Source organism: Variovorax flavidus, assembly GCF_030317145.1.
GTDB classification, from domain to species: Bacteria; Pseudomonadota; Gammaproteobacteria; order Burkholderiales; family Burkholderiaceae_C; genus Variovorax; species Variovorax flavidus.
This window is the reverse complement of record NZ_JASZYE010000005.1, coordinates 333,711-384,824: the sequence shown is the minus strand read 5'-3', so window position 1 is coordinate 384,824 and position 51,114 is coordinate 333,711. Positions and strand designations below refer to the sequence as shown.

The 51,114-nt window shown below is 63.0% G+C and carries 49 protein-coding genes (1 of these 49 cut by a window edge); 18 read left to right on the top strand and 31 right to left on the bottom strand.

Annotated elements, in window-relative coordinates; genetic code table 11:
- Positions 1 to 262: 262 nt before the first annotated feature.
- On the bottom strand, positions 263 to 1,183 hold the full coding sequence (locus QTH90_RS23630; protein WP_286667003.1) for a LysR family transcriptional regulator: 921 nt from the start codon (positions 1,181 to 1,183) through the stop codon (positions 263 to 265).
- 157 nt (positions 1,184 to 1,340) lie between these two features.
- On the opposite strand from QTH90_RS23630, the gene QTH90_RS23625 reads away from it, so the two are divergent.
- Both QTH90_RS23625 and QTH90_RS23620 read left to right on the top strand, forming a co-directional pair.
- Positions 1,341 to 2,090, top strand: a complete 750-nt coding sequence (locus tag QTH90_RS23625) for an SDR family oxidoreductase (protein ID WP_286667002.1) — start codon at positions 1,341 to 1,343, stop codon at positions 2,088 to 2,090.
- 70 nt (positions 2,091 to 2,160) lie between these two features.
- Positions 2,161 to 3,135 (top strand): magnesium and cobalt transport protein CorA, encoded by a 975-nt coding sequence (locus QTH90_RS23620; protein ID WP_286667001.1) that lies wholly within the window; start codon positions 2,161 to 2,163, stop codon positions 3,133 to 3,135.
- A gap of 21 nt (positions 3,136 to 3,156) precedes the next feature.
- On the opposite strand, the gene QTH90_RS23615 is transcribed toward QTH90_RS23620, so the two are convergent.
- The 5 genes from QTH90_RS23615 to QTH90_RS23595 form a co-directional block, all read right to left on the bottom strand.
- The gene (locus tag QTH90_RS23615) at positions 3,157 to 3,426 is read right to left on the bottom strand and encodes a hypothetical protein (protein ID WP_286667000.1); all 270 of its coding nucleotides are present in this window, start codon (positions 3,424 to 3,426) and stop codon (positions 3,157 to 3,159) included.
- Positions 3,427 to 3,481: 55 nt separating this feature from the next.
- Positions 3,482 to 4,162 carry a response regulator gene (locus tag QTH90_RS23610; protein ID WP_286666999.1) on the bottom strand — a complete coding sequence of 227 codons (681 nt, stop codon included), beginning with the start codon at positions 4,160 to 4,162 and terminating at the stop codon, positions 3,482 to 3,484.
- A complete protein-coding gene (locus QTH90_RS23605) occupies positions 4,159 to 5,688 on the bottom strand; it encodes an ATP-binding protein (protein WP_286666998.1) in 1,530 nt (509 codons plus the stop codon). Before QTH90_RS23605 ends, QTH90_RS23610 begins: the two co-directional genes overlap by 4 nt.
- Positions 5,689 to 5,744: 56 nt before the next feature.
- A complete protein-coding gene (locus QTH90_RS23600; RefSeq protein ID WP_286666997.1) occupies positions 5,745 to 6,596 on the bottom strand; it encodes a dioxygenase family protein in 852 nt (283 codons plus the stop codon).
- 83 nt (positions 6,597 to 6,679) lie between these two features.
- Positions 6,680 to 7,303, bottom strand: coding sequence for a sensor histidine kinase (locus QTH90_RS23595; RefSeq protein ID WP_286666996.1), 624 nt, complete (start codon positions 7,301 to 7,303; stop codon positions 6,680 to 6,682).
- Between the two features lie 169 nt (positions 7,304 to 7,472).
- Between QTH90_RS23595 and QTH90_RS23590 the strand changes: the two genes are divergently transcribed.
- Positions 7,473 to 8,060 carry a nucleoside deaminase gene (locus QTH90_RS23590; protein ID WP_286666995.1) on the top strand — a complete coding sequence of 196 codons (588 nt, stop codon included), beginning with the start codon at positions 7,473 to 7,475 and terminating at the stop codon, positions 8,058 to 8,060.
- Here QTH90_RS23590 and aqpZ read toward each other — a convergent pair.
- A complete protein-coding gene (aqpZ, locus tag QTH90_RS23585) occupies positions 8,011 to 8,727 on the bottom strand; it encodes an aquaporin Z (RefSeq protein ID WP_286666994.1) in 717 nt (238 codons plus the stop codon). The two genes, QTH90_RS23590 and aqpZ, sit on opposite strands and share 50 nt — an antisense overlap.
- Before the next feature lie 9 nt (positions 8,728 to 8,736).
- Positions 8,737 to 9,528, bottom strand: coding sequence for a winged helix-turn-helix domain-containing protein (locus QTH90_RS23580; protein WP_286666993.1), 792 nt, complete (start codon positions 9,526 to 9,528; stop codon positions 8,737 to 8,739).
- 356 nt (positions 9,529 to 9,884) lie between these two features.
- On the opposite strand from QTH90_RS23580, the gene QTH90_RS23575 reads away from it, so the two are divergent.
- Positions 9,885 to 10,793, top strand: a complete 909-nt coding sequence (locus QTH90_RS23575) for a ketopantoate reductase family protein (RefSeq protein WP_286666992.1) — start codon at positions 9,885 to 9,887, stop codon at positions 10,791 to 10,793.
- 18 nt (positions 10,794 to 10,811) lie between these two features.
- Here the strand turns inward: QTH90_RS23575 and QTH90_RS23570 are convergent, their stop codons facing one another.
- Positions 10,812 to 12,377 (bottom strand): SidA/IucD/PvdA family monooxygenase, encoded by a 1,566-nt coding sequence (locus tag QTH90_RS23570; RefSeq protein WP_286666991.1) that lies wholly within the window; start codon positions 12,375 to 12,377, stop codon positions 10,812 to 10,814.
- Between the two features lie 21 nt (positions 12,378 to 12,398).
- On the opposite strand from QTH90_RS23570, the gene QTH90_RS23565 reads away from it, so the two are divergent.
- Positions 12,399 to 13,034: a 2-hydroxychromene-2-carboxylate isomerase gene (locus QTH90_RS23565; protein ID WP_286666990.1), complete on the top strand. Its 636-nt coding sequence runs from the start codon at positions 12,399 to 12,401 to the stop codon at positions 13,032 to 13,034.
- On the opposite strand, the gene QTH90_RS23560 is transcribed toward QTH90_RS23565, so the two are convergent.
- On the bottom strand, positions 13,031 to 14,158 hold the full coding sequence (locus tag QTH90_RS23560; RefSeq protein WP_286666989.1) for an ABC transporter substrate-binding protein: 1,128 nt from the start codon (positions 14,156 to 14,158) through the stop codon (positions 13,031 to 13,033). The two genes, QTH90_RS23565 and QTH90_RS23560, sit on opposite strands and share 4 nt — an antisense overlap.
- Positions 14,159 to 14,230: 72 nt before the next feature.
- On the opposite strand from QTH90_RS23560, the gene QTH90_RS23555 reads away from it, so the two are divergent.
- The 3 genes from QTH90_RS23555 to QTH90_RS23545 are packed head-to-tail and all read left to right on the top strand — an operon-like array spanning position 14,231 to position 17,770.
- Positions 14,231 to 16,276, top strand: coding sequence for a molybdopterin-containing oxidoreductase family protein (locus tag QTH90_RS23555; RefSeq protein ID WP_286666988.1), 2,046 nt, complete (start codon positions 14,231 to 14,233; stop codon positions 16,274 to 16,276).
- Positions 16,273 to 17,442 (top strand): aminopeptidase, encoded by a 1,170-nt coding sequence (locus QTH90_RS23550; RefSeq protein ID WP_286666987.1) that lies wholly within the window; start codon positions 16,273 to 16,275, stop codon positions 17,440 to 17,442. Before QTH90_RS23555 ends, QTH90_RS23550 begins: the two co-directional genes overlap by 4 nt.
- The gene (locus tag QTH90_RS23545; RefSeq protein WP_286666986.1) at positions 17,435 to 17,770 is read left to right on the top strand and encodes a polyhydroxyalkanoic acid system family protein; all 336 of its coding nucleotides are present in this window, start codon (positions 17,435 to 17,437) and stop codon (positions 17,768 to 17,770) included. Before QTH90_RS23550 ends, QTH90_RS23545 begins: the two co-directional genes overlap by 8 nt.
- Positions 17,771 to 17,798: 28 nt before the next feature.
- On the opposite strand, the gene QTH90_RS23540 is transcribed toward QTH90_RS23545, so the two are convergent.
- The 4 genes from QTH90_RS23540 to QTH90_RS23525 form a co-directional block, all read right to left on the bottom strand.
- Entirely contained in the window at positions 17,799 to 18,053 is a 255-nt protein-coding gene (locus tag QTH90_RS23540) for an acyl-CoA-binding protein (RefSeq protein WP_286571267.1), read from the bottom strand.
- Between the two features lie 56 nt (positions 18,054 to 18,109).
- The gene (locus QTH90_RS23535) at positions 18,110 to 18,940 is read right to left on the bottom strand and encodes a tetratricopeptide repeat protein (RefSeq protein ID WP_286666985.1); all 831 of its coding nucleotides are present in this window, start codon (positions 18,938 to 18,940) and stop codon (positions 18,110 to 18,112) included.
- Positions 18,941 to 18,951: 11 nt separating this feature from the next.
- Entirely contained in the window at positions 18,952 to 19,626 is a 675-nt protein-coding gene (locus QTH90_RS23530; RefSeq protein WP_286666984.1) for a TetR/AcrR family transcriptional regulator, read from the bottom strand.
- Positions 19,627 to 19,742: 116 nt separating this feature from the next.
- Positions 19,743 to 20,231: a phasin family protein gene (locus QTH90_RS23525; RefSeq protein ID WP_286666983.1), complete on the bottom strand. Its 489-nt coding sequence runs from the start codon at positions 20,229 to 20,231 to the stop codon at positions 19,743 to 19,745.
- Between the two features lie 161 nt (positions 20,232 to 20,392).
- Between QTH90_RS23525 and rfbB the strand changes: the two genes are divergently transcribed.
- The 5 genes from rfbB (at position 20,393) to QTH90_RS23500 (ending at position 24,829) form a co-directional block, all read left to right on the top strand.
- Positions 20,393 to 21,472, top strand: coding sequence for a dTDP-glucose 4,6-dehydratase (gene rfbB, locus QTH90_RS23520; protein ID WP_286666982.1), 1,080 nt, complete (start codon positions 20,393 to 20,395; stop codon positions 21,470 to 21,472).
- A complete protein-coding gene (gene rfbD, locus QTH90_RS23515; RefSeq protein WP_286666981.1) occupies positions 21,469 to 22,359 on the top strand; it encodes a dTDP-4-dehydrorhamnose reductase in 891 nt (296 codons plus the stop codon). Before rfbB ends, rfbD begins: the two co-directional genes overlap by 4 nt.
- Positions 22,360 to 22,380: 21 nt before the next feature.
- Positions 22,381 to 23,274 carry a glucose-1-phosphate thymidylyltransferase RfbA gene (rfbA, locus tag QTH90_RS23510; RefSeq protein WP_286666980.1) on the top strand — a complete coding sequence of 298 codons (894 nt, stop codon included), beginning with the start codon at positions 22,381 to 22,383 and terminating at the stop codon, positions 23,272 to 23,274.
- Positions 23,271 to 23,819, top strand: a complete 549-nt coding sequence (gene rfbC, locus QTH90_RS23505; protein ID WP_286666979.1) for a dTDP-4-dehydrorhamnose 3,5-epimerase — start codon at positions 23,271 to 23,273, stop codon at positions 23,817 to 23,819. The genes rfbA and rfbC overlap by 4 nt, the downstream gene beginning before the upstream one ends.
- Before the next feature lie 134 nt (positions 23,820 to 23,953).
- Positions 23,954 to 24,829, top strand: coding sequence for a class I SAM-dependent methyltransferase (locus QTH90_RS23500; RefSeq protein ID WP_286666978.1), 876 nt, complete (start codon positions 23,954 to 23,956; stop codon positions 24,827 to 24,829).
- An 86-nt stretch (positions 24,830 to 24,915) separates the two neighbouring features.
- On the opposite strand, the gene QTH90_RS23495 is transcribed toward QTH90_RS23500, so the two are convergent.
- The 8 genes from QTH90_RS23495 to QTH90_RS23460 form a co-directional block, all read right to left on the bottom strand.
- Positions 24,916 to 26,112 carry a glycosyltransferase family 61 protein gene (locus tag QTH90_RS23495; protein WP_286666977.1) on the bottom strand — a complete coding sequence of 399 codons (1,197 nt, stop codon included), beginning with the start codon at positions 26,110 to 26,112 and terminating at the stop codon, positions 24,916 to 24,918.
- A gap of 60 nt (positions 26,113 to 26,172) precedes the next feature.
- The gene (locus QTH90_RS23490; RefSeq protein WP_286666976.1) at positions 26,173 to 27,321 is read right to left on the bottom strand and encodes a glycosyltransferase family 4 protein; all 1,149 of its coding nucleotides are present in this window, start codon (positions 27,319 to 27,321) and stop codon (positions 26,173 to 26,175) included.
- Positions 27,322 to 27,335: 14 nt separating this feature from the next.
- Positions 27,336 to 30,707 (bottom strand): glycoside hydrolase family 99-like domain-containing protein, encoded by a 3,372-nt coding sequence (locus QTH90_RS23485; RefSeq protein ID WP_286666975.1) that lies wholly within the window; start codon positions 30,705 to 30,707, stop codon positions 27,336 to 27,338.
- Between the two features lie 36 nt (positions 30,708 to 30,743).
- A complete protein-coding gene (gene gmd / locus QTH90_RS23480) occupies positions 30,744 to 31,784 on the bottom strand; it encodes a GDP-mannose 4,6-dehydratase (RefSeq protein WP_286666974.1) in 1,041 nt (346 codons plus the stop codon).
- 31 nt (positions 31,785 to 31,815) lie between these two features.
- Positions 31,816 to 34,566, bottom strand: a complete 2,751-nt coding sequence (locus QTH90_RS23475) for a glycosyltransferase (protein WP_286666973.1) — start codon at positions 34,564 to 34,566, stop codon at positions 31,816 to 31,818.
- 247 nt (positions 34,567 to 34,813) lie between these two features.
- A complete protein-coding gene (locus QTH90_RS23470) occupies positions 34,814 to 35,515 on the bottom strand; it encodes an ABC transporter ATP-binding protein (RefSeq protein ID WP_286666972.1) in 702 nt (233 codons plus the stop codon).
- A gap of 3 nt (positions 35,516 to 35,518) precedes the next feature.
- A complete protein-coding gene (locus tag QTH90_RS23465) occupies positions 35,519 to 36,322 on the bottom strand; it encodes an ABC transporter permease (RefSeq protein WP_286666971.1) in 804 nt (267 codons plus the stop codon).
- Positions 36,319 to 37,737 carry a mannose-1-phosphate guanylyltransferase/mannose-6-phosphate isomerase gene (locus QTH90_RS23460; protein WP_286666970.1) on the bottom strand — a complete coding sequence of 473 codons (1,419 nt, stop codon included), beginning with the start codon at positions 37,735 to 37,737 and terminating at the stop codon, positions 36,319 to 36,321. The genes QTH90_RS23465 and QTH90_RS23460 overlap by 4 nt, the downstream gene beginning before the upstream one ends.
- On the opposite strand from QTH90_RS23460, the gene QTH90_RS23455 reads away from it, so the two are divergent.
- Complete coding sequence (locus tag QTH90_RS23455; RefSeq protein ID WP_286666969.1) at positions 37,652 to 38,914, top strand: glycosyltransferase family 2 protein; 1,263 nt, start codon at positions 37,652 to 37,654, stop codon at positions 38,912 to 38,914. The two genes, QTH90_RS23460 and QTH90_RS23455, sit on opposite strands and share 86 nt — an antisense overlap.
- A 1-nt stretch (position 38,915) precedes the next feature.
- On the opposite strand, the gene QTH90_RS23450 is transcribed toward QTH90_RS23455, so the two are convergent.
- On the bottom strand, positions 38,916 to 39,662 hold the full coding sequence (locus QTH90_RS23450) for a glycosyltransferase family 2 protein (protein WP_286666967.1): 747 nt from the start codon (positions 39,660 to 39,662) through the stop codon (positions 38,916 to 38,918).
- Positions 39,663 to 39,711: 49 nt separating this feature from the next.
- On the opposite strand from QTH90_RS23450, the gene QTH90_RS23445 reads away from it, so the two are divergent.
- Positions 39,712 to 40,806: an MraY family glycosyltransferase gene (locus QTH90_RS23445; RefSeq protein ID WP_286666966.1), complete on the top strand. Its 1,095-nt coding sequence runs from the start codon at positions 39,712 to 39,714 to the stop codon at positions 40,804 to 40,806.
- A gap of 42 nt (positions 40,807 to 40,848) precedes the next feature.
- Positions 40,849 to 41,742, top strand: a complete 894-nt coding sequence (gene argB, locus QTH90_RS23440; protein WP_286666965.1) for an acetylglutamate kinase — start codon at positions 40,849 to 40,851, stop codon at positions 41,740 to 41,742.
- A gap of 128 nt (positions 41,743 to 41,870) precedes the next feature.
- Here the strand turns inward: argB and galE are convergent, their stop codons facing one another.
- Positions 41,871 to 42,887, bottom strand: coding sequence for a UDP-glucose 4-epimerase GalE (gene galE / locus QTH90_RS23435; RefSeq protein WP_286666964.1), 1,017 nt, complete (start codon positions 42,885 to 42,887; stop codon positions 41,871 to 41,873).
- A 124-nt stretch (positions 42,888 to 43,011) separates the two neighbouring features.
- Here galE and slmA point away from each other — a divergent pair, with 124 nt between their 5' ends.
- A complete protein-coding gene (gene slmA / locus QTH90_RS23430; RefSeq protein WP_286666963.1) occupies positions 43,012 to 43,656 on the top strand; it encodes a nucleoid occlusion factor SlmA in 645 nt (214 codons plus the stop codon).
- A 68-nt stretch (positions 43,657 to 43,724) separates the two neighbouring features.
- On the opposite strand, the gene QTH90_RS23425 is transcribed toward slmA, so the two are convergent.
- Positions 43,725 to 44,138: a YjjA family protein gene (locus tag QTH90_RS23425; RefSeq protein WP_286666962.1), complete on the bottom strand. Its 414-nt coding sequence runs from the start codon at positions 44,136 to 44,138 to the stop codon at positions 43,725 to 43,727.
- Positions 44,139 to 44,311: 173 nt separating this feature from the next.
- Here QTH90_RS23425 and QTH90_RS23420 point away from each other — a divergent pair, with 173 nt between their 5' ends.
- Positions 44,312 to 45,694: a TAXI family TRAP transporter solute-binding subunit gene (locus QTH90_RS23420; protein ID WP_286666961.1), complete on the top strand. Its 1,383-nt coding sequence runs from the start codon at positions 44,312 to 44,314 to the stop codon at positions 45,692 to 45,694.
- A 57-nt stretch (positions 45,695 to 45,751) separates the two neighbouring features.
- Here the strand turns inward: QTH90_RS23420 and QTH90_RS23415 are convergent, their stop codons facing one another.
- The 6 genes from QTH90_RS23415 to QTH90_RS23390 all read right to left on the bottom strand — a co-directional run.
- The gene (locus QTH90_RS23415) at positions 45,752 to 46,102 is read right to left on the bottom strand and encodes an alpha/beta hydrolase (protein ID WP_286666960.1); all 351 of its coding nucleotides are present in this window, start codon (positions 46,100 to 46,102) and stop codon (positions 45,752 to 45,754) included.
- A gap of 198 nt (positions 46,103 to 46,300) precedes the next feature.
- Positions 46,301 to 47,359 (bottom strand): malate/lactate/ureidoglycolate dehydrogenase, encoded by a 1,059-nt coding sequence (locus QTH90_RS23410; protein ID WP_286666959.1) that lies wholly within the window; start codon positions 47,357 to 47,359, stop codon positions 46,301 to 46,303.
- A gap of 17 nt (positions 47,360 to 47,376) precedes the next feature.
- Positions 47,377 to 48,903: a UxaA family hydrolase gene (locus QTH90_RS23405; RefSeq protein WP_286666958.1), complete on the bottom strand. Its 1,527-nt coding sequence runs from the start codon at positions 48,901 to 48,903 to the stop codon at positions 47,377 to 47,379.
- Between the two features lie 34 nt (positions 48,904 to 48,937).
- Positions 48,938 to 50,332: a TRAP transporter large permease gene (locus tag QTH90_RS23400; protein WP_286666957.1), complete on the bottom strand. Its 1,395-nt coding sequence runs from the start codon at positions 50,330 to 50,332 to the stop codon at positions 48,938 to 48,940.
- A gap of 18 nt (positions 50,333 to 50,350) precedes the next feature.
- Positions 50,351 to 50,908 (bottom strand): TRAP transporter small permease, encoded by a 558-nt coding sequence (locus tag QTH90_RS23395; RefSeq protein ID WP_286571301.1) that lies wholly within the window; start codon positions 50,906 to 50,908, stop codon positions 50,351 to 50,353.
- A 135-nt stretch (positions 50,909 to 51,043) separates the two neighbouring features.
- On the bottom strand, positions 51,044 to 51,114 hold the end of the coding sequence (locus QTH90_RS23390; protein ID WP_286666956.1) for a sialic acid TRAP transporter substrate-binding protein SiaP. Its footprint extends 925 nt past the window's final position; the window shows 71 of its 996 coding nt (coding positions 926-996); its start codon lies off the right edge, out of view — the gene reads right to left on this strand; its stop codon occupies positions 51,044 to 51,046.

Below are 51,114 nucleotides of genomic sequence, written 5' to 3'. Positions count from 1 at the left end.
CGGAACTTGTAGTTGGTGGTCAGCGCCACGTTGCCCGTGAGGTTCGGCGCGGGAGCCGGCTCGGCAGGGGCAGTCTGCGCGCTCGCGAGCATCGGCAAGGCGGCAAGGGCGGCCGCGACCAAGGGGGTGAAAGGAAGCGATTTCATCGTTGAAGGAATGCAAGAACAAGAAGGGAACGCGAGCGTAGGTGCGCGGCCATAAAAGGCGCGTAAAAAGCATGAGCGCCGGCGTAAAGACTTCGTGCGCGCCGGCCGCGCCCCCTTCAACGGACGAACGCGTCCAGGCCCTGCACGAGCCGCCCGGCGAGGCGTGGCTGCCTGAGCTGTTCCAGCCACCAGTCCAGCGCGCGGCCCTCATGCTCGCCGCGCCAGGCGACGTAGAGGATGTTGGGCTCGCGCGGGTCGGCGGTCTGCTTCTCGACCAGTTCGCCGCGCTGGAGCAGCGCAGCGACGCGTTGCCGTGGCAGCCAGCCGCCGCCGAGGCCTTCGCGCTGCGCGAGGATCTTCGCGTGCATGGTCGGCACGGCCAGCGTCGCCTGGCCGCCGTGGGTGCCGTAGGCACTGCCCTCGGTGCTGCGCGAGGTGTCCGCGACAACCACGGCGCGGTGGCCCGTGAGGAGGTCGCGGCCCAGCGGCTCCTTCGCCTGCGCGAGCGGATGCCGCGGCGACACGGCGAACACCCAATCCATCACGCCGAGCTCGAACCAGCGCAGGCCCTGGATGGCCGGAGGCTCGTTGGTCGCGCCGACGACGATGTCTGCACGGCCGTCCTGCAGCGCCTCCCAGGTGCCTCTGAGGACTTCGTGGGTCACGCGCAGCGGGACGCCGGACTCCAGCGCATCGAAGGCGGTGATGACCGGCAGCAGCGACTCGAACTCGATGACTTCGTCCGTCACGATCCACAGGCGATCCTCCCAGCCGCTGGCGACCTGCCGAACGCGCTGCGAGAGCCGCGACACGTCCACCGCCAGCCTTGCCGCTTCCTGTGCAAGCAGCTGTCCCGCGGGGGTGAGCTGCAAGCGGTATCGACGCCGGTCGAACAGCAGCGCGTCGAATCTCTCTTCCAGCTGCCGGGCCGCGTGGGAGATCGTCGAAGGTGCCTTGCCCAGCCGGGCAGCGGCGCGCGAGAGGCTGCCACTCTCCCGAATGGCCTCCAGCAGCGCGAGTTCGTCTTCTGACAGCATCGTCGTATCCTCGAACAAGTTCGCCCGGATCATGGCATGGCGGGCCCACATGTTCGATGTTTTCGCACATGTTCATCGCGGGGGCGGTACGTCAACGGGCCCTCGAAAGCGGACCATTCACATCACGGTAATCCACCGCAATCCATTGGAGTCCACCATGAATCGCTTTCAAGACAAGACAGTCCTCGTCACCGGCGGCACGAGCGGCATCGGCCTGGCCGCCGCCAAGGCCTTCGCCGCCGAAGGCGCACGCGTCATCGTGACCGGCCGCGACGCCGCGGCGCTGGAAAAGGCGCAGGCCGAACTCGGCCCTCGCGCCCTGGCCTTCCGCAACGATGCCGGCGCCCCTGCTTCGGCGAAGGAGCTTGCGGCGTACCTCTCCGGTCATGGCGTGAAGCTCAACGCCGTCTTCCTCAACGCGGGCATCGCCCGGTTCGCCAGCCTGGCGGATGTGACCGAAGCCTTCTGGGACGAGGCCTTCGACATCAACGTCAAGGGCGTCTTCTTCCAGATCCAGGCGCTGACCCCGCTGCTGGACCCGGGCGCTTCGATCGTGATCAACGGCTCGATCAACGCGCACATCGGCATGCCGAATTCCGCGGTCTACGCCGCGAGCAAGGCGGCGGTCATCTCGCTGGCGAAGACGCTGTCGGCCGAGCTGCTGCCGCGGGGCGCGCGGGTGAATGTGGTCAGCCCCGGGCCGGTGCAAACGCCGCTCTACGGCAAGCTGGGCCTGGATTCGGCGACGCTGGAAGCCACCGCCGCGCAGATCCAGGCGCAGGTGCCGCTGGGCCGCTTCGGCACGCCGGATGAAGTGGCGTCCACCGTGCTGCACTTGTCGGCGCCGGAGTCCGCTTTCATCGTCGGCACCGAAATCATCGTCGATGGCGGCATGAGCCAGCTCTGATCGGCGGGCGCCGGTGCGAGCCCGTGCGTGGCAAGATGATCCCGTCATCGTCACTGCCCGGGCTCTTCGCATGCTCATCAACTGCGTCGTCTACGAGGACGGCACCAAGCTCGCCGACATTCCCGTCTCGAAGATCAGCGACTATCTCTCGTTGCCAGGCTGCTTCGTCTGGGTCGCGCTGCACGAGGCAACGGCCGAGGAGCTGGCCGAACTGCAGGCCGAGTTCGGCCTGCACCCGCTGGCGGTCGAGGACGCCCAGCATGGCCATCAGCGGCCGAAGGTCGAGGAGTACGAGGACTCGCTGTTCGCCGTCATGCATCTGCTGGAGCCCGAAGGCCCGGAGACATCAAGGCTGGGCATCGGGGAGATCGACGTCTTCGTAGGACACAACTATGTGGTGTCGGTGCGAAATCGCAGCGAGCACGGCTTCGTCGAGGTGCGAGAGCGTTGCGAGCGCGAACCCGAGCTCCTCAGGAACGGCCCGGGATTCGTGCTCTACGCGCTCATGGACGCGGTGGTCGACCGCTACTTTCCGATCATCGATGCCTTCGAAGTCGAGATCGAAACCATTGAGCAGCGGATCTTTACCAAGGGTGCGGCGCGCGAAAGCATCAAGCGGCTGTACGACCTGAAACAGCGGCTCACGGTGCTCAAGCATGCCGTCGCGCCGCTGCTCGAAGGCGCCGGCAAGCTGCACGGCGGGCGGGTGCCGCAGATCTGCCTGGGATCGCAGGCCTATTTCCGCGACGTGATCGACCACCTCGGCCGCATCAACGGGTCCATCGATGCCATCCGGGACACGATCGGCACCGCGATCCAGGTCAATCTCTCGATGGTCACGATCGAGGACGGCGAGGTCACCAAGCGCCTGGCCGCCTGGGCCGCCATCTTCGCTGTGTGCACCGCGTTCGCCGGCATCTGGGGCATGAACTTCAAGAACATGCCGGAGCTGGACTGGCGCTACGGCTATGCCGTCGCGCTGGCGCTCATCGTCGGCTGCTGCGGCTACCTGTACTACCGCTTCAGGCGCGCGGGCTGGGTCTGAGCAGCCCGGGGCTCCGCCAATTCACCGCGGCGGCGCGGGCACGAAGACCAGCCGGCCATCGGGCGTGCGCCGGCACATGCCGTCGAGCGGTTCGCCACGCCGGCCCGGGATCTGCACGGCGGCGCCATCCTGCTGGCCTTCGCACGCCTTCATGAATTCCGGCGGCGGTGGCGGCCGTCCTTCTCGATGGTGGTGCGGTGGCGGCCCTGGAGGCGGAGGGGGCGGCGGCATCACGCAGCCCTGAAGAAAGGCGACGAGGGCCAGCAGGCCCCATCCCTGGGTTCGGTTCATCTGGAATCTCCTTGTGGCCGATGGTCGCCGGCAACTTCGGAGGAATGTGGGAGCTTCAGCCGCCGGGCTCTTCGAATGCGAAGCCGACCCCGTAGACCGAGCGGATCCAGTCGTGCGACGGTCCCGAGGCGGCCAGCTTGCGGCGCAGGTTCTTGATGTGGCTGTCCACCGCGCGCTCGGTCACGTCGGCAGTGTCCTCGTAGGCGAGGTCCAGCAATTGCGAACGGGAGAAGATCCGGCCCGGCTGCCGCGCCAGCACCTGGAGCAGCCTGAATTCGAGGCGCGTCAGGTTCAGCGGCGCGCCGTCGAGCGTCGCGCGCCAATGGGCGTCGTCCAGCATCAGCCGCTTCGGGACCGACGGCAATGCCTCGCCGTCGAGGCTGCGTCGAAGCACGGCGCGCACGCGCGCCACCACTTCGCGCGGCGAAAAGGGCTTGCAGACGTAGTCGTCGGCGCCGAGTTCGAGGCCGAGCAGGCGATCGACTTCCTCGATGCGGGCGGTGAGCATGATGACGGGACGGGCCGTGTGCTGCCGCGCCCGCTGAAGCACCGCCATGCCATCCAGCCGCGGCAGCATGACGTCGAGCAGCGTGAGATCCGGCGGATTCGCGACCATGCGTTCCAGTGCGCTCTCGCCGTCGGCCACGCGCTCCGTGTCGTAGCCCGCGTGCCGCAGGTAGTCCACGAGTACCGAGGCGATGTCGTCCTCGTCCTCGACGACGAGGATGCGGGTCATGTCGTGCCCTCCAGCGGAAGCGTCAGGGTGATGCGCAATCCACCCAGCGCTGACGGCGCCGCGTCGATCGAGCCCTCGTGGGCCTCGATGGTGGCGCGGCAGATCGCCAGCCCGAGCCCGGAGCCGCCCAGTGCCCGGTTGCGCGATGCCTCTCCCCGAAACAGTCGTTCGAACAGGCGCGGCAGTTCGCCGGGCGCGACGCCGGGCGCGCTGTCGTCGAACTGAAGCACCAGCCGCTGCGCGCCCGGGGCGCCGTCGACGCGCGCGCCGATCTGCAGGCGGCCACCGGTGTCCGTGTACGACAGGGTGTTCTCGATCAGGTTCATGAAGGCCTGGTGCAGCCGGCGCGCGTCGCCGTGCATCTGCGGCTGGTGATCGGCTGCCAGCGCGTCGAGGGCGGCTGCATCGAGCAAGATCTTGCGTTGTGCGAAGCGTTCGCGCGTGAGCGCCAGCGCCTCCTTCAACAGCGCGAGCGGAAACACCGGCGCGAAGGGCGACGACATATCGTCCTGCTCGCGCATGCTGCTGCGCAGGTCGTCCACGAGCTGCCCGAGCCGCATGACCTGCCGGTGCAATCGAAGCGCGGTCTTGTCGTCGAAGCTGCGCACGCCGTCCTGCAGCGCCTCGATCTCGGCGCGCATCGCGGCCAGCGGGGTGCGCAGCTCGTGGGCGACGTCGGCCAGCCATGCGCGGCGCGACGCCTCGATGTGGTCGAGGCGCTCGGCCATGTCGTTGAAAGTGCGGCCCAGCAGGGCGAGTTCATCCTGTCCTTGCACGGGCACACGCGCATCGAGCCGTCCTTGCGCGACGCGTTGGGCGCCCTGCGTGAGCGCTTCGATGCGCGCGAACCAGCGGCGCGCCAGCAGCCACGACAACAGAAGCGCAATGGCCAGGCCCGCCACGCCGGTCCAGATGACGAAGCTCGATTGCCGCGCGACGAAGGCGCGGTCGGCATCGCTCTCCAGTCCCTGCAGCGGGGCCAGGAGGAGTGTGCCGATCGGTTGATTGCCGTCGCGCAGCGGGAGCCGGGCGGCGATCGACGGATCGACCCTGGCGCCGGCAACCCAGGCCCCCTTGGCGTCGACGAGGCCCAGGCGCTGGTAGACGGAGTCCGGATTGCCACGAGGACCGCCGGAATCATCCGGTGGCGGGAAGGGAGGCGGCATGCGGCGCGAAGGAAGCAGGTCGGGCGGCGGGCCGGGCGGTGGTCCCCCCGCATCACGGGGCGGTGGACCGCCTTGCCATGGCGGCGGCCGCATGTCCCGCATCGGCCCGAAACCGCCCATCTGCACCTCACGCCATGCAGATGGGTCATTGCGCAGCGTGTCCCAGTTGCCCTTCTCCGCATGATGCTTCTTGAGCAGCTCGGCGAGCCAGTCCATGCGGCGGATCTCGATCTCCGCGACGTACGGTCCGAGCCCGCGTTGCAGGCCGAGGCGCGAGAAGCCCGCGAAGATCAGCAGCAGAGCCAGCAGCAGCACCGCCAGCGCGAGGAAGATCTTTCGAAACAGCGTCAGGCGAGGCATGGTGGCGGCGGGGCGGGGCGAGCCGCATTGTGCGGCAAGCCTGTGGGCACGGCTGGTCAGGCCGCGATCGCGATGGCGATGTTCGCGCTGTAGCCGCTGGTGGCATCGCCGCTGAAGTTCACCATTTCGAGCGAGGTGCCGTCGCTGAACACGTTGTCCGTCGCGAAGCTGATCGCGTTCAGGTTGGCCACGCTCTGCGAATAGCCGGCGGCGTTGCTGTAGATCGCGCGCAGCGTCTCGGTCGGGAAAGCCAACTGCGTGGTCTTGACCTTGCTGCCTGCCGACGTGGCATTCGACAGGCTCGGATAGATCTCCAGGTGCATGTGCGGCATGCGTCCGGCGTAGCAGCCCGGCACGACCGTGACGAAGCTGACCGTGCCGTTCGCATCCGTCTCCTGCACGCCGCGCAAGTGGTTGTCGGCGAGGCTTTGTGTCGTGTAGACCGAGTAGGTGCCTTCGCGCGTGCAGTGCCACAGGTAGACGGCGTAGCCGGCCAGTGGTCCGCAACTGGTCTTCGTGTTGGTGAGCTGGATGGTCAGCGTCAGCGGTGCGCCGCCGACCTGTGCCGTGCCGCCGATGTTCGTGCGGATGTCCGAGCGGACGATGCCGGCGAGGGCGAGCACGTTGTAGCTGTTGTTGCTGGCGTTCGAGCCGTCGGCGGGGTAGGGGCCCGCGGTTTCCTCGGGCACCACCTGGCAGGTGCTCGAATTCGTGTCCGCGTCGGCGGCGGTGCCGGTGGTCGCTGCCGTGGTGGAGGCGGTGCTGGTCATGATCGGCGCCAGCGTCGATGTCGAAGAGGTGCCGCTGCCCCCGCCGCCGCATCCGCCCAAAGCGAACAAGCCCAGCGAACCGAGCGTGCCCAGCACGTGGCGCCTGGCGCCGTCGGTCGGTGGTGAATCCTTTGCCATCTGAGTTTCTCCTGCGTGGAACGCGCGAAATCGCGACAAACCGACTGTGCGTGGCGATCTGGGAGAAAACGAGTGCAAAGTCCCTAGAGCCGGTCGGCAGGAGCGCCGCCGCCGGCGCGCTGCAGCGGCAGCCGCAAGGTGATGCCGAGGCGCCCCAGCGGCGACGGGGCCGCGTAGATGCGTCCCCGGTGCTCTCCGACGATCTGCGTGCAGAGGGCCACGCTCGCGATCGATTCGCAGTCGCTGCGCAGCCGGGCGCGGCGCGCAGACGCTGCATCGAAGCATTGCGCGAGACGGGGCTCATCGGCGTCCGGCGCGCAGTCCATGAAGTTGACGACGGCCTGCGTGCCGTCGACGCGGCCCAGCACGTGCAGGGTGCTGCCGGCCTTCATGGCCCGGCACGCGAACTCGACGATGTGCGCAAAGACCTCCTGCATTCCCGCTCGATCGAGGAGCACGGGGAGCGGATCGGCGGGAAGCTTCAACTCCAGCGCCATCCCGGCGTCGTGGAGGCGGGCTTGCAAGGTATGGGACATCTGCTGCAGCAGTTGCCGGATGTCGGCCTGCTTGCATGCGAGTGGCATGGAGGTGGCGGGGCGTGGCCGCGTCGCCGGAGCGGAGTTGCCGCTGCGCTGATCCAGCAGGCGCCAGAATACGGAAAGCAGGATGAAGACGAAGAGGGCAATGGCGATCTGGGCAGTGTTCATGCAGGACTGAGGTGGTGACGATGCGTCGCATTAGTCCCTGTCTCGACTGGCGGTGCAACATCTCCCGCGCGCCTCATCGGGCCTTCAAGATCTCTCCGCAATCCCGGCGCACGCCATCGCTTCGGCGTCGGCCAGTGCCATCGAATGACCGAGCAAAGAAGGAGCGACGATGTACCAGGAAGAATTCATGAGGCGCGCCATTGCGCTGTCCGCGCAGGCGCTCGACACGCCGGGCACCGAGCCATTCGGCGCCGTGGTCGTGAAGGACGGCGCGGTGGTGGGCGAAGGCTTCAATCACTCTGTGGCTCATTTCGACCCCACCTCGCACGGCGAGGTCGAGGCGATTCGCGATGCGTGTCGAAATCTGAAGAGCGTCGATCTGGGCGGTTGCGATCTCTACACATCGTGCGAGCCCTGTGCCTTGTGCGTGGCCGCGATGCGGATCGCGGGCATCGGCAAGCTCTACTACGCCGCGTCGCTCGCGCAGTCGGGCGATGCTTTTGCGGGTGTGCCGGTGGAGGCTCGTCACCCTATCGATGTGGAAGAACTGCGTGCCGAGGCGGGCGCACCGCTTGCTGCGCGTGCCATGCCGTCGGAGCAGAAACTCGACCGCGCGGCGATCGAGGTGCTGGAGGCGTGGGCGGGGGGGGGGGGGGGGCCGCGGGGGCTGGCGGGGCGCCCCGCCGGGGCCTCTCAGGCTTTCTGGCTCAGGCGATCTGTGCCGTGCGCGACTCGGACATCGTCACGCGATAGATGATCGCGCCCAGCGCGGCGCCGACCAGTGGGGCCACCCAGAACATCCACAGCTGGTCCATCGCCCACTGCGGTGCGAACAGCGCCGGGCCGGTGCTGCGCGCCGGATTGACGGAGGTGTTGGTCACGGGGATCGACACCAGGTGAATCAGCGCGAGGCACAGGCCGATCGCCATGCCCGCAAAAGCGTTCGAGGCGCGCTGGGCGGTGGCGCCCAGGATCACGAGCAGGAAGAACGCGGTCATCACGACCTCGCACACCAGCGCAGCGGCCATGCTGTACTGGCCGGGCGAATTCGCTCCGAAGCCGTTGGCCGCAAAGCCGCCGAGATCGGCGCCGGGCTTGCCGGAAGCGATGAAGTACAGGACCCCGGCGGCTGCGCATGCGCCTACCACCTGGGCCACCACGTAGCCCGGAAGCTGGCTGGCTGGCATGCGGCCAGCGACCACCAGGCCGAACGAGACGGCCGGATTGAAGTGGCCGCCGGAGACGGGTCCGAACGCATAGGCGCCGGTGACGACCGTCAGGCCGAAGGCAAGCGACACGCCGAGCAGGCCGATGCCCAGTTCGGGAAAGGCAGCGGCGAGCACCGCGCTTCCGCAGCCGCCGAAGGTGAGCCAGAAGGTGCCGAGAAACTCGGCCGACCAGATCTTGAAATTGCTGTGTTGCATGAGGAGCTTTCAGTTCAGTTGTAGTAAATCGGTGGGTTGCTGGTATTGGGAAACGGAGGGCAGGGGCGGCGCGAGTGGCGGGGCAGGCGCCATCCGCATCAGCCGGTAGCCCGCATGAGGAAAGGTTTCGAGGGCCCAGCCGCGCGAGCCGCGCAGTTGGAGTGCTGAGCGGATGTCCTTGATGACCGATCCGATGTTGTCGATCCGGTATCCGGTCTGTCCCTGCTCGCCGGAGGGCAGCATCTGACGCAATGCCTTGCGCGTCAGCGTGCGATCGGTGTTGAAGAACAACTCGAGGGCAATGTCGAACGCGACGGCGTCGAGGCGCGCTTCGCGTTTTTCGAAGGCGACGGCCCTCCGGAGCGGATCGAAGGAATAGTCACCCCATGCCAGATGCGAGGGCGAGCTTTCGAATCCGTGGGCGTCAAGGAACGAGAGGATCACGCGGTAGAGATCGCTGAAGAACCGCGGCGAGAGGGGGAAATCCCCTTCGGCTGTGGCACGGCGATGGATGTGCTTCGCGTCGTTCTGCAATTGCAGGCGCAACACGGGCACGTCCGGCCCGATGACGCTGCGAATGCCCGCGAGGAGCGGTTGTCCCTGACTGTCCAGCTCGGGTGCATCGCCCAGCAGGAGCATGTCCAGCGTCTTCGCGCCCGGGCCCATGGCGATGAGGTCGTCCAGCCTCGTGAACACGAGCGGCGCGTAGTGCTGCGAGCGCAGCGTGCGACGCATGTATTCGCGGGCGCGCAAGGTGTAGGCGAGCACACCTGCGCGCCGCTTGGCGGCAAGACGAGACATGACGAAGCTTCCCTTGGTGTGCTGCGCAGAGCGCGCGCACCGTTTCTTTGTGAGCCGACACTGGGGCGGCGATGGATCGGTTGGCGAGGCTTGCGGTTTTCAGCGCAATTGCGTGAACATAAAGACAATAGTCTGCAAATTGGCGTGTCTTTTGGTCGCGCTGAGTCGATCAAAATTCTACGGATTGGAGCCGCGGCGGTGGGTGAGTCGCGTGCTGAATGTTCTTGAAATGGGCGTGCCAAGTCTCATGTGGGCACCCCGGCTCGGAGGTGTGAAATCATGTTCGCCCCGCAACAGCCGATGAAAGCGCATCCATGACAGCCAAGCCGTTGAAAGTCCCGGGATCGGGACACTCCATGAAGATCGCCGTGATGGGAGCCGGTGCAGTGGGCTGCTACTACGGCGGCATGCTGGCGCGTGCGGGCCATGCAGTGACGCTGATCGGAAGGCCGCAGCACGTCGAAGCGGTCCGCCGCGACGGCCTCCTGCTCGACACCCAGAGCTTCAAGGCGCACGTGCCGATGCAGGCAAGCACCGAGGCCAGCGCCGTGGAAGGCGCGGGGCTCGTGCTCTTTTGCGTCAAGTCCACCGATACCGAGAGTGCCGCAATGGAGATCCGTCCGCATCTCGCGCCCGATACGCTCGTGATCACGCTGCAGAACGGAGTCGACAACGCCGAACGCCTGCAGGCGCTGGTCCCGCAGGAGGTCGCTGCTGCGGTGGTCTATGTGGCCACCGAGATGGCGGGCCCCGGCCACGTCAGGCACCACGGCCGCGGTGAACTGGTCATCGCGCCGTCGAAGGCCAGCGAGCAGGTGGCGGCGCTGCTGGCGGAAGCCGGCGTGCCGACGCAGATTTCCGACAACGTCATCGGCTCGCTGTGGGCCAAGTTGATCCTGAACTGCGCCTACAACGCGCTTTCGGCCATCTCGCAGTTGCCCTATGGCCGCGTCGTGCAGGGCGTCGGGGTCGATGCGGTGATGCGCGACGTGGTGCAGGAATGCCTGGCCGTCGCCGCTGCGAGCGGCGTGACGGTGCCTGGAGACACATGGCAAGCGGTGGAACGCATCGCGCAGACCATGCCTGCCCAGTTTTCATCCACCGCGCAGGATCTCGCGCGCGCCAAACGCAGCGAAATCGACCATCTCAACGGCTACGTGGTGCGCAAGGGCGAGGCGGTGGGCGTGCCGGCGCCTGTCAATCGCACGCTGTGGACGTTGGTCAAGTTGATCGAGGACCGCCAGGATCGAGCCCCGGCATCTTGACGGCGCGGAGCCGCGCGCTCAGTCGCTTCCCTTGTCCGCCACGTACCACCGGGTGGCGATCAGCTCGGGCTCCTCGTGCGCCTGCAGACGTTCCCAATGCCGGTCGGCATCTTCCACGAACAGGTCCCGAGCGATCGCCTGGGCGAGCCGGTTCGCACCGATGGCCAGGCCGGGGATGTCGCCCGCCAGCGCGCCGTGGCTCATGGTCGCGCCCCAGTTGAAGAGGCGCATGCGCCCCAATGCGTCGGCCTGCGGGCCAGCCGGGTCCGCGCTGCGCAATTCGAAGCCCGCGCCCAGGTAGGGAAAGCGCGCCGGTTCCGGGTGATGCTCGGCCTCGGTGGCCGAGATGTGATTCGCCCAGGTGTCGATCTGGGCCGTGTAGGCCGCGATCTCCGGCCGGTCGAGCAGGTCGACGTCGAAGCCGGTGCCGAAGATCACCGCATCGAAGCGCTCGCTGCCGCCGTTGGGCAAGGTGACGGTCACGCCGTCTTCATCGGGTGCGACGTCGTCCCACGGCGTGCCCAGGCGCAGTTCGAAGGCGTCGTGCGCGTCGCAGCGGCGCACGGTCTCCCAGGGCGGCGGCACCTGCTCGTCGAAGATGTAGGTGTAGACGCGCCACTTGCGCGCGTCGTCGAGCCCCTCGAAACCGCGCAGGAAGCCATGGCTCGAAGCCGCCTTGCTCTTGTTGACCTGCGGCAATTGCGTGCGGCGCGCAAACAGCGTCACGTTCGCAGCGCCGGCTTCGAGTGCGCACGCGGCGTTGTCGAAAGCCGATGCCCCGGCGCCGAGAACGCCGATGCGCCGGCCTTCCCAGGCCGCAAAGTCGATGGGGTCGGCGGAATGGAACACGCGGCCCGCTGCATGCGAGTCGCCACGCCGCAGCGAAGGAAACGCCGGCCAGCGCGGCGCGCCGCTGCCGTCACGGCCGAGCGCCAGCACGAGCTGGCGTGTGCGCACGGTCTCGCGTCGCCCTTGGGCATCTTCCAGCTCGATCCGCAGCACGCGGCCGCCGTCGGCATGCGACACCGAGTGCAGCGACACGCCGTTGTCGACCTGCAGGCCGACGGTGTCGCGCACCCACAGCAGGTAGTCGCGCCAATCGACGCGGCCTATCTTGTGCAGCGCCAGCCAGCCCGGCGTGCCTTCGGCGGAGCTTTCGCCTCCTTCGCCGTGCTGGGCCTCGTACCAGGCGCGAAAGCTCAGCGACGGAACGCCGAGTTCCGGCCCACCCACGTGCTTGGGGCTGCGCAGGGTCAGCATGCGGGCATAAGTGCCCCATGGGCCTTCGTCGCTGCGCGCGGCGCGGTCGATCACGCGCATGTTCGTGATGCCTTCGCGGCGCAGCGCATAGGCGGCGGTCTGTCCGCACATGCCGGCGCCGGCGACCAGCACGTCGAGCACGGGTGCCTCGGCGGTCGATGATTCGGCGGGCAGCACCCACGCGGGCGGCGGCACGTTGATGCGTTCGAGATCGGCGCGCGCCTGCGATGCCAGGCGTTCGAGCGCCGCCGTGTCGCGCGGGCTCGCGATGAATTGCACTGGCACCGGGGGCAGTGCGTCGGAAATGGGGTCGTCGGAAGCCATCGCCTGAAGATAATCCAGAACATGATCGCACTCGACTGCTACTACAGCCTCTCTTCGCCCTGGGCCTATCTCGGCGGCCCGCAACTGCAAGACATCGTGCGCCGCCACCATGTGCAGCTCACGCTCAAGCCCTACGACTTCCAGGCCGTGGTTCCGCAGACCGGGGGCATCCCGCTCAAGACGCGGCCCGAGCCTCGCCGGACCTATCACGCGCTCGAACTCGCCCGCTGGCGCGAGCACCTCGGCATGGCCCTGAACCTCGAACCGGCGCACTACCCGAAAGGCGCGGCCAGCGATCCGAACTGGAACAAGTACCCCGGCTGGATGGTGATCGCGGCGCAACGCCAGGGACTCGACGCGCAGCCGTTGTCGCACGCGCTGCTGCGCGCACTGTGGGCCGAGGAACGCGACACCTCCGACGCGGCGGTGCGCATTGCCGTCGCCGACGAGAACGGCTACGACGGCGCCGCGCTGCAGGCGCTGGAGCAGATGCCGGAGACGCAGGCCATCTATCGCGCGAACAGCGCCGAAGCGGTGGAGCGGGGCGTATTCGGCGCGCCGACCTACATCCTCGATGGCGAGCGCTTCTGGGGCCAGGACCGGCTGGTGTTCCTCGATCGCGCGCTGGATCGTCTCAGGACTGCGCGCGGCGCCTAGGTGCGGATCCGGCCGTCGCCCGTGATCATCGACAGCTCGACGAACTTCGAGGCCACGTGGTTGCGCGGCGAGAACGAGACCTCGAAGCCGCCGAACTGTTGCCTGTCGATGCTTTCGAGCCCGGTGATCAGGCCGTCCCGCGTGGCCTTGCCCGGTGCGCGCCGCAGTCCTTCGACCAGCACCTTCGCCGCCAGATAGCCCTCCAGGCTCGAGAAGTTGGCCTTGGTGTTGCCGCCGCCCTTGCGCAGCGCCTCGTTGAATTCGCGCGTGATGCCGTTCGCCGCGTTGTAGGGCGAGGGCACGACCTGCGTGACCACCACGCCGGCGCCGTCCTTGCCGAGTTCGTCGGCCAGCGCCTGCGTGCCGACGAACGACACGTTGAAGAAGGTGCCGCCGTAGCCGGCCTTGCGCGCTTCGCGGATGAAGGCGGCGCAGGACTTGTACGCGCTGACTTGCACCACCGCGTCCGGACGGGCCGCCACGATGCTCTTGACCGCAGCGGAAACATCGACCGAGTTCCGCTCGACTGTCGCCAGCGCTGCCGGCTTGAGGTCCATCTGCGACAGCGCGAGCGTCACGCCGTCCAGACCGGCCTTGCCGTAGGCGTCGTTCTGATAGAAGACCGCGATCTTCTTCAGGCCGAGATGGGTGAGCTGCTTCACGATCAGCGCCGTCTCGTCGTTGTACGAGGCGCGGAGGTGGAACACATTCCTGTGGAAGGGCTCGCGCAGCGCCATGGCGCCGGTGAAGGGCGCGATGAAAGGAATCTTCGCGTTCACCGCGAGCGGCATCGCCGCCAGGCTGGTGGGCGTGCCGATGTAGCCGAACAGCGCGAAGGCGTCGTCGTCGATCAGCTTCTTGGTGTTGGCCGCACAGCGGTCGGGTTCGTAGCCGTCGTCCAGGAACTTGATCGCGACGTCGCGATGGCCGGGCTGCGCGTTGTACTGGTCCAGGAAGAGCTTGGCGCCCTCGTAGAACTGGATGCCGAGCTGTGCAGCAGGGCCGGTGAACGGTGCCGACTGCCCCAGGATGATCGGCGTTTCGCTCTGCGCGCGCGCCCATTGAAAGCCGGCGAGCGCCGCTGCGCCGGTAGCGATCGAAAAATGCCTGCGATTCAACTTCATGAAAACCCCTCCGCGCGCATTCGCGACGCACAACTTAGACTCGCCCGATTGGCTTGTTGCCCCTGATGACTCATGACTCTCGAAACCCAAGTGCTCGGCGCCTGCCCGCATGACTGCCCCGATACCTGCGCGTTCGTGACAACCGTTCGCGACGGCGTCGCTGTCAAGCTGCAGGGCAATCCGGCCCATCGACACACGGCGGGCGTGCTGTGCACCAAGGTGTCGCGCTACATCGAACGCAACGAGCATCCCGAACGTCTTGTGCAGCCGCTGAAGCGCTCCGGCCCCAAGGGGAGTGGCCTCTTCGAGCCGGTGACCTGGGAGACGGCGCTGGACGACATCGCCGCGCGACTCCATGCCATCAAAAGTAACAATCCGGAAAAGATTGTGCCTTACAGTTACGCCGGAACGATGGGTCTCGTGCAGGGCGAATCGATGGATCGTCGTTTTTTCAACAAGCTCGGCGCATCGTTGCTGGACCGCACGATCTGTTCGACCGCAGGGGGTGAGGCCTTAGGTTTTACTTTGGGCGGCAAGGTCGGCATGAGGGTCGAGTTTTTCGCCGACGCGAAGCTGATCCTGATCTGGGGCAGCAACTCGATTGCCAGCAACCTGCACTTCTGGCGCCATGCGCAAGCCGCAAAGCGTGCCGGCGCGCGGCTGGTGTGCATCGATCCGCGCAAGACGGAGACGGCCGACAAGTGCGACGAGCACGTCGCCTTGCTTCCGGGCACCGACGCGGCGCTGGCATTCGGGCTGATGCACGAGCTGATCGTGAACGACTGGCTCGACCACGACTACATCGAGCGCTACACGGTGGGCTGGGCGCAGCTTCGCGAGCGCGCCTTGCAATGGCCGCCCTCGCGAGCGGCAGCCGTCTGCGGCGTGCCGGAGGCGCAGATCGTCGAACTGGCGCGCGCCTACGGGACTACCAAGCCGGCTGCCATCCGGCTCAATTACGGCATGCAGCGTGTGCGCGGCGGCGGCAATGCGGCCCGTGCGGTGGCGTGCCTGCCGGCGCTGGTCGGCGCGTGGCGCGATCGGGCGGGCGGATTGCTGCTGAGCAGTTCGGGCCTGTTCCCGGTGGACCGTGCGGCGCTGCAGCGGCCCGACCTGCTTGGGGGCCGCCGCCCGCGAACGATCAACATGACCTCGATCGGCGACGCGTTGCTCGACACGGCGAATCCGATCGAAGCCCTGGTCGTCTACAACAGCAACCCGGTCGCCATCGCGCCGGACTCGGGCAAAGTGGTCGCCGGGTTCGCGCGCGAGGACCTCTTCACTGTGGTGCTGGAGCAGTTCCAGACCGACACCGCCGACTATGCCGACTACGTGCTGCCGGCCACCACGCAGCTGGAGCACTGGGACATCCACTTCAGCTATGGCCACACCGATGTGCTGCTGAACCGGCCTGCGGTCGCGCCCCGCGGCCAGGCGCGCAGCAACACCTGGGTGTTCCGCGAGTTGGCGAAGCGCATGGGATTCGACGAGCCTTGCTTCGACGACGACGACGAAACCTTGTGCCGCGCCGCCTTCAGTGCGGAGGCAGTCGACTTCGAGGCGCTGCAAGCGCAAGGCTTTGCCACCCTGAAGCTGCCCGACGCGCCCTACGCGGAAGGCAATTTCCCCACGCCGTCGGGCTGCTGCGAGTTCTTCAGCGCCCGCCTCGCCGCGCAGGGCCAGGACGGTTTGCCCGATCACGTGCCCAACTACGAATCGGCCGGCAGCTCGAAGGAGTTTCCGCTCGCGATGATCTCGCCGCCGGCGCGCAACTTCCTCAACTCCAGCTTCGTCAACGTGCGCAGCCTGCGCGCGATCGAGGGCGAGCCGCTGCTCGAGATCAACGAAGCCGATGCCCTGGCACGCGGCATCGAGGACGGCGCCACGGTGCGCGTCTTCAACCAGCGCGGCGAGCACCGCTGCCGCGCCGAAGTCTCTCGCCGTGCCCGGCCGGGCGTGGTGCATGGCCTCGGCATCTGGTGGCGCAAGCTGGGGCTGGACGGCACCAACGTCAATCAGCTCACGAGCCAGCGCCTGACGGACATCGGGCGCGGTCCGACCTTCTATGACTGCCTGGTCGAGGTGGAGTCGGTCGCGGAAGCTGCGGTCGCACCATGAAGACGAATCGCAGGCGCCTCGCGGCATGCGCGGCGGTTGCAGGGCTGGCGATGCTCGCGGGCTGCGCCGATGTCAGCTATTACTGGCAATCGGCCAGCGGCCATCTGGGACTGATGCGCGCGGCGCGGCCGGTGGACCAGTGGCTGGAAGACCCGTCGACCTCTGACGCGCTCAAGGCGAAGCTCGAACTCACCACGCGGCTGCGTCGCTTTGCAGTGACCGAACTCGGCCTGCCCGACAACGACAGCTACAAGGCCTATGCCGACCTGCATCGCAATGCCGCGATCTGGAACGTGGTGGCCGCATCGCCGCATTCGCTGACGCTGAAGACCTGGTGCTTCCCGGTTGCGGGCTGCGTCGGATACCGGGGCTACTACGACGAGGCCGCGGCCAAGGCGGAAGCCGCTGAGCTGCAGGCGCAGGGGCTGGAGACTTCCGTCTATCCGGTGCCTGCGTACTCCACACTCGGCTGGATGAACTGGGCCGGCGGCGATCCGCTGCTCTCCACCTTCATCGGCTACCCGGAAGGCGAGCTGGCGCGCATCGTCTTCCATGAGCTGGCGCACCAGGTGCTCTACGTGCCCGGTGACACGATGTTCAACGAATCCTTTGCAACCGCGGTGGAGCGTATCGGCGGCACTCGCTGGCTGAAGACGCATGCCAGCGAGGCAGCGCGAACCGAATATGAGCAGTTCGATGCGCGCCGCCAACAGTTCCGGGCCCTCACGGCCGAGACGCGCCGTGCGCTGCAGGACATCTACACGTCGAAGGAAGCCCAGGCGAAAGACTGGGAAGTGGTGGATGCCAGGAAGAAGGCCGCCATGGAGGAGTTTCGCCAGCGCTATGCCGCGCTGCGCGCCGGATGGACCGGCCCCCGGCAGGGCGCCTACGACGGGTGGGTGGCACGCGCCAACAACGCGACCTTTGGCGCGCAAGCAGCCTACGATGAACTGGTGCCTGGCTTCGAGGCCCTGTTCGAGCGCGAGGGCGAAGACTGGCCGCGCTTCTACGCTGCCGTGAAGCAGTTGGCCAAGTTGCCCAAGGATGGACGCGCGCAGGCACTCAGGACCATGACTTCGTCGCCGACGGACCTCATGCAGACGCAGGCCCCATGCTGCAAGCCCCAAAACACCAACAACACCAAGAACGGAGCCCCCGGTGTCTGAGATCCACATCGAACGCAATCACGGCCTGGGACTGGCCGCCGCGCGCGAGGTCGCGCGCCAATGGATGCAGCAGGCCGAGCAGGACTACGGCATGGAATGCACCTACGCCGAGGGCGAGGTCTGCGACGTGGCGCAGTTCAACCGGGCGGGTATCGATGGCAGTGTGGAGGTCAGCGCGGACACGTTCACGCTGAATGCGACGCTGGGCTTCCTGTATGGAAGCTTCAGCGAGCAGATCGAGCAGCGTTTGCTGCAGAGCCTCGACGCGTTGCTCGGCGCCAAGGCGCCCGCGGACGACGACGCGTACAACGACAAGGACTGGCTCTGAAGCGGCGCCCCGGTGGGGGCGCTCCGGCTCAGCGCAGTGATTCGATCAGGTCGATGTACTGCTGCTTGGCCTCGTCGGCGCTCAGGCCCTTGCGCGACGTCCATGCGTCCCACTTCGCGCGAGCGACGATGTCGCTGAAGCTCGGCTTTTTCTCTGCGTTGTCGCCGGCGGTGGCCTGCTTGAAGAGTCCGTAGATCTTCAGCAGCGTCGGGTTGTCCGGGCGCTCGGCGAGCAGTTTGGAATTGGCTTGGGCGGCTTCGAACTGTGCGTTCAGGTCAGACATGGCGGCAGGGTTTCGTCAAAAGACGCGATCTTAAGTGACGACGCCGTCTATAAATCTCAATCGGAAAGCCCGGCGCGGGCCAGCTCCACGTCCAGGCGTTCGCGCGCGTCGGCCGGCTCGAGGGATGCCGCCTTTTCGTAGAGCCGGGTGGCCTCGGCCATGCGCGAGTCGCCTTGCAGCATCAGCAGCCCGCGGGCGTACTCCATCAGGACGCTGGCCGAGTGCGGGTTGATCTGCAGGCTGCGTTCGAAGAGCTCGATGGCGGTGTCGGCGCGCACGCCGTAGGTCATGCGGCCGACCAGCGAGCCAACCTTGTCGATCACTTCGGCGTGGAACGCGCCGAGCGCCGCGTGCGCGTCCGCATGATGCGGCTGCAGCTCGATCACGCGTTCCAGCGCGCCCTTGACCTTGCCGCCCAGACCCTGCGCCAGCGCGCGCGCAACGCTGATCCCCTGGCTGTAGCGTCCCAACGCGTAGGCCTGCCAATAGAGCGCCTGGCAGTTGTCGGGCTCGGCGGCGACCTGGGCGGTGGTGCGCTCGGCCACCTGCTTGAAGAGCGCCAGCCGGACCGATTCGCGTGGCTCCAGGTAGTTCGCATAGATGGCCGTGGCCTGGTTGGCGAGCGCCAGGCCTTCGTGGCCGTGCTTCAGCGCGATCGCCACCGCCCGCTCGAACTCGCCGCTGTGATAGAGCGCCCAACCCTCGGCCAGAGGGCCTGGTACCGGCGGCTGCAATCCCTGGCCGGCATGCAGGCGAGGCCAGTGTGTCAGCAGGTTGGAACTGTCGAACCGGGGGGCATCAAGGTAGGGCAATCGGGTCCATGGCCCCGTTGCGGGAGGGGCGCCGGCGGACAGCAGCGAGGGAGGTTGGAGGTCCGGTGGGGTCATTCGATAGAGGGTCAGACCGTTGCAGGTTGATCTTCGCCTGTATAGGCGCTACTGAGTGTGAGCAAATGCCGCCGTTGCTCCGTCGCGAGATAGGGCGCGAGCAAATGCAGCGTGTGATGCGCTCCGCGCAGGAGGGCGCCCTGGGCATGCCCGGGCTCGAGCGCTTCCCGCGGGTTGCGTACGTATTCGTAGCTGAGCCAGTAGGTGAGCACGACCACCATGCTCTGCGCCAGCGTGTCGACCTCGCGCGCGTCGATGTCCAGGTGTCCGGCGCGGCCCAGGCCGGCCAACAGGGCCCGGATGGCACGCGCCTTGTTCTTGAGCACGAGCTGGAATTGCGTCTCGAGGTGCCGGTTCTTGCTCAGCAGGTCATTCAGGTCGCGGTAGAGGAAGCGGTAGCGCCAGATCAGCTCGAACAGGCTGTGCATGAAGAACCATGCGTCCTCGACATCGTGCACGCCTTCGCTCGCATGCAGCAGGGTGTTGAGCTCGGTCTCGTAGCCTTCGTAGAGCCGGTTGATGAGCTCGTCCTTGGCCGGGTAGTGGTAGTAGAGATTGCCGGGGCTGATGTTGAGTTCGCCGGCCACCAAGGTCGTGGAGACGTTCGGCTCCCCGAACCGGTTGAACAGGTCAAGTGCGGCTTCGAGGATGCGTTGTGCAGTGCGGCGTGGCGCTTTCTTGGCCATGTCGGAGCCCCGTTTTGTCTCTTTGGGACACTCTAGCGCAACTCTGTCGCGCCCGGTGCAGGGATCGCCGCTTGCCCCGCGAGCGGTGGCGAGGCTCAGTTGCTGGTCAGGCCGATTCAGCTACTGCCGCTGGCCTTGTGACGCTGCGAGGGCTTGGCGCTGTCCGCCGACTTGCGAGCGGCCGTCTTGCGCGCCGCTGGACGTGCCGGCGCACTGGTGGTCGCAGCCTTGCTTTGCAGTTGCGCCTCGAGGGCTTCGACACGCGCCTGCAACGCGGCCACTTCCTGGGCCGAAGGCATGCCGAGCTTTTCGAGGGCGCGCGCCACGCGTTCCTCGAAGATGTTCTCCAGCTTGCCCCAGCCGCCTGCGGCCTTGGTGCCGAACTCGCTGGCGAAGCCGGCCATCCGGGCCTGCGCCTGAGCCAGGGTTTCCTCGGCAGCCTGCTGGGTCTTCTTCTGGACCCCCACGCCGTCCTTCACCAGCGCTTCGAAGGCCTTGCTGCCTTCCTGCTGCATCTTGGCAAAGGCGCCGAGACCGGCGAGCCAGATCTGCTGGGCGGAGTCTTTGATGCGGTCTGTGGGTTTGTCGTCTTCGGGGGTGGACATGGTGTGTTCCTTCAGGGGTCTTGGGGACTCTAGCCGGGGTCGGATGGATCCGTGTAGAGGTGGGGGTCTAGCAGCTTTTTGAAACATTCCCGAATGGGATAATCCGCCCCTTGCCGCCGGCAGGCGACTATTCCGACAATAAAGAAGAGAGGGATTTCCCCATGATCCTAGTGACCGGCGGCGCCGGCTTCATCGGTGCCAATTTCGTTCTCGACTGGATTGCCCAAAGTGGCGAAGCCGTCGTGAATCTCGACAAGCTGACCTATGCCGGCAACCTTGAGACACTCGCTTCGCTCAAGGACGACGCCAGGCACGTGTTCGTGCAGGGGGACATCGGCGACAGCGCGCTGGTCGATAGGCTTCTGGCGGAACACAAGCCGCGCGCCGTGGTGAACTTCGCAGCCGAATCGCATGTGGACCGTTCCATCCACGGGCCCGAGGATTTCGTGCAAACCAACGTACTCGGCACTTTCAGGTTGCTGGAGTCCGTGCGCGGCCATTGGAGCGCGCTGCCCGCGGACCAGAAGCAGGCCTTCCGCTTCCTGCATGTCTCGACCGATGAGGTCTACGGCTCGCTTTCGGCATCCGATCCGGCTTTCACGGAAGAGAACAAGTACGAACCCAACAGCCCCTATTCGGCCAGCAAGGCGGCCAGCGACCACCTGGTGCGGGCGTGGCATCACACCTACGGCCTGCCGGTGCTCACGACCAATTGTTCCAACAACTATGGTCCGTTCCACTTCCCCGAGAAGCTCATCCCCCTGATGATCGTCAACGCGCTCGCCGGCAAGTCGCTGCCGGTGTACGGAGACGGCATGCAGGTCCGCGACTGGCTCTACGTCAAGGACCACTGCAGCGCCATCCGCCGAGTGCTCGAAGCAGGGCGTCTCGGCGAGACCTACAACGTCGGCGGCTGGAACGAGAAGCCCAATATCGAGATCGTCAACACCGTTTGCGCACTGCTCGACGAACTCCGCCCCCGCGCCGATGGCAAGAGCTACCGCGAGCAGATCACCTACGTCACCGACCGTCCGGGCCATGACCGGCGCTACGCGATCGATGCGCGCAAGCTTGAGCGCGAGCTCGGGTGGAAGCCCGCGGAGACTTTCGACACGGGCATTCGCAAGACGGTCGAGTGGTACCTGGCCAACGGGGAGTGGGTGCGCAATGTGCAAAGTGGCGCGTATCGCGAGTGGGTCCAGAAGCAATACGCGGGCGAACCGGCGAAGGCGCAGGCATGAAGCTTCTGCTGCTTGGCAAGGGCGGGCAGGTCGGCTGGGAGTTGCAGCGCAGCCTGGCGCCGCTCGGCGAACTGGTGGCGCTGGACTTCGACAGCACGGACTTCCATGCGGACTTCAGCCGTCCCGAGCAACTGGCCGAAACGGTCCTGAAGGTGCGGCCGGACGTCATCGTCAATGCTGCGGCGCACACGGCCGTCGACAAGGCCGAGAGTGAACCCGAATTCGCGCGCAAGCTGAATGCAACGTCGCCGGGTGTGGTAGCGGAGGCAGCGCAGCAGATCGGCGCGCTCATGGTCCACTACTCGACCGACTACGTTTTCGATGGCAGCGGAGACAGGCCCTGGCAGGAGGGCGACGACACCGGTCCCTTGAGCGTCTACGGTCAGACGAAGCTGGAAGGCGAGCAGCTGGTGGCGAAGCACTGTGCAAACCACCTGATTTTTCGCACTAGCTGGGTGTACGCGGCGCGGGGCGGGAATTTTGCGAAGACCATGCTGCGACTGGCGCAGGAGAGGGAGCGGCTGACGGTTATCGACGATCAGTTCGGCGCGCCGACCGGGGCGGAGCTGCTGGCGGACGTGACGGCTCACGCGATCTGCGACACGCTGCGTGATCCCGGCAAGGTCGGGCTCTATCACCTCGTAGCCAGCGGCGAAACGACGTGGCATGGCTACGCGCGCTTCGTGCTGGAGCAGGCGCAAGCAGCGGGCGTTGCACTCAAGGCCGGGCCCGAGGCGGTGGATCCGGTGCCGACCAGCGCGTTTCCGACGCCAGCTGTGCGGCCGAACAACTCGCGCCTCGATACCTCAAAACTCCAAGCTACCTTCGGCCTCGTCCTGCCACACTGGCAGGCAGGCGTCGCGCGCATGCTGCGCGAAACGCTCTGATCCCATCACCACGAAGAACTCATGACGCAACGCAAAGGCATCATCCTGGCCGGCGGTTCCGGCACCCGCCTCCATCCGGCCACCCTGGCAATGAGCAAGCAATTGCTGCCGGTGTACGACAAGCCGATGATCTACTACCCGCTCAGCACCTTGATGCTTGGGGGCATGCGCGACATTCTTGTCATCAGCACGCCGCAGGACACGCCGCGCTTCCAGCAGCTGTTGGGCGATGGCAGCCAGTGGGGCATCAATCTGCAATACGCAGTGCAGCCGAGTCCGGACGGGCTGGCGCAAGCCTTCATCATCGGCGACAAGTTCATCGGCGACGCACCGAGCGCGCTCGTGCTGGGGGACAACATCTTCTACGGGCATGATTTCGCGCACCTTCTGGCCGAAGCCGATGCCGATGCCAAGAAGTCAGGCGCGACCGTATTTGCCTATCACGTGCACGATCCGGAGCGTTATGGCGTGGTGGCCTTCGATGAGAACGGCAAGGCAAGCAGCATCGAGGAGAAGCCGCTCAAGCCGAAGAGCAGCTACGCGGTGACAGGCCTCTACTTCTATGACAACCACGTCATCGACATCGCCAAGGCGGTGAAGCCGAGCGCTCGCGGGGAGTTGGAGATCACGGCCGTCAATCAGGCCTATCTGGACCTCGGCAAGCTCAATGTGCAGATCATGCAGCGCGGATATGCATGGCTGGATACTGGCACGCACGAGAGCCTGCTGGAGGCCGGGCAGTTCATTGCTACGCTCGAGCATCGGCAGGGTCTCAAGATCGCGTGCCCGGAAGAGATTGCATGGCGGCATGGGTTCATCGACCAAGAGCAACTCGCGAAGCTTGCTGCGCCGCTTGAAAAAAGTGGCTACGGCAAGTACCTCAACCGACTCTTGACCGACGAAATTCACTCATGAAAATCACGCCCACAATGATCCCCGACCTGCTCATCATCGAGCCCAAGGTGTTCGGTGATGCACGCGGCTTCTTCTTCGAGAGCTTCAATCAGAAGGCATTCGACGAAGCGATCGGCGGTCACGTCGACTTCGTCCAGGACAACCATTCAAGATCAGCCAAGGGAGTATTGCGCGGGCTCCACTATCAGATTCAGCAGCCACAAGGCAAACTGGTGCGCGTGGTGCGTGGCGCGGTGTTCGATGTCGCGGTCGACATCCGCAGATCGTCGCCCACCTTCGGCAAATGGGTGGGTGTAGAACTGAGCGAACAAAACCACAGGCAGTTCTGGATACCTGCCGGATTCGCTCATGGCTTCCTGGTGCTTACCGAGTCGGCCGACTTCGTCTACAAGACCACTGACTACTACGCACCCGCCCACGAGCGATCGATTGTGTGGAACGACGCGACACTCGGCATCGCCTGGCCCGAGATCCAAGAGCCACCCAAACTGTCTGCCAAGGATGCAGCGGGCTTGACGATAGAGCAGGCTGCCCTTTTTCCCTAGGTGATCATCGAGGTATGGCGCTGAGGGTGATTGACCGACAGTGCTGAGCGCAACCCGACACTCTGCTTGGGGTTGCACGCGCAACTTGAAATCACGATTCGACATCAGTTCACAATCGTGCACAATTCACCAGCATGAATATTCAAGATTACTCAATGGATCGCGAGCTAGTTCGCAAAGAGTTGGACGCTAACTCGCACGACGGCTCACGCCTATATCAAATTCTTCGGCAACTGCCGTTGGATCTGGTAGGTGATTTGCTGCTTAACCTCGGCCCTGACTATGAGGGGCCACTCAGGCGTCATCTACCGAGGATGGCGTCAGATGAGATTCAGCGAAATTGGACAGGGACGTCAGGCTATCATTTGCTGCAACAAAGTTGCGCATTTGTTCGATCAATAGAAAACAACTACCGCAACTTCTCGGGACGCTCGCTGCAGGACGCGACGATTCTAGATTACGGGTGCGGATGGGGCCGGTTGATGCGGCTCATGTATAAATACACCGACCCAAGCAATCTCTACGGTTGTGATCCGTGGGATCGATCAATCGAGATTTGCAGAGAGAGCGGAGTTGCTGGTCATCTCGCGGTGTCAGACTATTTGCCTTCGACCCTTCCCTTTGGAGATCTCAAGTTCGACTTGATCTATGCGTTCTCTGTGTTTACTCATTTGTCGGAAAGAGCTGCAGCGACCGCAATGTCCGCTTGTCGCAAAGCAATTTCTTCTGACGGGATTATGGCGCTGACGATTCGCCCGCCCGCATACTGGCACGCCCATCAGGATTCGCAAAACGTGGTTGATCGCCACCAAATGTTGCGCGATCACGACACCAGAGGCTTTGCATTTACGCCACACCCGCGCCCAGCTGTCGATGGGGATGTTACCTACGGCGACACGTCGATGTCACTGGACTATATCGAGCGCAATTGGCTGGGGTGGAGCGTATTGGGTGTGGATTGGCAACTTCACGATCCCTATCAGACCGTGGTCTTTCTTCGTCCCGATTAAATTTTGCCCTGCCTGGCTGCCTGGCTGCCTGGCTGCCTGGCTGCCTGGCTGCCTGGTGAGCTAGCGCATGATGGCCTCGTTGCTGGTCAGCGCAAATTTTCCCGGTCTGTAATAGTGCGGATGGCGTCCATGAGGGCTTTAACATCTACCCTGAAGATGCAGTGGGGTGTTTCGCCCGTTCGCGCCGCCATTCGCGCATGGTCCACTTCCGCCACGTAAAGATGCCATTTCAAGCCCATGATGTGACACATGGAGCGTACGTAGATATCAGGGTAGCCCTCCTGTTGAATGTCGAGAACGGAGGCGCCAGGGTCGCAGAAGCCAATGTTGCACATCGCCGCGCCCAATTCTCCAATGATCAAGCGGCTGGACGATGCCAAGGCAATCTGCTCCTGCAAGGTCATTTGTTCGGGGTGGTGAATCTCAACTCCGGCATTTTCCAATGCCGCCTCTACCTCCCGGCGATTGACCAATAGCCTTCGGCTGGTATCCGAGCGCCGGGAAAGAAAAACAATCCTTTCTCTCCGTTCCGCACTGCCATGTAAGAAGCGTAGCTTGTCGAAGACAGGTCGAATGTTGCGGGTCGGGTAGGGAAGATGTTGCGCGAGCATATTGCTGACTATCGCCTTCGAGAAAAGCACTGGCGAAGTCACGGGATGGTAGAAAGGAAGAAGGCCAAGTCCATGCAGGATGTCCTTTTGCCATTCAGCGAGATGATTGCCGACTAGTCTGAATTCTCCTGAGGGTAGCGCTTGGCTATATTGCAAGGCTGCGGGCAATCCGTCGAGGAAGAAGTGCCCGTAATTGTGAAATCCGCTTCCGCAGATCGGAATCGCAATTTTGTCGATACACTCCACTGATTTCAGATTTGCGGGAACCAACGTGACCTGGTCTTTCTTCAGGGAGTAGAACGGTTCCAGCTTCGACAACAAGGCCGGACCGCCCCCGGCCCAGATGGCTCGAACGCTAGGCTCGTAGAATCCGTGCTTCAGACTCTGTACAACGGTCGAATTGCCGGAATACAGGACGTCACGAAGAGCGACTGTTGTGACCTCCGCCATCCTTTGGGCTTGGCAGGAAAACACGGCATGCGGTTCACCCACGCCAAAAAGGGTAACGTTGCGGACGAGTCTTCCCGGGGCTATATCGAGATCGGTTGCCACAGAATGCTGATATGACCACTCGCCGCCATTGGGTGTCGCCAACGAATTCACCAGCGCCTGGAAGCTCGAGGAGCGTGGTATTGATTGATCAGTGAATAGCGCGGTGTTAGATAAAGACATTGAATTCCGAAATTTCACGGAGACGAACTTTGAACAAAGGCCGGTCAATGGTCGGGTCTTTCAACATTCTAAAGAAATCGGAACGTAGGCGTGTGCGGATTGAATTTCCTCCAGCCGGGCCCGATACCGCTGTCCTGTGGCCCGGTAGCTGAAATTTACTCTCATATCCCGACTTGCATTACTCCCGAGTTCGCGCCCCTTCTTTGGATTGTCCAGAAGGTCGATCATTCTCGAGGCGGCCTCGGCGATATTAGGTTCGGCCCATTCTTGGTGCTCCCAGTGCGGATAGGCCTCGGGGGGCACGTCAATGAGCGAAAAGCCGACGGGAACAGAGTTGACGCTGGTCATGAAGTCCATGTTTCCCGAATACCCGGTCCCAATCGACGGAAGGCCTAAAAACATGGCTTCAGCAAGGCCGAGGCCGTAACCTTCGGCGCGGTGCAACGACACAAACGAATCGCAGCAGCGGATCAAATTGTGCACTTCGCATTCCTGCATCCGTTCCGGAAGTATGAGAATGCGCTCGCGTAGATCTGCGACACTTTCAAAGAGGGCTTGTGCCTCGCTGCGTGCGGCTTCCGCGCCGTGCATTTTGATAACGAGGTGTGTGGTTACCCACGGTCGAGCGGCAATCAATTGCCGAAATGCAGCCACTGCTGCCTGCGGATTTTTACGGGCAATGAAAGAGCGGCAGTCGAAGAAAAACAGAAACGTGTAGCTGTTCTCTGGAATGCCGAAATACTTGCGATCGTAAAAAGAGGCGAGGTCTATTTCGGTGGCCAAGGGCATGTGTTTTATCGGGCGATTCACTGATCTCCCCAGCATATCCTTGATGTAATTCGATGCTGCCCAGACTTCATCGAATTTTTCAAGCTGGCGTGCCCATATGTCCGGATACCGCGGAAGCTCCCAAAATGGAAAGATTACGTTGAAGTGGCCGTTCGCAGGCCCAAGGTGGTCCAGCGTACGAATGACTTCGTCGCCATTGACATGAAATAGGTTGATATCCCCGTAAGTGTCTGTGAGCAGCGGCGTGATCGCCTGATGACTGGGCTCAGGAGGGTTCTGCTTCCACACGTCACGCACCCGGACTTCGATGCCGGCGCTCTCGCAGGCAGCCAGCGACAACCGCAATGCCCGACCGGTACCATGGGGACTGAAGGGATGGCCAACTAACGTGATTTTCGGTTGCGCCTTGATCGGCTTCATAGACTGTGATCCTCCTAGCGATCGATCAAATGAGCCGCGTCGCGGGCATTTCGTACCGCCTGTAGATAGGCGTGTCCAAATCTGCGATCGGGCTCCAGATATGCCCCTTCTGCCCATTCATTCCAGGCGTTGACAAATACCAAGCGATTGGAACCGTGCAAATCACGCTTGGTTTCCTCGATGGCTGTCTCCAGCCATGCCTGAAAGGCGCCTGGGGTCGAGTTTTCGAGCACAAAGCCGTTGTTCTTGCGACGCGGGGTATTGTCCCAGCCCGGCATGACCGTGCGATAGCGGGTGTGACCTGGGTGTTCGCGTGTGGCGAAACGATAGGCTGCATCTTCGTAATCTGCGACGTGACCCGCAAATTCCGGATTCAGTATCTCACCTTTGGGTGGGCGAATCTCCGGCATGCTATGAGCAGGGAATTCGACGGATGCGTCGCACCCGTAGTGGGACGGGTGAACATTGGACCCTGCGAAGCGGAACGACTCTGTCATCACGAGATGAATTTCTCCAATGCCGAGACGGAGGCATTCATCGCGCCAGATCTTGGCGGTTTGCGCGAAGTCGGGGAAAAGATCAGTTCGGTAAACCAACAGCATCGGTTTCCCCTGAATTCGAATGTAGGCCGGGTGACGCATGTAACGGGCGATATCCCGGATAACGCTGAGATCGTCTTCTGGCGAATGCTGTTGTGCCATCAGAATTTCCTGGTCCTGCCCGTCCCATCGACGAGTCCAATTTTCATTGGCCCACGAAAGGCAGAAAGGATGGGCTGGAGCGCTCGGGTCCAACAGGCGATTCAGAGGCCGCTCCAGAAGGCGGTGGCCATCGAACCAATAGTAGTAATAACAGAAGCCGTCGATCCCGTAGCGATCCGCGAGCGCCCACTGGGCATCCATGACCTCATTCAGCCGCAAATCGTAGAACCCGAGATCAGCGGGTTGGCGTGGTTGATAGTGACCGACATAGCTGGGCTGCGCCTTGGCGACGTTCGTCCATTCGGTAAATCCAGGTCCCCACCACAGATCGTTCTCTGGAATGGGATGAAATTGCGGAAGGTAGAACGCGATGACCCGCACGTCGTCAAGTGAATCCAGCTTCGCCTGGTGTCGCTCCGAAACGCGCTGCATGTTCTTGGTGATCAGTCCGCGCTTGTACTGGTCGCCGAGCGCAGCAAACGTCTGGCTCAAATGATGCACAACTTCAACCTCTGGCACATAGCGGATGGAGAGGTCACGATCCAGGATTCGAAGACAGAGGTCGAGGTCTTCGCAGTAAGCAGGCGCCAGTTCGTCCGCAAACCCGCCGAGCTCGCGGAACAAGGACGCGCTCAGCATCAGGCATGCCCCCGAAACATAGTCGACGTCGCGTGGATAGGACCATCGACGATCCTCTGGGCTTTCATTGAGCCCAATCATCTCCACGGCCCCTTGGCGTTTAATGCGGACCCCGGCTTCCTGCAAGGCACCGTTCGGGTACACGACGCGCGGCCCGACCGCGCCGACGCCGGGCTCGGCCAATGCCTTGGAAAGCGCCGTGAGCCATCCGGAGGACACCTGCGCGTCGTTGTTCAGAAAGACGATGCAGCGGCCGCGCGCAGCCTGTGCAGCGTCATTGCAGTTGCGCAAGAAGCCTAGGTTCTCGGATTGGTTCACCAGGCGAAGGTGAGGCACTCCCGAAAGCACTTCTTTGGTCCGGTCGCTCGAGGCATCGTTGGCCACGATGACTTCGTAGCTCACCTGCTCCTCGGACGCCGCTATGGACAGCAGGCACTCCAGAGTGGCAGTGAGATTATTGAACACGGGAATAACCACAGAAACTTCCGGCGAGCCGCCGGACGAGGGCAACACAATTCGGCCCGCGACCACTGAGGGGTCTTGCCCAGTCACTGAAATGATCGAACGAGGTGCGTGTCGCAGCGCAGCACGACGTTCAGAAAGTCCGCTTTGAATGCGCTCGCGCACACGACGATAGGCGTCCCACTCCCAGTGCCCGTTGGCGGGAGCCATTTCGTCGGAAGAAGTCGCTCTGGTCACCCGACCCCCGATTCGGTTCGGACCCTTTGAGCTGAGATCAGACTTCCAGCGGGAATACGCTCCCGTAGAAGCGAATAAATATCCAAAATAAGTGAATAAATAATGCTTCAGGCGAAATTTGGCGTTCTGCGGAATCGGCAATACTTTGTAGCCAAGGCGGAAGATGGCTGCGGAATAGTAGTAGCCGGCTCTCTTGACTCTTCTCAATTCTGTTCCTAATTTTCTCAGTGGAAATGTAATGCGCCATGAGCGAGACGCCCGTATTTCATCGACGCTACGCAGCGCTCCTGCCCGATCGAGTTCCACTTGCTCGTAGCGACCTTGCAGGGTCGACATTTCGTCATTTAGCAGATGAACTGCCTCGTTCAAACCAGCCAGCTTTGCGTTGAGTTCTTTAGATGCCTCATTCGCAGTTTGCAATTCACTTTGCTTTTCGTCCAAATTCTTCTGAGCCAGCACTAATTCCCCGCGGAGATTGTCTGCTTCCGCAGTCATCTTGCTCAATGATTGTTCGAGAGCCCGCGTGCATTCCTGAGCAGCGTCTTTTAACTCAGTTTCACGTTGGGATCCCTGGGCTACCGCGCGCTGCTGGTTTTCTAGTTCTGTTTTCAGGTAGTCGATGTCCCGCATATGCGGCGGGCGGCGAGGAACGAATATGCCAGCTGGCAGATCGGGCAATGGTCCATCCGAAGCAACCGCAACGAAGTAGACCGGATTAGGCAGTCCAATGCCTTCTATCGCGCTTCCCGATTCATCGTCCCTGAACCCGATGAAGGTCGCTGGCTTTTCACGCGTAGGTGCGATTACTGAAGCACTGAGTACGCGCTGCCCGTATATCGTGTGATCGCGAAAGTGCTCCGAGAGCAGTGCCTGCAATTCGGACAAATACAGTTCCCGCACATGGTACGGGTTGTGGAATCCGGGTACATCTGAATACTCGTGCCGGTCCGGCGACGAGAGTACTAAAATCCCACCGGGTACGAGAACGCGCTTGAACTCGGCCATCATTTGTCGATGGCCCTTCAAGTGTTCGATGGTTTCAAAGCTGACAATTACGTCGATGCTCGAATCCTCAACTGGTACCGCAGTTGCATCGCCCTGAACGAAACTCAGATTCGACCTGCGATACGCAGATTGCGCGTGCCTGACAGATGGCTCGTCTATGTCGACACCAATGACGGTGGCCGCGCATTCTGCAAGGATGGCGGAACCGTATCCCTCACCGGACGCGATGTCCAATACCCTCTTGCCGGTCACGAGTCGACGCGCGGCCAGATATCGATGCATGTGCTCCAGTTGGATATCGCCCTCTACGTGTGGAACGAAGCGCTCTCCGGTGAAGTCCATGGTGCTCCTGATTAACCTGGTTGCATCGGCATCGAATCAAAAGGAACGGTCTATAGCGTTGCGATGCAAATCGGCGCGAACCATCATCGTGCACAATTGCTCGAGAGTAGTGGCAGGCTCCCACCCAAGCTTTTGCTTCGCGCGCGCGGGATTTCCGATCAACAGGTCGACTTCTGCCGGACGATAGTATTTCGGATTCACGCGAACCAAGGTCTTGCCCGTCTTCACGTCAACACCGACTTCGGCTTGTTCGGTGCCCTGAAAACGGAGTTCGTAACCTGCTGCCTTAAATGCCATGTCGACGAAATCGCGTACTGTCTCGGTGCGATTGGTGGCGAGGATAAACGTATCGGCTTCGTCGGCCTGCAGCATCCGCCACATTCCCTCGACATATTCCTTGGCGTAGCCCCAATCTCGCTTCGCGCTCAAGTTGCCGAGTTCAAGTACGTCAAGCTTACCCAACTTGATTTTCGCAACCGAATCTGTGATCTTGCGTGTCACAAACTCGCGGCCGCGCAATGGACTTTCGTGATTGAAAAGTATTCCGCTGCAGCCGAAGATTCCATAGCTCTCGCGGTAATTGATGGTCATCCAGTGCGCAAAAAGCTTGGCGACACCGTAGGGACTGCGCGGATAAAAGGGAGTTTCTTCGACCTGAGGGATCGCTTGAACTTTGCCGAACATCTCCGACGTGGATGCCTGATAGAAGCGGATGTTTCGATCGATGAGTCGTATCGCTTCGAGCAAATGCAATGCGCCCATGCCAGTGATTTGCGCAGTCGCATCCGGCTGATTGAAGCTCACCCCGACAAAGCTTTGTGCCGCGAGGTTATAAACCTCGTCGGGAGCAGCGTCTTTGATGAGACTGATGGAGCTTCCGAGATCCGTCAAATCGTACTCGACCAGCTTCAATTCTGGGTGGTTTTGAATGCCAAGCTCTTCTATACGCCAAAAATTCACAGAGCTGGTTCGGCGGTAAGTGCCGAAGACCGTATAGCCTTTTTCCAGCAGCAGCTCTGCCAGATAGGCTCCGTCTTGCCCTGTGATTCCAGTCACTACAGCGCGCTTTTTAGTCATGATTTCCCCGTTGCGAAAAAAAGAACCGAGTTTAAACAGTGCGGCCCGGAAAGTTGAGCTCGTCGATCACTTCAGAGAGTATCTCCAAGGGTTCGATCCAGTCCGTTACGCGCGCCACTCGAGACGCAGGCGCATCGGTGAGTCTAAGCAATTCTTGCGCCGCGACTTCGGTACGATTTGATACAAAAACGTCGAACGCGCGGTGTGCCGGAATGTCCGAGGCAATAACGGGAAGTCCCATCGCCAGTGCTTGGCCGATTCCGAGATTGTAACCCTCCCAACGGGAGAAATTTGCGTAAATGTCAGCGCAGCAATACAGGTCAACGAGCTCTTCGTCGCTTATATTGGCAAACACTCTGAGGCCGGCATCGGTCATTTTCCTCACATCGGCGTCGGTCCCTTTACCTGCCAGTACAAAGACAATATCGCGTTTGTGCTCTTGAGTCATTCTCTTGAGCGTGGACAGCAATTCGCAGTATTGATCGACACCTTTATACAGCCGCTCGCTCGCGTGAAATCGGCATACATTGAGAATGACGATCTGGCCGTCGAAGCCAAGCGCGCTCCTCCTGGATGCCCTTCGATCAAGCATCGCGTCGCTCCATTGAGCCAAATGCGAGTTGCCCAAGGGAATGATCCCCATGTCTTCACGCTGTGCCTCATCTTTTACGGCTCGTGAAATGGCATAGCAAGCGTCGGCCATTTCTATGCAAAACGATTTTTCCTGAATTTGAATTCTTCTCGCTGCGGCATCCGGAAAAAAATCAGGATTGGGCTCTCCGTAGTCGTATGCGAGCGTCTTGACGGATGCTCCGAGCCAGCGTGTTGTCGAGTAAAACGGGGGTGTGTGCATGACTATGCAGTCAATACCGTTTTTATTTGCGAAGATCGCTGCGTCTTTGGGCGTATTCAGCGGAACGCGAATGCAATTGGGGTACGGGAATTCATTGGCTTGACTCGGGCCGCCAATATATATGGTGTGACCGAGTGCTGCGAGGTAGCGGGCTTGAATGTCGACTACAACGGCCACACCATGCCCAACTTGATGCGTGCTGCTCAGCATGAAGATTCGAAGGCGGCGCGTTGTCTGGCGGCGAAACCTGTGCCAGGGCTTTTCCGCGCGGGGAGGGAAGCCTAACTCGTAAGTCTTCTCCAGGCTCAGGTTCTCGTTGTAGTAAGGGTCCTCCTTGAAAAGGAGGCGAGCCTTCCGGCGCGCATAGCGTGCCTCCTGTTGAAAGAGTTGTCGTTTGGCGTCCGTGTCATCGTAGCCGCGCGTTTTCGATTCGAAGTGAATCGTTGCGCTTTGGCCGACATAGATATTGCGAAGACCCAGTTCCCCGGCCGCAATACAGAGCAGTACATCGCTGAACGCGACCGATAGATTTTCATCAAACCCGCCAACAGCGTTGAAGGTGCTTCGCTTGATGACAAGACAGGCGCCGGTAACAGCCGAGATTGCGCGAGTCGCGTTGTTCAGGCCCATGTAGCCTGGGGCATCTGCCGCCAAATGGAGGTGCGCGTGGGCGACGACTCCCTGGATGCCAAGAACGATGCCGCCATGCTGAACTGTCAGGTCTGGGTACAGCAGCTTGGAGCCAACTGCACCAACGCCAGGTTGCATGGCGTACAAAGAAAGCCGCTGCAGCCACAAGGGATCCACCACGACTACATCATTGTTTACGAAGGCGAGTAAATCGCCTTCTGTCTGAATGGCGGCGTGGTTATTCAGGCGAGAATAGTTGAACTCTCGCGCATCTCGAATCACACGGATGTCCCCGCATTCCTGTCTCTGGCTCAGGAACTTCAGCACGTCCGGGTCTGTGGACCCATTATCGACAACTACTATTTCAAAACTAGTACGAGGATAATCTGTTTTTTCCAAAATGCTGGTTATGCAGGGCTCGAGAAAGTCGAGCCTGTCGCGAGTTGGAATGACTATCGTGACCTTGGGACGCGCAACAAGTCTTTCGGGTGCAAAAGCAATGAATGATTGTTCTTCCTCGATGGGGGTGTCCAATTTTGCCGTCGCGCTGAATAGTATGAACGGAATATGACGTGATTCAATTCCTGCTCCAAAGTAGCCGTCGAGGGCGACCTTGGTCAAATTGATTTCAGGTGATGCGAGATCGGATAAATGCGCGAGAATCGAATTCGTCAGCAGAACCAGCATGACGCTTTTTACGGCCGGAAATTCGGGCGAAAATTTCGGTGCGAAACGCGGGGCTATGCGTTTCGAGTCGTCGATGATGTCTTCGTCGCAATAGATGGATGAGCGCGCATCGTCGAGTTCCACGCCAAACATGTAGGTCGCGTGCTTGGCTAATCTGCCAGCGCCATTGATAAGGAGACAGGGCGTGCCAGCTTGCGCCAGGGGCGCAATATCGGATTTTGACCGAACGATCACCACCGGAAGATGACCCTCGGTGTCAGAGTACGGGAGCAGTGACGAGGATTGCGGCTCGTCGGTGACCAATATTGCGCGCCAGTTGCCGCAGAGCTGTGCCGCCAGGCTTTGTACGGCGTCGTGGATTGCGGGAGTACCAGCTCCCATCAGAAACCAGATGACGAGTAGCTCGGGAGGGCGACGCTGTTCGATATGCGTAGCAATTAATTCCAGGTCATTGGAATTCAATTCGTCGAACTGTTCAATCCATTCCGCGTAGGTTTGAATTTCTTCGACGAGCTTGTTCGGCCGAAAAATCTGTCGGACGCGCCTTGCGATGGACTCTTTGATGCGAATTCGTTCGTCTAAGCCATCGGGCCTCAGGGCTCGAAGCAGCATCTTTGTGCGGCCGTGCCTATTGTCTGGCCGCGATAAGGAACTCGTTAACGGCGCTTTCGTCGGAGAATCGGAGGTGCGTCTGCGAAAGAGCATGCCTTACAAGGTCCAGTTGAATGCGGCAAGATTTCGGCCTTCCGGACACGGCTGCTTGGCCGGAAAGGCGGTCAATCGGAGGCCCGCTGACAGTCGACATCGGTCGCGGGGTGCGCTCCTCGTCCGTGTGCTGGCGAGGAGTTGAGGGGGGCTTTCAAGTTTCAATGATTCGCCCGTGTTCCAGATGGATGACCCGATTGCACTCCTTCGCAATCAGGGCCGGCGAATGCGATGCCAGTACCAGAATGCCCGACTTCGAGACGACGTCTTTCATTCTTTTTTCAGCTTTTTCTGTGAATTCCGCATCCCCGACCGAAAGCCACTCGTCCATAAGCAAAATGTCCGCTTCGACGCTCGTGGAAATCGAGAATGCTAGGCGCATCATCATGCCGGTGGAATAGGTCCGCACGGGCATGTTGACGTACTCCCCAAGGCCACTGAATTCGCAGATGCCTGCGGTCAGATTCTCGATTTGCTTCCGACTCATGCCCATGACCAAGCCTCTCAGCATGATGTTTTCCACGCCGGTGGCATCTGGCTCGATGCCCAGCGATGGGTCGATCAGACTCGATACCGTCCCCTTGCGAACGAATTCGCCCGAGGACGGTTCGTAGACGCCAGCGAGCGCGCGCAGCAAGGTGGATTTGCCCGCGCCGTTGTGTCCAATCAAGCCAAGTCGATCACCGCTTCTGAGTTCCAGGTCGATATTGCTCAACGCCTGCACAACGTTGACCCCGGTCTCTTTGCCGAAGCGGCCGCCGGTAACGGAGGCAGCCAGCGTCTTCTTCAGTGAATTGGCGCCCGCTCCGTAAATTGGAAAATTGACCGAAACGTTTTTGAGAGAAATGAAAGCCATGTTTTACAGCCAGTAGACGACGCGCCGACGATACTTCGCAAAGAGCAGGCTGGACGCGACAAGACTGACCACTGTCCAGCCAGCGATTCCCCACCAACTATGCGTGCTCGCAACGCCACCCATCAAGGGAGTCCGGAGAAGATCGAGCATTTGCGCAAAAGGGTTGTAGAGGATGTATTGGGCGCGGCCGGGGAGGCTCTCAGGGAGCCAGAACACGGGCGTCAGGAACATGAGCATCTGCATGACGCTGGTAATGATCTGCGTGACATCACGGAAGCGCGTACACACGAGTCCAACCGCAATGCCGAGCGCATGAGCGTTGACAAGCATGAGCAGGAAAGCAGGCACAACCAACAATGCAGACGACGAAAGCGAAATACCTGCCCACCAAGCCACCGGGATATACAGAACAATATGGTGAGCGAACTGAATCATGTTTCGCGCCATGCTCCGCCAGACGAAAAGGCTTATCGGAAAGTAGCCTTGCTTGAGATAGTTGGAAGACCCAATGAAGGCGGTGCACGCATCGGTCACCATGCTGGCGAAAAAACTCCAGAAAATAATTCCAAGCGCCAGGTGAGGAAAGAATTTCGAAAGTTCAGTGCCGAACAGTGAGCTATAGAGCGGTCCCATTCCGCCGATCATCGCGCCCATGCTGAGCGTGAGCCACAACGGCCCGAGCATGGAACGCCGATAGCGCAAGACGATGTCGAACCAGGCCAGAGTCCACCAAATATCGGTGCGGCGGGTGCCCTCCCACCAATCCGCCCAAGGGCTGCGGTGCAAATTGGAATGTGCGGTACTCATACTCGCCCGTAGGTGTCGGCCAAGCGCACGATGTCGTCTTCTCCGAGGTAATTGCCGCACTGGACTTCGATGAGTACCAGTTCGTCCTTGCCAATGTTCGTCAATCGATGTCTTTCTTTAAGAGGGATATATCTGTACTCGCCAGGGAGGGTTTCGTATTCCACGTCACCGACCTGAACCATTGCTGTACCGCGCACCACGACCCAATGCTCGGCTCGCTGGTGGTGATACTGGAGCGAAAGTGATTCGCCCGGCTTGACCGTAATGCGCTTGACCTTGTAGCCGCCTTCCTCCTTGAGCGAGGCATAGGTTCCCCAAGGACGATGGACCACCGCGGGCAGAAGGACAGATTCGTGCTTGCGGATGGTCAGCGCCTGAACGACCTTCTTGACGTCCTGAGCGCTGTTCTTGTGTGCGACCAGCAACGCGTCCGGCGTATCGACGATGACGAGGTCATGCACTCCCAGCGTCGCCACGATCTTGGGGCCATGGCTGTCGACTTGAATATGTGTGCCTGTCGTGTCGATGGCGACACAATCGGCAGGCATGGTATTGCCGCTCGCATCAGCAGTGTGGGCTTCGGTAACCGAAGGCCACGAGCCCACATCGCTCCAACTGAATTTGGCGGGAACCACCTGAACGTTGTCCGCGCGTTCCATCACTGCGTAGTCAATGCTGATGTCCGGCTGAAGGCTGAAGATATGCGGGTCGAACTGGACCGTCCCGGCGACCGTCTTCGACGATTCCATGGCCCGGCGAGCGGCTTCCAGGACCTCGGGCGCGTTCTGTTCAAAGGCTGCGATGATTGCGTCCGCAGTGAAGCAGAACATGCCGCTGTTCCAGTAGTAGCGCCCGGTTGCAAGATATTCCTGCGCCGTCTGGAGGTCAGGCTTTTCCACGAAGCGAATGGCCCGTTGGCTCTCGCGCGAAACGTGTTCCACTTCGATGTAGCCGAAGCCGGTATTCGGACTGGTCGGACTGATGCCGAACACAACCAGTGCCCCTTGCCTCGCGATCCTCACGGCTTGGCGTGCACTGGCGACAAACTGCTCGACGTCCGGGACCAAATGATCGGCGGACAGGATCAGCATCACTGTGTCGCCGCCGAACTGTGCCGTGCACTGGAGTGCCGCGAGCGCGATGGCCGGAGCGGTATTGCGCCCCTTCGGCTCGAGCAACAGCGTGGCCGCCGGAGGATTGCTACTCTGCTGCAAGACATCTCGAGTCAGGAACAGGTGGTCCTTGTTGGTCACGATCATGAGGTCGCCGGTCCCACACGCCTGACCCCGCTCAACAGCCTGTTGCAGCAAGGTCGAGCCGCCAAGCTTCATGAAGGGCTTGGGGAAGGCTTGGCGCGATGCCGGCCAAAGTCGGGAGCCGGAACCTCCCGAGAGGACAACTGATAGCAAGCGCATATTTTGGGGGCGGTTAAAGGCCGGCAATTTTACCGACCCGTACTGTCTGGAAGAATGGAGCGATTCAGCAGATTCTGATAGCGATGGAAACACAAGAATTGGTGATCTTGCCAGCCTTTTCGACAAGGTCGGGCGCAGCGCGCGGGGCTTCCCTGTCTTCGGAACAGATCAAGAGGACACGATGAGCCTAGCATCCATCTCAGTCGCCCTGTGCACTCACAATGGTGAACGATTCATCCGTGAGCAGGTTCGCAGCATCTGCCTGCAGAGCCTGCCGCCGCGCGAGATCGTGCTTTCCGACGACGAGTCGCGCGATCGGTGTGTCGAGGCGGCCGGCGAGACGGTTGCAGAGTGCCTTCGCGAGCGACCGGGCCTGGCGATCGAGGTTCGCGTGCTGCGCAATTCTCCGGCCTTGCGCGTGACCAAGAATTTCGAGCAGGCCGTGCGTGCCTGCACACACGAATTCGTCGCACTCTGCGATCAGGACGATGTGTGGCATCCCGAGCGTCTGGCGCGAATGATGGCCGAGTTCGAACGCCGCCCCGATCTGCTCCTTCTGCATACCGATGCCCGCCTGGTGGATGCCGCGGGGCGCGACAAGGGTGGTTCGCTGTTTCACGCGCTCGAGGTCCAGCGGTCGGAGTTGGAGCGCATTCATGGCGGCATGGCATTTGACGTTTTCCTCCGCCGCAACCTGGTGACGGGCGCGACCACGGTGTTCCGTCGCTTGCCTATGGTTTCGGCGCTGCCGTTTCCGGTTGAGTGGGTGCACGACGAGTGGCTCGCCATCGTCGCGGCCGCGACGGGCGGTGTCGATGCAATCGAGGACTGCCTGATCGACTATCGCCAGCACGAATCGAACCAGATCGGTGCCCGCCGTGACTCGTTCATGGGCAAGGTTCGCAAGGCCCTGGCATCACGGGGCGACACGCACGTGAAGCGTGCCATCAAGGCAGAGATCCTTCTCGAGCGCCTGCTGGAACTGGGAGACCGGGTGTCGCCCGTCATCGTCGAGAAGGTGCGTTCCAAGATCGAGCACCAGCGCTTTCGCGCAGCGCTGCCGGCAAGCCGACTGGCGCGCTGCGTGCCGGTGCTTCGGGAGGCCATGACAGGCCGCTATGAGAAATTCGGCCGCGGTGTGCGGGGTGTGGTCCGCGACCTGTTCGAATCGGTCTGACTCAGCCAGCCCGCTCCAGCCGCCAATAGCGCCAGAAAGCCGCCGACGACCACACCTTGAGCAGGCTGGTCACGTGCCAGTAGAGATGCCGCTTGCTCCGATGACTTGCCCGTCGCGCGTCATGCCGGGCCTGTAGTTGCTCCGCAATCTGCAGCTTCCATCCAGCGAGGCGCAGCCGGGCGCAGATGTCGAAGTCCTCGCCGTACATGAAGAAGCGTTCGTCGAAGCCTCCAATCTCGCGGTAGGCCCCGCTTCGAAACAGCATGAACAGCCCCGGAATCCAGGCCGGGATCGCCGGCCGCTCGTAGTCGGGGCGCTTGCGCGAAACGATCTCCAGGGGCGTGATGATCGCGCGGTGCTGCTCGGGTGTCGGCTTTCCGGGTTCGAGGATTCGCGGCGCCAGGAGGCCACTGTCCGTCTCCGCTTGCGCGATCAGCGGTGTGAGTACGTCGCTGTCGAAGCGGATGTCCGGATTGAGCACCAGGAACCACGGCGTCGCACAACGCGCAAAGGCCTGGTTGTGGTTTGCGCCGAAACCCTTGGGAGCGGTGTTCTCGATGCGTTCGATCTCGAATCCCCACGTACGGCCTGCCAGCAGGTCGGGCTCGGGGATGTTGAGCGTGAGTACGAGCTTGGCGACGACGCCGCAGTTGAAGCGGTCCAATTCCTCGATCAGCGGGAGCACCAGGTCGAGCTGGCCATGGCTCACGATTGAAACCGTGATGGGAGGAGAGTGGGGCGGGGACATCGGCATGGTCTAATTTCGCCCGGGAATTCTATGGTTCCCGCCCCTACCCATGATTGCTCTGATCGTCATCAGTTTTCTTCTCTCTGCATTTGCCGTGCAGATCTTCATGCGCCGGGCGCGCCGGCACGCGCGGCGCTACGCCCACGACATGCCGCAGCGCTTTCACAAGGGCCACGTGCCGCGGTTGGGAGGTGCCGGCATTCTGGTGGGCATGGGTGTCGCCTGGTTGGTCGCAGGGGTGCCTTCGGACCCCTTCAACGTGTCGTGGCCTCTGAAGGCCTCCGCGCTGACGCTGCTGTGCATCGCCCCGGCCGTGCTCGGCGGCATCATCGAGGATGTGACCCAGCGGGTGTCGGTTCGATACCGGCTTGGGCTCACCATCGGCTCCGCGCTGCTCCTGTGCTGGGTGTTGCATCTGGGGGTGTCCCGGACCGGCATCGCCACTGTCGACGGTTGGATGCAGGCTGCGCCGTATGCGGGGCTTCTGTTTGCCGCGTTTGCCATCGGCGGCCTGCCGCATGCGTTCAACATCATCGACGGCTACAACGGACTGGCGGGCACAGTGGCCGTGCTGGTCTGCCTGGCCATCTCGCATGTGGCGCTTCAGGTGGGTGACCGCCAGTTGGCCGCCATGGTGATCTGCCTCGTCGGCGCGACGGTCGGCTTCCTGATCTGGAACTACCCGCGCGGCAAGATCTTCGCCGGGGACGGCGGCGCCTACGTCTGGGGCATGGTGATCGCGGTGGCAGCGGTGACGCTGGTGCAGCGTCACCGGGTCGTTTCGCCCTGGTTTCCGATGCTGCTCCTGATCTACCCGGTGTGGGAGACGGTGTTTTCCATCTACCGCAAGATCGCGCGGGGGCAATCCCCAGGGACGGCGGACGCGCTGCATTTTCACCAGTTGATCTTCCGGCGCATCGTTCGCGTGGCATTCGCGGACGACGAAGCACGCCAACTGCTCGCGCGCAACAATCGGACATCGCCGTATCTGTGGATCTTCGCGGCGCTGACGGTGGTGCCGGCCGTGCTGTTCTGGAACAACACGCCCGTGCTGATGGCGTTCTGTGCCCTGTTCGTGGCGACATACGTCGCCGCCTACCTGATGATCGTGCGCTTCAAGGTGCCGCGCTGGCTGCGCCCCTGACGTTCCGCCACAATTCAAAGTCTCCTCTTTCTGTTGCTCACCATGACCGATCCCGTGCTCAACATTCCACCGCGCGACAAGGCCGAAATCCTGGCCCAGGCGCTTCCGTACATCCGCAAGTTCCACGGCAAGACGATCGTCATCAAGTACGGTGGCAATGCCATGACCGATCCCGAACTGCAGGCCGACTTCGCCGAAGACGTGGTGCTGCTCAAGCTGGTCGGCATGAATCCGGTGGTGGTGCACGGCGGCGGCCCGCAGATCGAGGCGGCGCTCAACCGGCTCGGCAAGAAGGGCCATTTCATCCAGGGCATGCGCGTGACCGACTCGGAGACCATGGAGGTCGTCGAGTGGGTGCTGGCCGGTGAGGTCCAACAGGACATCGTGGGCCTGATCAACCAGGCTGGTGGCAAGGCAGTGGGGCTGACGGGGCGCGACGGCGGACTGATCCGCGCGCAGAAACTCAAGATGGCCGACCGCAACGATCCCAACCTGCATCACGACGTCGGGCAGGTCGGCGACATCGTCTCGATCGATCCGAGCGTGGTCAAGGCGCTGCAGGACGATGCCTTCATTCCCGTCGTGAGCCCGATCGGCTTCGGCGAGGAAAACGAGAGCTACAACATCAACGCGGACGTCGTCGCGGGAAAGCTCGCCACCGTGCTCAGGGCCGAGAAGCTGATGATGCTCACCAACACGCCGGGCGTGCTCGACAAGGACGGCAAGCTGCTGACCGACCTGAGCGCCCGCGAAATCGACGAACTCTTTGCCGACGGCACCATCTCCGGCGGCATGCTGCCGAAGATCGAAGGCGCACTCGATGCGGCGAAGAGCGGTGTGAACGCAGTGCACATCATCGACGGCCGGGTCCCGCACGCCATGCTGCTGGAAATCCTTACCGACCAGGCCTACGGCACGATGATCCGGGCGAGGTAGAGCTCGCCCCCAGGCTGCGCGCACTTCGTGTCGCTTCGCCTACCCCCTGCCGGGGGCAACACCGGCGGACCGGCGGAGCCGGATCCGCGGTGTTTCGCGGACGGGCTTCGTTTCACTTGCCCTTCGGGCTACGTGTAGCCGTTGGGGTTGGCCTGTTGCCAGCGCCAACTGTCGGCGCACATCTGGTCCAGGCCGCGTGACGCGCGCCAGCCCAATGTGGCTTGCGCCAGTGTCGGGTCACCCCAGTAGGCGGGGACGTCACCGGGCCTGCGCGGGCCGATTTCGTAGGCGATGCTCTGGCCGCTGGCGCGTTCGAAGGCCTTGACTACGTCCAGCACCGAGGCGCCGTGGCCGGTTCCCAGGTTGAGGGTGACCAGTCCGGGCTGTTTTTCTGCGTGACGCAGGGCGGCCACATGGCCTTCGGCGAGGTCCATGACGTGCACGTAGTCACGCACGCCGGTGCCGTCCGGCGTCGGGTAGTCGCCGCCGTGCACGGCGAGCTTGTCGCGCAGGCCGACCGCCACTTGGGACACGAAAGGCATCAGGTTGTTCGGCTTGCCCTGCGGGTGTTCGCCGATCAGGCCGCTTTCGTGCGCGCCGACGGGGTTGAAGTAACGCAGCAGCGCGATGCGCCAGGCTGGATGCGCGCGATGCAGGTCACCCAGCGCCTCTTCGACCATGAGCTTCGATCGGCCGTAGGGGTTGGCCGGCCGCAAGGGCGCGTCCTCCGGGATCGGTGAGCGGTCGGGGTCGCCATAGACGGTCGCCGAGGACGAGAAGATCAATGTGCGCACGCCCGCCGCCTGCATGGCGGCGGCCAGCACGAAAGTGCCATGCACGTTGTTGTCGTAGTAGGTGATCGGGTCTGCGACCGAGTCGCCGACCGCCTTGAGGCCTGCGAAATGGATGACACCGCCGACCGGCTGCTCGCGAAAGAGCTTGTCGAGCAAGGCCCGGTCTCGCACGTCGCCCTCGATGAAGCGCGGCCTGGTGCCGATGATGCGTTCCAGCCGCTCCAGGACGCGGATGTCACTGTTGCCCAGGTTATCCAGGATCAACGGCGTATAGCCGGCCGCCGCCAGCGCTACGCAGGCGTGACTGCCGATGAATCCGGCCCCGCCGGTCACAAGAATGTTCTGACTCATACTTAGTTGGCGTGCCGCCCCCGTGGAACTACCTGTCGATTCTGCGCGACAAGCAGGGCATGCCCGGTTGGCGCGCGCTAACTGGCGTGTGCGAGAATCATTTTTTTACATTTTGCACGCGCCCATGCAGAACGACGAGCAAAGCGCCTCCGACGCGCCAATCAGTTCAGACCCGGTGGCCGTACCGACCCGCAAGCGCCCCAAGCCGGGCGAGCGGCGCGTGCAGATCCTCCAGGCCCTGGCCGCCATGCTCGAGCAGCCTGGCGCCGAGCGTGTGACGACCGCGGCCCTGGCGGCCAGGCTCGACGTCAGCGAAGCCGCGCTCTACCGGCATTTCGCCAGCAAGGCGCAGATGTTCGAAGGCCTGATCGACTTCATCGAGCAGAGCGTGTTCACGCTCGTCAACCAGATCGTCGAACGCGAAGACGCGGGGAACGAGCAGGCGGCGCGCATCGTCGCGATGCTGGTCCAGTTCGCCGAGAAGAATCCGGGCATGACGCGCGTGATGGTCGGCGATGCACTGGTCTTCGAGAACGAACGGCTGCAGAGCCGCATGAACCAGTTCTTCGACAAGATCGAGGCGACCCTGCGACAAGCCCTCCGCGACGCTGCGTCGGGTGACGGTTCGGCCACGCCGAGCGTCGATGCGCAGGTGAGGGCGTCCGCGTTGACGGCCTTCGTGGTGGGGCGGCTGCAGCGCTTTGCCCGTTCGGGCTTCCGCCGCGCCCCTTCAGAGCACCTGGACGCTGCGGTCGCACTGATGCTTTGAGGCTGCTGGCGGGGGCATCTCCTGCGGCCGCCGCCGGTCGGACCGGTCCGCTGGCAGTGCCCTTGGCGTCAGATCATGCTCTTGCCTTGCTTGAGGACGAAGTCGCAGGCCCTCTTTGTGATTTCCTGCTTCAAGCCGCCGCCGGTCAGGTCCATCTTCTTGCCGTCGCTACCGGTCAGGATGCCCTGCGAGCCGTCGACATAGCCGCTGTCCGATGCGGGCTTGCCTCCGGGGATCTTGCTCATGAGCTGGTCCTTCACCGAGGATGCGGCGTCCCCGCTCAGGTAGTTGTTCTTGAGGCAGTACTCGAGAACGCCCGCGGCATTGCCGAGGCTGCCCGAAGACATCGAGCCAAGCGCGGACGAGCCGCCTCCGCCGCCAAGTCCCTTCAGCATGTCCAGGCCCTGGGCGTGGACCGACCCTGCGGCGAGCACAACGAGAGCGGCGCCCACACGGGCGAAACGAAATTGAGATCGGGTCATGGCGACTCCTTCGAAAAGTGGGTAGCTGCGAAGACCATAGCTCAAGCCGACGACGCAGTAGCTGCGACATTGAAACAGTTGGTGCTGACTTCCCTGGCGCATCAGCGATACCCGGTCGAAGACGATGCTGGTCGGAAGGCAGAATGCATCATCTCGACGCTTCAGGTTCAAGCATGAAGGCTCCGGCATTGCCAACGCTGCCCACCGGTCGTCGCCTGTTGTACTGGCTGGCGCTGATTGCCGCCCTCACGGCCGGGATCTGGGTCGTGGTTCGCTACGTCAGCCCGACGCCACCGCGCACGTTGGTCATGAGCACCGGCGTGGCGGACGGCGCCTACCACCGCTTCGGGCAGCGCTACCAGGACATCCTTCGTGCCAACGGCATTGCGCTCGAGTTGCGCCCTTCGAGCGGCGGCGTCGAGAACCTGCAGCGGCTGAATGAGGGTTCGGTCTCGGTGGCCTTCGTCCAGGGCGGCACGGGCGTGCTGGCACTCGATCCCGATGCGTCGCCCGATTCGACGCCATTGCGCTCGCTGGCCACCGTGTCCTTCGAGCCGGTGTGGATCTTCACGCACACGCTCGACCTATCCAAGGGCCTGGGCGCACTCGCGGGCAAACGGATCGCGGTCGGCGTTCCGGGCAGCGGCAATTACCAGGTCGCCGTCCAGTTGTTGTCGATCTACGGCGTCGTGGTCGCGGACGGCCAGCGGAATGCACCTGACGGCACCACCTTCGTGAGCGCAGGCGGGATGGCGGCCGTGGACATGCTCGACAGCCACCAGATCGACGCGGTCATCGTCATTGCGGCGCCCCAGGCGCCGGCAGTACAAAGACTTCTGTCGGACGGAGCGGCGCGTCTCGCCTCGCTGGACCATGTCGAGGGGCTCTCGCGCCGCTTTCCGTTCTTCCAGCCCGTGATATTGAAGCGTGGCTCGGTCGACCCGAAGCGCGACCTGCCTCCCCGCGACGTCGAACTGCTGGCGACGACCGCCAACCTGGTCGTGCGAGATGAGCTTCACCCGGCGTTGGCCTATCTGCTGCTCGAGGCGGCGCGCCAGGTGCACAGGCAGCCCAGCCTGATCAACCGGCCCGACGAATTCCCGAGCCCGAGGGCAACTGATTTCCCCCTGTCGACCGAGGCGGAGCGGTATTTCAAGAACGGTCGCCCCTTCCTGCAAAGCTACCTGCCTTTCTGGGCGGCGAACTATGTACAGCGGCTCTTGCTGCTGCTGGTTCCCTTGGCGGCCATCTTGGTTCCGCTGGCCCGGTTGCTGCCCGGATTGCTCAACTGGCGGCGCCAGAGTCGCCTGTACCGCCGTTACGGGGAACTGAAATTTCTCGAGCAGGACCTCGCGTCGCGCAAGCTCGATGCCGAAGAACGGCGCGAAGCCCTCGCGCAACTCGATCGAATCGAAGGCGAGATTGTCCATACGAAGTTTCCGCTCGACTTCACGGACAGGGTCTACACCTTGCGCCAGCACGTCGACTACGTGCGCGCGCAGTTGAACCGGCAGGCCGAAAGCGGCGGCACACCGGGCAAGACCGCAGGGCGCTGATGAAAAAGGCCGGGCCCGCCAACTCGCGGACCCGGCCTTCAGCATGCCCTGGATGGATTACAGGCCGGCTTGGCGCGTCACCGAAACCTTCGGCTTGTAGTAGGCGGCCGGCACCTGGTCGCGGTAGAAGGCGCGGCGGTCGAGGCTTTGCAGCGGGTTGTGCGCTGCAGCCACGGCTTGTGCACGGACGGCGGCGCGGTCGGTGTTCGACGCCACGGTCTGCACGCCGGCATCCGAGCCGTCACCGTATGGGTTGCCGCTGCGTGCAGCCACAGTCGCTTCGGCGCTGACGTTGGCACGGCTGTTGGCGGTGGTCAGGGGGTGCACGCCTTCGTAGGTTTCGGCGTGTGCACCCGCGGCGGCCAAGACGGAGAGAGCGGCCGCAGCGATGAGTTTCGAGGTCTTCATTTCAATTTCCTTCAATGCGTTGGGACGATTCGAACCGGTCTCGGGGTGAGTTGCCAACCCCCTTTTGGGGTGGCCACATCGCTCTGTGCCCTGTTCACCCAGATCAGCTTCCTGCTGGTCCGTGGGATGAAGTTTGAGACCAATCGATCAGTAAAAACCCTCGCATTTGGAAGAACCGCGTCACCCGTTTGGAAACAATCAAGCGATCGACACCCCCACCTTGCGGCCGGATTCGACGATCTCGCCCCAGGTTGCATCGTCCAGCCAGATGCCCTTGCGCTCGCGCGCCGCGCGCGCCTTGCGTTCGGGCTCGCCGGCGATCTGCACGGCGTCGAAGCCCGCGCCCGGTGGACTCTGGCGAAGCCAATCGACGAAGGCTCGCGCCTCTTGCTCGAATGCGGCTTGCGTGCCCAGCTTCGCTGGATCGATCAGCACGGCCAGCATGCCGTTGAGGACGGTGCGCGCCGTATCGGCCGGGCGATGCCAGGTGCCGCCGCCGGTCAGCGCGCCGCCGAGCAACTCGCAGGCCACGGCCATGCCGTAGCCCTTGTGCTCACCGAAGGTCATGAGTGCGCCGAAAAGGCCGTTGCTCTGCGGGACGACGACAACGCCCGGATCATCGGTCGGAGCGCCGTGCTCGTCGATCAGGTGGCCCGGTGGCACGCGCTCGCCCTTGTTGTAGGCCACGCGCATCTTTCCCTGCGCAACCCGACTGGTCGCGAAGTCGAGGATGAAGGGCTCGGCGCCCGCGAGCGGCACGCCGATGCAGCAGGGATTGGTGCCGAAGCGGCCATCGCCACCGCCCCACGGTGCAACCACCGGCCGCGACAGCACGTTGACGAAGTGCATCGCCACCAGCCCTTGTGCCGTCGCCATTTCCGCGAAGTGCCCGATGCGCCCCAGGTGATGCGCGTTCGCTAGCGAGAGGATGCAGCTGCCTTGCTGCTTCGCGCGCGCTATGCCGAGTTCCATCGCCTGCACGCCGACGATTTGCCCGTAGCCGCGCTGGCCGTCGAGCGCCAGCATGGCACCGGCGTCAAGATTGACCTTGACCGAGGCGTTCGGCTTGAGCCCGCCTTCGACCACGGCATCCACATACCGCGGCACCATGCCGACCCCATGCGAATCATGGCCGCTGAGATTGGCGAGCACGAGGTTGGCCGCGACCTGTCCGGCTTCGGCCGGTGTGCTGCCGGCGGCTTGGATGATCGATGCGACCTGCGTCCGCAAGGTCGATGCTTGAAGGGTCTGGGACATAAAGCTTCCTGTTTGGCTCACATGACAGCGCCGACTTGCCACGGCACGAATTCGTTCTGGCCGTAGCCGTGTTGTTCACTCTTCGAGTGCTCGCCCGATGCCGTGGCGAGAACCAGCTCGAAGATGCGCTGCCCCATCTCCTGGATGGACACCGTTCCTTCGACGATCTCGCCGCAGTTGATGTCCATGTCCTCCTCCTGCCGCTGCCAGAGCGCGGAATTTGTAGCGAGCTTCAGTGAAGGCGAGGGGGCGCAGCCGTAGGCGGAACCGCGGCCGGTGGTGAAGCAGATCATGTTCGCGCCGCCGGCGACCTGTCCGGTGGCGCTCACCGGGTCATAGCCCGGCGTGTCCATGTAGACGAAGCCATGTGCCGTCACGGGCTCGGCGTATTCATACACCGCTTCGAGGTTGCTCGTGCCGCCCTTGGCGACCGCGCCGAGCGACTTTTCGAGGATGGTCGTGAGCCCGCCTGCCTTGTTGCCCGGCGAGGGGTTGTTGTTCATCTCGCCTTCGTTGATGGCGGTGTAGTGCTCCCACCAGCGGATGCGTTCGACCAGTTTCTCTCCGACCTCGCGCTTGACGGCGCGCCGCGTGAGAAGGTGCTCGGCGCCGTAGACCTCGGGGGTTTCCGACAGGATCGCCGTGCCGCCATGCGCGACCAGCAAGTCGACCGCCGCGCCCAACGCGGGATTGGCACTGATGCCGGAGTAGCCATCCGAGCCGCCGCATTGCAGCCCGATGGTGATGTGCGCCGCGCTGCAAGGCTCGCGCTTCACCGCATTGGCCCGCGGCAGCATTTCGTTGATAAGCGCCACGCCTTTCTCGACAGTCTTGCGCGTGCCCCCAGTGTCCTGGATGTTGAAGACACGGAAGTTCTCGCCTTCGCTCAGGTTGCCGGTCGCGAGCCATGCGTTGATCTGGTTGGCCTCACAGCCCAGGCCGACCACCAGCACCGCCGCGAAGTTCGCATGCGTCGCATAGCCGGTCAGCGTGCGTTCGAGGATCTCCATGCCCATGCCGCCCGTGTCCATGCCGCAGCCCGTGCCATGTGTGAGCGCGACCACGCCGTCGACGTTGGGATAGTCCGCGAGCGCGGCAGGATTGGTCTTGCGCGAGAAGTGGTCCGCGATGGCCCGCGCCGCCGTGGCCGAGCAGTTCACGCTGGTCAGCACGCCGATGTAGTTGCGCGTCGCTACGCGGCCGTCGGCACGGCGGATGCCCATGAAGCTCGCCTCGCGCCGCGCGGGCGCCGGCTTCACATCGGCGCCGAAGGCGTAGTCGCGTTCGAAATGGCCCTTGTCCGGCCCCATGTCGAGGTTGTGCGTGTGCACGTGCTCGCCCGGTGCGATCGGCTTGCTCGCGAAGCCGATGATCTGGTTGTAGCGCCGCACCGGTTCGCCTTGCGCGATGGCGCGCACGGCAATCTTGTGGCCGGGCGGAATCAGCCCGCGTGCGGTGACGCCCTCGACCGGCGTGCCGCCGACCAGTTGGCCGCGCGCGATCACGACGTCGTCGGCGGGGTGAAGACGGATAAAGGGATTCATCGTGTGTTCCTTGTTGTGCCAAGCGGCAGTGCGCTCAGAAGAACATTTTGGGCAACCACAGTACCAGTGATGGCATGTAGGTGATGATCGCGAGACTGACCAGCAGCGGCACCAGCCACGGCAGGATCGCCATGGTCGTTCGCTCGAAGCTCAGGCCCGCCACGCGCGCGAGCACGAAGAGCACCATGCCCATCGGCGGATGCAGCAGACCGATCATGAGATTCAGCACCATCACCAGCCCGAAGTGGATCGGATCGATGCCGAGGTGCGTCGCGATCGGCAGCAGGATCGGCACCAGGATCGTGATGGCCGCGGTCGGCTCCAGGAAGCAGCCGACGAACAGCATGAGCAGGTTGGCCAGCAGCAGAAACACCCAGGCCTGATCCGTGAAGCCGAGCACCCAGGCCGCGATGTCCGCCGTGACGCCGGTCGCCGTCAGCATCCAGCCGAAGATGGACGCGGCTGCGACGATGAAAAGCACCGTGGCAGTGGTTTCGATCGTGTCCAGGCAGACTTTGACGAACATCTTCCAGGACAAGGTTCCGTACCACGCGAAGCCGAGGATCATGGCCCACACGCAGGCGGCGATCGCGCCTTCGGTCGGCGTGAAGAGCCCAGTGGTCATGCCGCCGATCAGCAGCACCGGCGTCATGATCGGCAGCAGCGCCTCGAAGGTGAAGATCTTGTCCAGCACGAAGAGCGCCGCGAGGCCGGCGAACACGGTCAGCTGCGCAGGCGCGCCGAACTTGTCGATGGCCACCCACAGCAGCAGCGGCCAGCCGACCACCACGGCGAGTTCGCTCAGCGCCTTGAACAGCCGCGTGCTCGAGAACTTGACGTCGCCGCCCCACTTGTTCTTGTGCGCGTAATAGGCGACCGTCAGCATCATGAGGATGGCCATCATCGCGCCCGGCAGGATCCCTGCGAGGAAAAGGGCGCCGACCGAGACATTGGCCATCATCCCGTAGATCACGAAAGGCAAGCTCGGCGGAATGATGGGGCCGAGCGTGGCGGAGGCAGCCGTCACGCCGACGGCGAATTCGGTCTCGTAGCCGTGCTCCTTCATCGCCTTGATCTCGATCGTGCCGAGACCCGCCGCATCGGCGATCGCGGTGCCGCTCATGCCGGCGAAGATCACCGAGCCCAGCACGTTGACGTGGCCGAGTCCACCCTTCATCCAGCCCACCAGGGCCAGCGCGAAGTTGTAGATGCGCGTTGTGATGCCGGCGTTGTTCATCAGGTTGCCGGCGAGGATGAAGAAGGGCACGGCCAGCAGCGGGAAGCTGTCGATGCCGCTCACCATGCGGTGGATCACGACAAAGGGCGGCAGGCTGCTCGACAACAGGATGTAGGCGAGCGAGGCGCCCGCCATGGCGATGGCGACCGGAATGCCGCCGGCCATGAAGACCAGGAAGATGATTTTCAGCATGTGCGTGGCTTCCGTTCGTCAGTGGTCGGCCAGGGTGGATTCGGGGCGTTCGAGCACGCTGTAGCCGCGGCGCCAGTGGATGCGCGCGGTCTGCACCGAGCGCCATGCCATGGCCGCGAAGCCGAACAGGCACAGGCCGTAGACGATGTTCATCGGCAGGTCGACGATGGTCATGCGCGTCTGGTTGCCGATCTTGATCATCATCTGCACGGTCATGACCGCAGCCGCGACGAAGAAGAGGACGCGGATCACGTCCACCGCCTTCGACATCCAGCGGCCCATCGCCGCCGGAATGTGGCGATAGAAGAAGTCGACCTGGATCTGATTGTTCTTTGCCACGCCGATCGCCGCGCCGATGAACACCACGCCGATCAGCATGTAGCGGGCGACTTCCTCCGTCCATGCCGCGGAATCATTCATCACATAGCGCGTGACGAACTGATAGAACACCGTGAGCCCGAGAAGCCAGAAGAGCGCAAGCGCAATCCACCCCTCGGCAATGGTGTCGGACAGATCGACCACCTCGTCTTCCGCATGGAAGTGCCCCTCGTCGTCAATGATCTTTTGTTCAGTCAATCGCATCTCCTTGCAGGTGCATTGCGGTGCGGCCTTCGCGGGAAACACCGCGGAACCGGCTCCGCCGGGCCGCAGGTGTTGCCCCCTCGAGGGGGGATTCAGCTACACGAAGTGAGCAAGAAACGGGGGTGGTTTCTACTTGATCGCCAGGATGCGGTCGTAGTCCTGCTGGCGGTAGCCCTGGTCCGTGGGCTTGGTGTTCTTGA

Bases quoted from the DNA above. Each gene is read 5' to 3' on its own strand.
- QTH90_RS23550 (WP_286666987.1), top strand. From the start codon at position 16,273: ATGAAGACGAATCGCAGGCGCCTCGCGGCATGCGCGGCGGTTGCAGGG.
- QTH90_RS23630 (WP_286667003.1), bottom strand. From the start codon at position 1,183: ATGCTGTCAGAAGACGAACTCGCGCTGCTGGAGGCCATTCGGGAGAGT.
- QTH90_RS23560 (WP_286666989.1), bottom strand. From the start codon at position 14,158: ATGAAGTTGAATCGCAGGCATTTTTCGATCGCTACCGGCGCAGCGGCG.
- rfbD (WP_286666981.1), top strand. From the start codon at position 21,469: ATGAAGCTTCTGCTGCTTGGCAAGGGCGGGCAGGTCGGCTGGGAGTTG.
- QTH90_RS23605 (WP_286666998.1), bottom strand. From the start codon at position 5,688: ATGCCTCGCCTGACGCTGTTTCGAAAGATCTTCCTCGCGCTGGCGGTG.
- QTH90_RS23555 (WP_286666988.1), top strand. From the start codon at position 14,231: ATGACTCTCGAAACCCAAGTGCTCGGCGCCTGCCCGCATGACTGCCCC.
- QTH90_RS23495 (WP_286666977.1), bottom strand. From the start codon at position 26,112: ATGTCTTTATCTAACACCGCGCTATTCACTGATCAATCAATACCACGC.
- rfbC (WP_286666979.1), top strand. From the start codon at position 23,271: ATGAAAATCACGCCCACAATGATCCCCGACCTGCTCATCATCGAGCCC.
- QTH90_RS23570 (WP_286666991.1), bottom strand. From the start codon at position 12,377: ATGGCTTCCGACGACCCCATTTCCGACGCACTGCCCCCGGTGCCAGTG.
- QTH90_RS23485 (WP_286666975.1), bottom strand. From the start codon at position 30,707: ATGGACTTCACCGGAGAGCGCTTCGTTCCACACGTAGAGGGCGATATC.
- QTH90_RS23475 (WP_286666973.1), bottom strand. From the start codon at position 34,566: ATGCTGCTTCGAGCCCTGAGGCCCGATGGCTTAGACGAACGAATTCGC.
- argB (WP_286666965.1), top strand. From the start codon at position 40,849: ATGACCGATCCCGTGCTCAACATTCCACCGCGCGACAAGGCCGAAATC.
- QTH90_RS23410 (WP_286666959.1), bottom strand. From the start codon at position 47,359: ATGTCCCAGACCCTTCAAGCATCGACCTTGCGGACGCAGGTCGCATCG.
- QTH90_RS23415 (WP_286666960.1), bottom strand. From the start codon at position 46,102: ATGAAGACCTCGAAACTCATCGCTGCGGCCGCTCTCTCCGTCTTGGCC.
- rfbB (WP_286666982.1), top strand. From the start codon at position 20,393: ATGATCCTAGTGACCGGCGGCGCCGGCTTCATCGGTGCCAATTTCGTT.
- rfbA (WP_286666980.1), top strand. From the start codon at position 22,381: ATGACGCAACGCAAAGGCATCATCCTGGCCGGCGGTTCCGGCACCCGC.
- QTH90_RS23525 (WP_286666983.1), bottom strand. From the start codon at position 20,231: ATGTCCACCCCCGAAGACGACAAACCCACAGACCGCATCAAAGACTCC.
- QTH90_RS23615 (WP_286667000.1), bottom strand. From the start codon at position 3,426: ATGAACCGAACCCAGGGATGGGGCCTGCTGGCCCTCGTCGCCTTTCTT.
- QTH90_RS23460 (WP_286666970.1), bottom strand. From the start codon at position 37,737: ATGCGCTTGCTATCAGTTGTCCTCTCGGGAGGTTCCGGCTCCCGACTT.
- QTH90_RS23595 (WP_286666996.1), bottom strand. From the start codon at position 7,303: ATGAACACTGCCCAGATCGCCATTGCCCTCTTCGTCTTCATCCTGCTT.
- galE (WP_286666964.1), bottom strand. From the start codon at position 42,887: ATGAGTCAGAACATTCTTGTGACCGGCGGGGCCGGATTCATCGGCAGT.
- QTH90_RS23465 (WP_286666971.1), bottom strand. From the start codon at position 36,322: ATGAGTACCGCACATTCCAATTTGCACCGCAGCCCTTGGGCGGATTGG.
- QTH90_RS23420 (WP_286666961.1), top strand. From the start codon at position 44,312: ATGAAGGCTCCGGCATTGCCAACGCTGCCCACCGGTCGTCGCCTGTTG.
- QTH90_RS23450 (WP_286666967.1), bottom strand. From the start codon at position 39,662: ATGTCCCCGCCCCACTCTCCTCCCATCACGGTTTCAATCGTGAGCCAT.
- QTH90_RS23620 (WP_286667001.1), top strand. From the start codon at position 2,161: ATGCTCATCAACTGCGTCGTCTACGAGGACGGCACCAAGCTCGCCGAC.
- gmd (WP_286666974.1), bottom strand. From the start codon at position 31,784: ATGACTAAAAAGCGCGCTGTAGTGACTGGAATCACAGGGCAAGACGGA.
- QTH90_RS23500 (WP_286666978.1), top strand. From the start codon at position 23,954: ATGAATATTCAAGATTACTCAATGGATCGCGAGCTAGTTCGCAAAGAG.
- QTH90_RS23535 (WP_286666985.1), bottom strand. From the start codon at position 18,940: ATGACCCCACCGGACCTCCAACCTCCCTCGCTGCTGTCCGCCGGCGCC.
- QTH90_RS23540 (WP_286571267.1), bottom strand. From the start codon at position 18,053: ATGTCTGACCTGAACGCACAGTTCGAAGCCGCCCAAGCCAATTCCAAA.
- QTH90_RS23470 (WP_286666972.1), bottom strand. From the start codon at position 35,515: ATGGCTTTCATTTCTCTCAAAAACGTTTCGGTCAATTTTCCAATTTAC.
- QTH90_RS23405 (WP_286666958.1), bottom strand. From the start codon at position 48,903: ATGAATCCCTTTATCCGTCTTCACCCCGCCGACGACGTCGTGATCGCG.
- QTH90_RS23575 (WP_286666992.1), top strand. From the start codon at position 9,885: ATGAAGATCGCCGTGATGGGAGCCGGTGCAGTGGGCTGCTACTACGGC.
- QTH90_RS23600 (WP_286666997.1), bottom strand. From the start codon at position 6,596: ATGGCAAAGGATTCACCACCGACCGACGGCGCCAGGCGCCACGTGCTG.
- QTH90_RS23590 (WP_286666995.1), top strand. From the start codon at position 7,473: ATGTACCAGGAAGAATTCATGAGGCGCGCCATTGCGCTGTCCGCGCAG.
- QTH90_RS23490 (WP_286666976.1), bottom strand. From the start codon at position 27,321: ATGAAGCCGATCAAGGCGCAACCGAAAATCACGTTAGTTGGCCATCCC.
- aqpZ (WP_286666994.1), bottom strand. From the start codon at position 8,727: ATGCAACACAGCAATTTCAAGATCTGGTCGGCCGAGTTTCTCGGCACC.
- QTH90_RS23530 (WP_286666984.1), bottom strand. From the start codon at position 19,626: ATGGCCAAGAAAGCGCCACGCCGCACTGCACAACGCATCCTCGAAGCC.
- QTH90_RS23625 (WP_286667002.1), top strand. From the start codon at position 1,341: ATGAATCGCTTTCAAGACAAGACAGTCCTCGTCACCGGCGGCACGAGC.
- slmA (WP_286666963.1), top strand. From the start codon at position 43,012: ATGCAGAACGACGAGCAAAGCGCCTCCGACGCGCCAATCAGTTCAGAC.
- QTH90_RS23400 (WP_286666957.1), bottom strand. From the start codon at position 50,332: ATGCTGAAAATCATCTTCCTGGTCTTCATGGCCGGCGGCATTCCGGTC.
- QTH90_RS23565 (WP_286666990.1), top strand. From the start codon at position 12,399: ATGATCGCACTCGACTGCTACTACAGCCTCTCTTCGCCCTGGGCCTAT.
- QTH90_RS23425 (WP_286666962.1), bottom strand. From the start codon at position 44,138: ATGACCCGATCTCAATTTCGTTTCGCCCGTGTGGGCGCCGCTCTCGTT.
- QTH90_RS23610 (WP_286666999.1), bottom strand. From the start codon at position 4,162: ATGACCCGCATCCTCGTCGTCGAGGACGAGGACGACATCGCCTCGGTA.
- QTH90_RS23455 (WP_286666969.1), top strand. From the start codon at position 37,652: ATGAAGGGCTTGGGGAAGGCTTGGCGCGATGCCGGCCAAAGTCGGGAG.
- QTH90_RS23580 (WP_286666993.1), bottom strand. From the start codon at position 9,528: ATGTCTCGTCTTGCCGCCAAGCGGCGCGCAGGTGTGCTCGCCTACACC.
- QTH90_RS23445 (WP_286666966.1), top strand. From the start codon at position 39,712: ATGATTGCTCTGATCGTCATCAGTTTTCTTCTCTCTGCATTTGCCGTG.